Genomic DNA, 57,671 nt, shown 5'->3' on the forward strand with positions numbered 1-57,671 from the left:
TTCTTGAGGAGTACTAATTGGCATTGTTCTATATCCTTTGAAATGGTTCTGCTTCCTAGAACCGACACTATTTAAACCTGATGATATTGCTCGCTTTCACAAAGTGATGTTTAGTGCACTTTGTACCAACGGTTAGGCAAAACCATTCTGCTGTAAGAATTCCATCGTCAGTCGAGATTCAGGCTCAGACTCTTGCTGCTGGCCTTGCAGTAAACGCTCCATGTAACGCGCTAATACATCAACTTCTAGATTCACTTTGCGACCAACATTGAATTGATTAATGGTCGTTTCTGAAGAGGTGTGAGGAACGATAGTCAGCTTGAATGCGTTCTTACGTAAATCGTTCACAGTCAGGCTGATACCATCGACCGTTACTGAGCCTTTTTGAGCCACGTATTTTGAAATTTCTGCTGGCATTTCTACCCAGAACTCAATCGCACGACCGACTTGGTTACGTTCAACAATCTCACCCACGCCATCAACGTGACCCGATACGATATGACCACCGAAACGCGTGGTCGGCAGCATTGCTTTCTCAAGATTTACCTTATCGCCCGCTTGGTAATCCACAAAACCCGTTTTTTTCAGGGTCTCAAGCGAAAGGTCTGCACTGTAGCTGTGGTCGTTAAATTCAACGACCGTCAAACACACACCATTGGTTGCAATACTGTCGCCTAACTGAACATCAGCCATATCAAGCTTGCCAACGTTAACCGTTACGGTGATGTCTTCTCCGCGGGGAGTGATTGCACTCAATGTACCTACGGCTTCTACAATTCCTGTAAACATTTTAAAACTCTTTTTATTGTCAACGACACGTATGCAGTTGGAGTAACTATTTCGATAGTGGTTTTTCCGCTCTTGGTTCTGCCACAATAGGTTTAGCCGCTATTGGTTTCGCCACGATGCGAATATCCACACCAACCTGTCGAACATCTTTAATTTCTAGGTCAATCACATCAGACATTGAAGTGAGCCCTAATGCGCCCATCAAACCTCGTCCGTCACTGCCCATTAGTTTAGGTGCTAAATAGAGAATTAGCTCATCCACTAGCTGCGCTTCAATCAAGCTTTTTGCTAACGTGGCACCCGCTTCAACCCAAATATGGTCAATATGATTCGCAGGTAACTGACGCATCAAATCGTGTAAGTCCAGCTGACCTGCATCCGTTGTTCCGACTGTAATATCGGCAGAGGCTTCAGCGACTCTCAATACCGATGTTGGGGTCTGGTATAACTTGAGCTCAGGGCGCAGTTGATTTTGGCGATCAAGAATCACGCGAATCGGCTGACGTAGCTCGTCTTCAGCGTAATGAGCTTGAGCGCTGCTTGGTAATTCAGCCCAGCGAACATTCAACGAGGCGTTATCTTCAATCACCGTCTGGCTAGTTGATAACACCGCGCCTGATTTTGCTCGGTAGTTCTGAACATCACGACGCGCTTCTGACGATGTGATCCACTGGCTTTGACCATTTTCCAATGCCGTTTGCCCATCGAGGCTAGCGGCCATCTTTAACTGAACGAATGGCATGCCTGTCTGCATACGCTTGACAAATGCAGGGTTCAAGTTGAGAGCGTCTTGTTCTAACAAACCGATTTCCACCTCAATACCCGCATCACGCAGCATGTTGATACCACGACCGGCTACTTTTGGGTTTGGGTCCTGCATCGCACAAATCACTTTAGCTACTTGAGCCTTAATCAACCCTTCAGCACAAGGCGGCGTTCGACCGTAATGAGAACAAGGTTCTAGGGTGACATAAGCCGTCGCACCTTTTGCTTTGTCGCCCGCCATTCGCATGGCATGCACTTCGGCATGAGGTTCACCCGCTTTAGCGTGAAAACCTTCACCAACGATCTGGCCATCAGTTTGTACAATCACACAACCGACATTTGGGTTTGGCGCAGTGGTGTAAATACCGCGCTTCGCTAAATGGATAGCACGCGACATCATTTGAAAATCCAGGGGAGTAAAGTTTGACATGATTGAGGAGTTAATCCTCTAATTTAGCGATTTCTTCGCCAAACTCTCGGATATCTTCAAAGCTGCGGTAAACAGACGCAAAACGAATGTACGCCACTTTATCCAATTCTTTCAATTGGCCCATCACAAGATTACCAATCATCTCGCTTGGTACTTCACGCTCACCAGTTGCACGGAGTTGTGACTTAATCGTACTGATCGCAAGTTCAATCGCATCAGCACTCACTGGGCGTTTTTCTAGGGCACGCTGTACACCACCCACCATTTTATCTTCATTAAATGGTTCGCGGTTTCCATTCGACTTTATGACTTTAGGCATCACAAGTTCTGCCGACTCGAACGTAGTAAAACGTTCACTACATGCAAGGCATTGACGGCGGCGACGAACCTGATGGCCATCGGCTACCAGTCTTGAATCGATTACTTTAGTGTCGTTCTCTGAACAAAAAGGACAATGCATATCACCTCCAAATAATTGAATATCAGTGTAACGGAATTGCCAAACGTTAGGAAAGAAAAAGGGCCAATTAAGGCCCTTTTGTGTGGTGATTCATTGATTATTGCTACTCGATCGCCATTTCAAAAATGAGCTGAGGAGTAAAATTAACGACCAGCGTTAACCGCGAACTAAATAGTTCGCTTTACCTACCCATTTGTAGCTTGTCAGCTCTTCTAAGCCCATTGGGCCGCGAGCATGCAATTTCTGAGTAGACACTGCGACTTCAGCGCCCAAACCAAACTGTGCGCCATCAGTGAAACGTGTTGATGCATTCACATAAACCGCCGCAGAACCGACCGAGTTAATAAAGCGCTCTGAGCTCTCTAGGCTATTAGTCATGATTGCATCAGAGTGACTCGCGTTGTGTACACGCATGTGATCAATCGCTTCTGCCACATCCGCAACGATTTTCACGCCTAGCGTGTAGCTTAGCCATTCAGTGTCAAAGTCACCTTCAACCGCATCACGTTGGTCTTCAAAACCCGCTAGCAGCGATTTTGCACTAGCATCGGCAACCAAGGTTACCTTGCCCGCTAAACGCTGTTTCAGCTGAGCTAAGAAAGCTTCAGCAACGGCTTCATGCACCAACAATGTATCTAAAGAGTTGCATGCTGATGGACGTTGAACTTTAGAGTTTTCGACAACATCGACTGATTTTTCAAGGTCTGCACTTTCATCAACAAAGATGTGGCTGATACCGAAACCACCGATGATAACTGGAATAGTACTGTTCTCTTTACACATCTTGTGCAGGCCAGCGCCACCACGAGGAATGATCATATCCACGTAGTCGTCCAGTTTAAGCAATTGAGAAACTAGTTCACGATCAGGCTTCTCGATGTACTGAACAGAAGCTGCAGGAAGTTCCGCTTTCTCTAGTGCAGACTGGATAACTTTTACCAGCTCCATGTTCGAGAAGAAGGTCTCTTTACCACCACGTAAAATGCTTGCGTTGCCTGTTTTCAGACACAGTGCCGCAATATCTATCGTTACGTTCGGGCGTGCTTCGTAGATAACACCAACAACACCAAGCGGTACACGACGACGAGACAATGACATACCGTTTTCCAGTACCTTGCTGTCGATTTCGCTGCCCACAGGGTCGTTTAGGCTAATGACATTACGAACGTCGTTAGCGATGCCCGTTAAGCGTTCTTCATTCAGAAGTAGACGGTCAAGCAGTGCGTCCGTTAGACCCGCTTCGCGACCCAGTTCGATGTCTTTCGCATTCGCTTCTAAAATCGTTGCTGCGTTTGCTTCTAGCTCATCAGCGATGATCGCCAATGCTTTATTCTTTTGCGCCGTAGATGCGGTCGCTAGGTGGAAAGCAGCCTCTTTTGCTGCGATACCCATGTTAGTTAAATCCACGTTTAACTCTCCCTAAATTCTGTCTGTCTTTGGATGCAAAAAGGCGATTCGCCTTCTCATCACGAGCTATTCTTGGATTACAACAAGGTCGTCACGGTGAATGACTTCTGACCCGTAATCGTAACCAAGAATGTCGCCAATATCTTTACTGTGCTTGCCTGCTATTTTTGCTAGGTCTTGGCTTGAGTAGCTAGCGATACCACGCGCCACTACCTTGCCTTTACTGTCTGTGACTTGGGTGACTTCACCACGAGAAAACTCGCCTTGAACTCGAATGACCCCTTTTGCCAACAAGCTACTGCCTTTGGTGTTAACAGCGTTTACTGCGCCATCGTCTACCACGATGTCACCTGCAGAAGCAGGGCCCGCTAAAATCCAACGCTTACGGTTTTCAAGCGCTTCAGCTAACGGTAAGAAACGTGTGCCTTGTGGATTGTCGCTCAGAGAGTCGAACACCACGTTTTCAGCACTGCCTGCTGCAATAATAACTTCAATACCTGCACGACGAGCAATATCAGCCGCCTGCAGTTTTGTCGCCATGCCGCCAGTACCCAACGTAGTACCACTGCCGCCTGCGATCTTACGCAGTGTGTCATCAATCGTTTTCACTTCTTTGATGAGCTCAGCATTTGGATCTTTACGAGGGTCAGCCGTAAACAGGCCTTTTTGGTCGGTTAGCAGCAAAAGCTTATCCGCACCGCATAAAATACCAACCAGTGCCGACAAGTTATCGTTGTCGCCCACTTTAATTTCGTTGGTCGCAACTGCGTCGTTTTCATTAACGACAGGAATAATGTCGTGTTCAACGAGTGCATTGATCGTGTCACGGGCATTCAGAAAACGCTCGCGATCATCAAGATCAGCACGAGTCAGCAGCATCTGGCCAATTTTAAGGCCATAGATAGCAAACAAAGACTCCCAAACTTGAATCAACTGACTTTGCCCAACTGCCGCAAGCAACTGTTTGCTCGCCATTGAGTTGGGAAGTGCGGGGTAACCAAGGTGTTCACGTCCTGCTGCAATTGCACCAGACGAAACCATAACCACAGAGTGGCCTTGTTTTTTTAATTCAGCACATTGACGAACCAGCTCAACCATATGAGCGCGGTCTAATGCCAATGTTCCACCAGTTAAGACACTGGTACCCAGTTTAACAACGACAGTTTTACGCTGTGTTGTTGTCCCGCTTTGATGATTTGTTGTCATGAAGTCTTTTATGGATAAAACAAATAAGAGGTGATGTTTTAGCAATCAAAAAGGGAATTCACAAGCAGAAAAGGTGCGAAATCGCACCTTTTTGCTTTATATAGAAGAGTAACCTTTAAAATCAGACGAATTCGACAGACTCTTCGTCTAACTGAACGCTGATTTCAAATTTCTTTTGAAGTTCATCAACCAGCTTTTGGTGAAAGGCTTCCTGAGTTCGAGAGACCTCAGCCACCGCTTTTTTCGGTAATGGCAAAGGATCCCAGTTGCCATCGATATTGTATTTACCCGTGTTGTATTTCGCCGAAAATCCGTCTTCCGACTTATCCAACTCCAACCACCATCCCCAGAATTCACGCTCTTCTGGTGACTTTTTATCGTTCACACACACAGACAAGCAATCAAAAATGTAGTGGCCTTCTTCTGATTGCGGTTCCCTCAAGTAAGGCCCGATAGCCTTTAAAACATTCAACAAGCGGTAATGCGTAGGTTGTTGTGTCACTTCTGACATATTGAATCTCCATTTTCAATGTTAAGAATGACGTTACTCAGATTGTTATACGTAAAAACTACGCAATTAGGTTTTATAAATTATCTCTGAGTATCAGGTACTTAGTTTGTACACTTTTCATGCTTAACTAATTTTGGAGAAATGTCATCTAAATAATTCATCCTCAAGCCACTTTATCGCCAATTCGAGGGATTGCTCATAACCTTGTGTAATTGACTTAGCTTTGATTTTCTTCGCTTTTCCGTAATCACTGTAAATAGCAACCAGTTGATTATCCATTGGTGGTGAAACAGGGTCGCCTTCCAAAGCCATTGCCAAAATAGGAACACTGGTTTTACTGTTTGACAGTAAACCTTGTACCTTGAGTGACCACGCCATCAACTGCCCAGAAAGGCTATTGATATCGACCGCCCCTTTACCCAGGCGAGAAGCCAACACATCTAAATGCATCTTAGGCATTTGCTTAAGTTTGTCGGCATGAACAAAGATATCGTGAATTGGAGCACCTAGAGAGATACACGCTTTAAGCTTATGCTGCTCAAGGAAAGATAATCTTACCATCGCATTACCACCAAAACGGAAACCAAACAAGCCAACCTTATGATGATCGACCCAAGGGATATTAGGCAGTTCATTCAGTACGGCTTGGTGCAGGCAAGACGAGTCTTCCGTTAAAGGCCAGTGCGCACTGTGCCCTATCGATGGCATGTCGACTGTTAACATAGCAATGTTCTTTGGTGCTAAGTAATCCCTAAACAAGCGCCACATATCGGTCTGCAAACTGTCTAGGCCAGCACTGACAATCACAACCGGTTGTGGTTTGTCTGTTTTGGTTAGATGTAAGTTCGCTTTAATTTTCTTGTTTTTGTATGGCACTTCAATCTGTTTAACGATCAGCTTGGTGTGCTTAATTGCTTCGGAATAGGCTGCATTTGCTAACACTTGAGCCTGAGCTGCCAAGTTATCGTTTTTAAGATGTGGGTAGCCCGCGATACTGAAACACAACGAAGCTGAAAACAGCTCTTCAGCCATTTCTTCTCCGTTCTTTTCATTAGAACGGTTTTGGTGCTGCATACCCAACTTAGTCCATTCGTATGCCCAGTTACCACTTCGGTAACCCATGACCGTATCAAGCCACTCATCGGTTGTACGAGAGTTATCTGATGATGCGATACGAGCCAATACCGCTTCTTGCTCAATTGGGTTAACGCCTTGCCACACCCACTGAAGACGTCTTAGATTTCGGTACCATGATGAGTTTTGCTGTTCACGCTTCTCATCCAATAACGCTTCAGAGCTTGGCATGTATTGTGTCAACATTGAGGTCTCTTTGGCCTGCTTGTGCTTTACAAACAAGGTTTCCGAAAGGTTCGAGCTCGTTTCTTCTGATTCAGACATTGGGATACTTAATAAGAAATGGTTGTCACTAATAATATAAAAAAAAATGACCCTATAAAGGGTCATTTCTCAAAAAACTAAGTTTACGCTTATTTTGACTTGCGATTTACTGGCTCAACGTAGCTTAGGCTAGTATCCCAAGGTTGCTCAATCCATGTGTCTTGAGCGATATCAACGATGTACTCGTCTAGCAAATCAGCACCAGATGGCTTTGCACATACAGCGATCAGTTTCGCTTTAGGGTACATCTCGCGAAGTTTGCGTGCAGTGTCACCACTATCAACAAGGTCTTCAACGATTAGGAAGCCTTCGCCGTCACCTTCAGGTGCTTTAACTACTGTCATATCACGTTGGTGATCGTGGTCGTAGCTAGAAATACAAATCGTATCTACGTGACGAATACCTAGCTCACGAGCCAAGATTGCACCAGGAACCAAACCACCACGGCTTACTGCCCAGATGCCTTTCCACTGCTCTGCTGGCATTTGCTTTTCGGCTAGTTGACGGCAGTAAGTCTGCATGTTGTCCCAAGTGATAACGAATTTGTTGCTCATAGTATAAAACCTAATAATTTTGTCATGTTATTAGAGGCTATCTCAAACATAGCCTCTTCAGCGATTAAGCAGAAATCTAGACGATTAAGCGAAAATGTATTTAAGAATAAAGATAACCGACATTACCCACACAGCAGGTGAAACGTCGCGACCTTTACCACTTAGCAGCTTAATTGCAGCGTAAGCGATGAAACCTAGTGAGATACCCTCAGCGATAGAGTACGTCAGCGGCATAAGCAGACATGTTACCACGACTGGTGCTGCTTCTGTAAGATCACGCCAATCAATGCCAACTAGGCCAGACATCATCAGAATTGCTACATAGAAAAGTGCACCTGATGTTGCGTAAGCCGGAATCATACCTGCAAGTGGCGAGAAGAAAAGAGCCAGTAGGAATAAGATACCAACAACAACCGCTGTTAGACCTGTACGGCCACCTTCAGCGACACCCGCAACACTCTCAACGTAAGAAGTTGTGTTTGATGTACCTAGCAATGCACCAATAGACGTTGCTGTAGAGTCAGCAAGCAGTGCTTTGTTTAGACGAGGAAGTTTGCCGTCTTCTTTGATTAGGTTTGCTTTTGTTGCAACACCCACCAAAGTACCTGCTGTATCGAATAAATCGACGAACAAGAATGCGAATACCACTGAAATCATACCGATTTCAAATACCGCAGAGAAATCAAGCTGCATGAATGTAGGTGCAAGGCTTGGTGGTGTAGACATGATGCCGCCGTATTGAACGTCACCAATAACAATACCAAGAGCTGTGATAGCTAGAATCGCAATCATTACTGCGCCTTTCACGCCACGGTGAACAAGAGCAATCGTTAAGAAGAAACCAAGTGCACCTAGAATAGGAGCAATCGCGGTAATGTCGCCCAGAGAGACTTTAGTTGCTGGGTTAGAAACCACGATGCCAGCATTGCTCAGTGCAATAAACGCTAGGAAAAGACCGATACCCGCAGAGATACCAACACGCAGAGACATAGGAATCGAGTTGATAATCCATTCACGGATCTTAAAGATACTTAAGAAAATGAAGATTACGCCTGATACGAAAACCGCTGCCAGAGCAACTTGCCACGTATAACCCATACCCATAACCAATGCGTAGGTAAAGAATGCGTTCAAACCCATACCTGGTGCTTGAGCGATTGGGTAGTTAGCAACAAAGCCCATGATGAAACAGCCGATAGCAGCCGCTAAACAGGTTGCTACAAATACAGCGCCATGGTCCATACCAGCATCAGCTAGAATCATTGGGTTTACAAAAATGATGTAAGCCATTGTTAGGAAGGTTGTTAGACCTGCGATGATTTCAGTGCGCACATTGGTGCCGTTTTCACTGAGTTTGAATAGCTTTTCGAACATTATCGAATCCTATAAGGGTAAAAGTAAACGGTTGCGTAATCGATTGGCTGTGGATTATAAAGTTATCAAATAACAAATTCCAGATAGAATTAAGGCTCTAATCGATATTTATCAGAATGCCGTATGAAACAAAGCGATTAAAAGCGAAGTGTTTCCCAAGAAATAACCATAATAAACAGACAATTAAGAGCAATAGTCACAATGAAAAATCTTGGTTACTTTTTCGACCATCGGTTATTTTGATAGAGAATCTAGCCATTAAATTCTGAATTCAAACCCACAAGAGTTGTGTATTTTTCAACAGGATCAGTAATAAGGCGCAAATTGATATTTTGGCGTTTAAAAAAACAACCACACAGAAATGTAGGGAAAGTGACAAGATAAAGCGGTTTGGAAAAGTAGCAGGCAAAAAAAACGCCACTCAAAACTGAGTGGCGGTAGAATCTGTCAACCAAAAGGGCTGTAAAAGAATTCCAATATATAGGGGTGAACAAAACTGTTCGAGTTACATGCTTACGGTATTAGTAACCGAAGCTTGTAGGGTATGCAAAGTTGCTAGTGTAAACAGAGCTGTTAAGCCAGAACATTGCAGATGGTAAACCTTTCATAACTATCACCTTAATAAATCAATAAAAAACGAATTTGATTTCTCGGTTCCTTGGAGGCGATAAAACGGACTCATCCTTTGAGCATTTACTCTTCACTTCAGAAGTTGGTTATTAATATACCTCAAAGAAAAAATATTACAAGTATTTTTTGCTATAGGTCACACTTTTTACCAATTATGGTTATTTTGCAAACTCAATTTCGTAATTAAATTACAAAAAAAGACTTAAACAAACGTTTGCTTGCACCATTTATAAGCATCAATACACTTATTCAAGATCAAATGAACAAGATGGCGTTCAAAATTTGAGGCATTTCAGGTTTAGAAGCGCTACTCGTCAAAACGCTCTAGTGGTATGCTGTTGCCATCAAAACAGACCCATATTTTAGATTTTTGTTCTAAGTTTTTACCTATAGAAATCCTAAATATATGGTTATCAAATAAAAAAGGAGTCATCCGTGTCTGAATTCCATTCTGAGATCAGTAAATTATCCCCTGCCCCTATTTGGCAGTTCTTCGATAAGATTTGCTCAATCCCACACCCTTCTAAGCATGAAGAAGAGCTTGCTCAATACATTATTGCTTGGGCAACAGAACAAGGCCTAGATGTACGTCGTGACCCAACGGGCAACGTATTCATCAAAAAGCCTGCAACGGCGGGTATGGAAAACAAAAAAGGTGTGGTGCTACAAGCTCACATCGATATGGTTCCACAAAAGAACGAAGACACAGTTCATGACTTCGCTAAAGATCCAATCCAACCATACATTGATGGTGAGTGGGTTACAGCTAAAGGTACAACGCTTGGCGCTGATAACGGCATGGGCATGGCTTCTTGCCTAGCGGTTCTTGCTTCAAACGAAATCCAGCATGGCCCTATCGAAGTTCTACTAACAGTAGATGAAGAAGCAGGCATGACTGGTGCTTTCGGTCTTGAAGCAGGTTGGTTAGAAGGCGATATCCTTCTTAACACCGATTCAGAGCAAGAAGGTGAAGTGTACATGGGTTGTGCTGGCGGTATCGACGGCGCAATGACATTTGAAATTGCACGTAACGCGATTCCAGCTGACTTCGTAACACGTAAGCTAACGCTAAAAGGCCTAAAAGGCGGTCACTCTGGTTGTGACATCCACACAGGTCGTGCAAACGCAAACAAACTGCTTGCTCGCTTCCTAGCGGGTCACGCAAAAGAGCTAGACCTTCGCATCGTCGAATTCAAAGGTGGTAGCCTTCGTAACGCTATCCCTCGTGAAGGTTTCGTAACGGTTGCTGTTCCTGCGGCAAACCAAGAAAAACTGGCTTCACTATACAACTACTACACTGAGCTTCTTTCAACAGAGCTAGGTAAAGTAGAAGACAGCATCGTGACTTTCAACGAAGAAGCTTCGGTTGAAATGGGCGCTCTAGCAGCAGCTGACCAAGCTCGCTTCATCGCAGCACTTAACGCGGCACCAAACGGTGTGATCCGCATGAGTGATGAGATCGAAGGCGTTGTTGAAACATCTCTAAACGTTGGGGTTATCACAACTGAAGAAAACTCAATCACAGTGCTTTGCCTGATCCGCTCTCTTATCGATTCTGGCCGTAGCCAAGTGGAAAGCATGCTGAACTCTGTTGCTGAGCTAGCAGGCGCGAACATCGAATTCTCTGGCGCTTACCCAGGTTGGAAGCCAGACGCAGATTCAGAAATCATGCACATCTTCCGCGACATGTACGAAGGTATCTACGGTCACAAGCCAAACATAATGGTTATCCATGCTGGTCTTGAGTGTGGTCTATTCAAAGAACCTTACCCGAACATGGACATGGTTTCTTTCGGCCCTACTATCAAGTTCCCTCACTCTCCAGACGAGAAAGTGAAGATTGATACGGTTGAACTATTCTGGAACCAAATGGTTGCGCTATTAGAAGCAATCCCAGAAAAAGCATAGTTCGAGCCATTATGTTTTCGATAGATAGGATTTCGCGGTAAACACTATCCATCGACACAAAATAAAACAGGTACTCAATGAGTACCTGTTTTTGTATCTAATTTTTGTCATCGACTATTTGTAACTAAGGAAGCAATTAAACGCGTGAAGCCGCGTAGCTTTCTAGCTCATCAATTGAAGTTTGTGCCACGACTTCGCCATCGATGAAGTACGTCACCATCTCACCATCGCGAACACCGATTAACGTCGCACGCTCACCAGACTGGTAAGTAATGTCCATTTGGATCGTGTTTTCATCAATCTGCTGCATTTGACCTTTCTCGATCACATCAGCACTTGTGATAGGACCAACAGGTGCTTCCGTTAGAGACGGATCAAGTTGGTGGTTGATATCAAGGTACGTATCAGTCTTAGTATCAAAGATGTGTGGAGCGCCTGTTAGTGGGTTGCTACCTGTCCAGAACTCTAGTGAGTTGAATACTAGGTAATCAGCCGCAACCGTTAGACCGTATGCAGGTGCAAGTAGCATGTTCAAACCACCACGAGCGTAACGGTTATCAACAGCTTTGATGTTGAACTTCATTAGGTAACCCGTTACTGCGTTGCTACCAACACAGCCAGATAAAGCAACAGATACCACTGCAAGTGCTATAACTTTTGAAATTGTTTTTTTCATTTTGATCTCGATATTTTAATTTGGCCGCCAAAAAATGGCGATGGATAATACCAACCAATCGAATGATAAATATCAGCGTTAAATCAATGTTTTGTCAGAGAATTCACAATTTGAAACACCCTTCAATAAGCCAAATAAAAAACTGAAACCAATTCAGAACCCCCTTAATAAAAAACTTTTGTCGTCACCGTAAAGCGATTGATTCGTACTAAAAATCAACGATTGCTACATTCCGTGTTAACGAATTATCACCATGTTGAGAACAACCTAAATGGCAAGACTAAAACCTAATCAACCATTCGAATTACTTGGTTATACTGTTCAGCCAGGACAGCGAATGGAGATTGAACTGCAAGCAGCTCAGCTTTACACGCACTCTCCACTTTCGATCCCGATTGAAATTATTCACGGTCGCCAAGCAGGCCCAACACTGATGGTAAATGCGGCTATCCACGGCGATGAGCTAAACGGTGTTGAGATTGCAAGACAACTGACAAATGCGATTGATCCAAAGAAACTGAAAGGGACATTAATTGTTGTTCCTATCGTTAACGTGTTTGGCTTTATCCATAAATCTCGTTACCTACCAGACCGTCGTGACCTAAACCGCTGCTTCCCTGGCAGTGAGAAAGGCTCGTTAACATCACGCATCGCTTACACCTTCTTTGAGAACGTGGCAAAGCACTGTGATTACATTCTGGATCTACACACGGGCGCGATTCACCGTACTAATCTGCCACAGATTCGTGCGAACCTATCAAACCCTGAAACACTGCGCATCGCAAAAGCGTTTGCAACACCCGTGATCATTGATTCTCCACTGCGTGACGGTTCACTGCGTAGCGAAGCAGAAAAACTTGGTATTCCTGTATTAACTTACGAAGGTGGTGAAGCGCTGCGTTTCGATCACTTAGCGATTCGTGCGGGTTACCTTGGCGTGCATCAAGTGATGAAAGAAATCGGCATGCTGCGCCCTAACCGTAAAAAGTTACCAGAGCCAGTATTGAGTAAATCCACCAGCTGGATCCGTGCTGAATCAGACGGTATTTTGCGCAACATGGTAAGACTTGGCGAACAAGTTGAAGCAGGACAAACCCTTGCTTACATCAGCTCTCCATTGGGTCACCAAGAAGGCCAAGTGATCACAACCAAAGGCGGTATCGTGATTGGTCAGCAAACTCTACCTTTGGTAAACGAAGGTGATGCTGTGTTCCACATCGCTTACTTCAAGCAAGACGATGAAGAAGTCGGACAATCAGTAGAAAGCTACATTGAAGAAGTGGCAGAAGACGATTGGCTAACTGCGTTAAACAACTGATTAAAGCTTAAGAGATCGACGTTAAAAGCGACAAGCTAAAAACGTCGGTCTTAGGCAAAATAGAAACGAACTCCACAAACGAAAAAGCCCCAATATAGGTGACTATATTGGGGCTTTTTTTATAAGTCCCTTATCTTAAAATTAAGGGATCTATAAATTAATCATGCACTGAATTACTCAGCGTCTTCTTGCTCTTCTGCACGAGCTTTAGCGCGCGCTTCACGTGCTTGCTCAGCTTTAAGCTCTTTAGTGTGACGTAGTTCGTCACGCTCTTTACGCTGTTCTGATTTACGCTCGTTACGTTCAGCTTGGTTTGCGATGAAAGATGCTAGCTCTTTCTCTGCCCACTCTTGTGCTAGAGCTTCAGTTTCGAAACCAGACTCACGCTTAGATACTGTAGTGCTGCGAGACGTTACTTGACGAGTAATCTCTGCACACCAACCGTTGCGTTTTTCTGTAAGGCGGATATCAAATTTTTTGTTCTTAGACATGTTCTATTTTTTCCTAAGGGAGATCATTAAGGGATCGGTCAACTTTGATAACTCCATCTAAGTGAGCATCTTTTAACACCATCCCTTGGTAAGCGCGGTATTAGAGCACAAATCAATGAATATTGCTGCAAATATTTGCAGCGGATCACACTCCTATGCTGCAAATCGTTTGCGGCTCATTTCAATTCCTTGGTAAGCCTCTATTCACCACCAATTTCGGCACTGTTTTATCGACCACAATGAAATGAACTATGCTCAAACAGAGATAAATGAAAGAGATACCTGCTTACTCAGGTTTATAGACTCTAGTATCTCACCTACTCCGCCCATAATTAAAATAGCTAAGGAGTTGCTATGGATAGCTTCATCAAAAATTTACCTAAGGTTGAGCTGCACTTACATATAGAAGGCACATTAGAGCCAGAGTTGATGTTCCAACTCGCCAAACGTAATAACGTATCGATTCCCTTTGAGAACCCTGACCAAGTACGAGACGCCTATCAATTCCACAATCTTCAGTCCTTTCTCGACATCTATTACCAAGGCGCAAACGTGCTGATCCACGAACAGGATTTTTACGACCTCACTTGGGCTTATCTACTAAGGTGCCAACAAGACAATGTGGTTCACACTGAGATTTTCTTCGACCCGCAAACCCATACCGAGCGAGGAGTCGCTTTCGACACAATTATCACTGGCATTACTCAAGCACTCGACCAAGCTACACATGAACTTAGGATAAGCAGTCAACTGATCATGTGCTTTTTGCGTCATCTCGATGAAGACAGCGCTTTTGAAACACTCAAACAAGCCCTCCCCTATAAAGATAAGATCATTGCCGTTGGACTAGATTCATCAGAACAGGGGAATCCGCCAGATAAGTTTAAGCATGTCTTTCAAGAAGCGCTCAACCAAGGGTTCCTAACTGTCGCACACGCAGGAGAAGAAGGCCCCGCACAAAATATTATCGATGCACTGAGCTTATTAAGCATTACCCGAATTGATCATGGTGTTCGCTGTGTTGAAGATGAACAGCTGATGGAACAGTTAATCGCTAAACGCACACCACTGACGGTCTGCCCGTTGTCGAACACCAAGCTCAAGGTATTTGATACCATGCAAGAGCACAACATCGTCGAGTTGCTGAGAAAAGGACTCTGTGTCACCATCAATTCCGATGATCCCGCTTACTTCGGTGGCTACATGAATGATAACTTCCTAGCGGTTGCCAACGCTCATCCTGTCACTCATCAAGAATTAGCCCAGTTCAGTATTAATGCCATCGAAGCCAGTTTCATCTCCCCTCATGCCAAAGAAGACCTCATTACACAGGTACGCCAATACTTGGTAGCGAATACTCAATAAGTTCATAACAGTTTATTTCGATCAAAAAAGGGAAGCTCAACGCTTCCCTTTATTAATCAATAGGCTGAGATTAAATTAGCCCGGATGGCCATCTACTCGTGGTGTTAACAGCATCATGCCGAATTTCCAGATAAACAGACCAAACGCCAATGTCCATAAACCCGCGCTGATGTTAACCATCTCAAACAAGTAAGCAGGGAAGAAAATCACACCTAAGCTACGAACCAGCGCGGCAATAAATATCGCTGAAAAGGCTAGCGCCATGCTTGGTCCTTTGTAAATCGCACGACCAGTGTGTCCCATTGTCACGCGCGTAATCATCGCCAGAATCAAACCGCTCAAGCCACCAATCGCAAACAAGTGCAGCATATTATGGCTCGCAAACGGGTTGTCTAATAAACCGCGTAACAGCAAGCTTAAAGGGATACACAAGTAAGCCGCGTGCAGTGACCACACCAAAGGCTCAGATAACGTCGTCCAAGGCTTCCAACGGATAAAGCGAACTAACTGAGTCACGCCAGCAAACACCATTAGCTCATTACCTACCTGAGCAAAGGTGAGTGGGAAGAAGCTCAAAACAAACAGCCCAACCAAAGGCAAGTTTGCCAACCATTCCAACCAGACCAATGGCTGCGCTTTCTCAAAGTCGAAGCGACGAGCGGTAAAGAATGGAATCACTCGTCCGCCCATTACAGACAGCAATAACGTAAACCACCACAACATCGCTTGCCATACCGCTGATGAAGGAAATGGAGGCATACCTTTAATGGTCGCGTAGCTCGCAAAGTTCGCCACGATAGCCAATATAAACAGCGGTACGAAGAATAGGTTCTTCCAACCTTTCGACTTCACGACACGGAAACCGATCTCGTAAGCCGCGAAGATTAAGAACAGCGCTTCAATCGAAGAGATTAGCCACAACGGAGCCGGTGTCCAAAACAGAATACGAGGCGCCAACCACAAACCAACTAACACCACTAATCGATAGTGTTTGGTGCCATTGACCCCCGTCCAAGTTTGCACGGCAGTGAGCACAAAACCGACAACAATCGCCATCGAAAAACCAAACAGCATCTCATGCACGTGCCACCACAATGCGGGAACATTTAAAACCTCAGGCTGACCGTTTTGGAACATGATGACCCAAGCTACAATCGCAATCACGGCATAGAGACTGCCTAAAAAGAAGAAAGGTCGAAAGCCTAAACGCAGGTAGGCTGGAATCGCGTCTTCTACACTTTTATCTGTGATATTTAACAAACTCGCTCCTAATTCTCAGATAAGCGGCCAAGGTATTACCTAAACCAAATTTTGTGTGCATCAAATCCGATGCCATATGCAGATCACATTGCATGAAACGCGCCAATTAGATAAAACCAGTAAAAACAGCGACTCACGAGATTCAATAGCCAATAAACAAGTCAAAAAAACACAACCAAAAGAGTCATAAAGACATATAGATGTATAAATAGAAACTTACTGACTTTTGGTATCTCGCCACATATAGTAAGACTAGACTTAAATGGAACAACTCAGACAAGGAATGCGATGTATATTTTTGGTTATGGCAGTTTAATCAACTCATCTTCACGCCAGCTTACCGGTCAGACAGGGCAAGCGATCCCTGCGATTGTTCATGGCTTAATTCGCCATTGGAGCAAGATCGATGACAGCTATGTGTTATCACCTTTGATCGTCAATCTCGGCGAGGGACAAGTGAATGGTGTGTTGCTTGAGGTGGATGATATTGCACTGGCTGAGTTTGATCGCCGTGAGCGTGGTTATCACCGAATCGAATTACAGGCCTCTCAGATAAAAAGCCAAGATGAGTTCAAACAGGATCAATCGATCTGGGTTTACATCAAAGACGAGATTGAAGCTCCTTGCGAAAACAGCCCTATCGTTCAAACCTATGTCGATACGGTATTGGCAGGATGTTTAGAGGTGTCTGAAAGCTTTGCGGCGCACTTCGTTAAACACACACAAGGTTGGCATCACCCATTAGAAAATGATCGCCACCAGCCTAAATACGGCAACCTTGCTGGGGTTTCCGATCACCATCACAGTGTGATTGATGGCTTGATACTAACTGTACGCAGCTAGTTGATTTAGGTTGGTGAACACATAGGCTCACCAACCTAAAGCGATCTTAAACGACACGAATACCTGCAGGCATCGCACGTTCCGGTGTCAGCAATACACTTTCAGATTCATCTTCCGTTTCGGCACATAACAACATGCACTCAGAAGTGTGGCCTCTCATCTTCGCCTTCGCTAGATTACACAAAACAACAACCTGCTTACCCATCAACTCTTCTTCGGTGTAGTAAGGCACTAGGCTGGTCACCGTTTGTAGCGTCTTCTCACCGATATCCACTTGCACGATGTACAGCTTGTCTGCGTTTTCATGACGCACAACCTCAATGATCTTACCGACACGCATTTCTAACTTAGCAAAGTCACCATAAGAGACAGTATCCATTTCTCACTTCCTATATTGATTTATTTTTACTCATTAAATCATTTACTAAAATTAAGTAAAATGTAAATGTTTACACTAGCATTAAGCCTAATAATTACAAGCGGTAAAGATCTCATTACTGGAAGTAAAATGAGAGTTTCGTTGCCTTGCACTCATTGTCGGTGTTAAATAGATGCAGCAATGTATAGAGGTTAAAAATGGCAACAATTAAAGATGTCGCAAGGGAAGCTGGTGTTTCTGTTGCAACCGTATCTCGAGTCGTAAATAAGTCTCCGAAGGCAAGTGCGAACTCAATTGAATCCGTCACCAAAGCGATGTCTAAACTCGGCTATCGCCCGAATGCCAATGCTCGTGCGCTGGTAAGCCAGAGCACCAATACCGTCGGTGTGTTGGTTGGTGATATCTCCGATCCTTTTTTTGGCACGCTGGTTAAGGCTGTCGATAATGTCGCTCGTGAGAACGGAAAGCATATCCTCGTCGGTAATGGATCACACGATCGTGAAGAAGAAAGACAAGCGATTGAGTTACTGATCAATAGCCGTTGCGACGCCTTAGTGATCCATTCAAAAGGCCTGACAGACGAAGAACTGATTGCCTATGCAAAAGAAGTCAAAGGCTTAGTGCTGATCAATCGCTATATTGCTGAGATTGCCAACCGTTGTATTTTCTTGGACAACAAGAAAGGCGCGTATCTTGCGACTGAATATCTGATTCGTCATGGTCATAAAAATATTGCCTGTATCGCTTCATCGCACAGCATTGAAGATGCCGATGAGCGTGTACAAGGTTACTTGTCAGCACTCTCGGATTACAAAATAGCGTTATCTGACAGCTATATTGAGTACTCATCTCCCACCAGTGAAGGGGGTGAATACGCGATGACTAACCTATTAACCAAGTCTCTGCCGATCACAGGCATTGTTGCGTACAACGATTACATGGCGGCAGGTGCTTTGTCTGTCCTAGATGAAAACGGTATTCAAGCGCCGGACAAAATGTCGATCATCGGTTTCGATGATGGCTTGATTGCACGCTATGTTCATCCAAAGCTAACCACCATTCGCTACCCGATTCAGATGATGGCAGAGAAAGCGACACGACTCGCGTTGCACTTAGCCAAAGGTGAAAACACCTCAACGGAACCAATGATGTTTTCTCCGACTTTGGTGCGCCGTAATTCGGTAGAGAAAATCTAAGTTCTGGTCAACTAACCAAACAACAAACAAAAAAAAGCCCTAACAGAATCGCTTCTGTTAGGGCTTTCCTACCTTACTCGGATACCCAACAATCACGCTTAATAAATCACACACTTGTTGAGCGCCACTTTTGCTCATCCCCCAAGAACAACGCGATAACTCACATCGTTCTATTCACAAACAAAAGCAATTGGCATAACCGTTTTGAGCTAGAGCGTACTAGTTTGAAGAATCCCCCGAAAATTCAAACTGGTAACAGGTACGGTAGTTATATTCTTGTTCAGGCTTGAGAATACAACTGTCCTGCTTCCACTCTGGGTGGTTAGGAGAGTCAGGTAAGAACTGGGTTTCTAACGCCAAACCAGCGTAATCTTCATAGCTGCCACCACTTCGGTTTGGTGTACCACCAAGCCAGTTTCCGGTGTATAGCTGCATCGCAGGTTTGGTTGAAAATACTTTTAGTGTGACGAGAGCATCTGGTGACGTTACGGTAGCGGCGCATTGAGTGCGCTTACAGCCGTCAGCTAATAAGAAAGAGTGGTCGTAACCCTTTGCTGCTTTCTGCTGTTCATCACCCAACAAACGCTCTGAGATCATCATAGGCTGATTGAAGTCGAAGCTGGTCGATTTCACCGATTTAAGATTGCCTAGTGGAATACCTACCGAGTTGGTCGGTAAGAACTGATTGGCGTTGATGCTCACAATGTGTGACAAACAATCGTGCCCGGCTTCTGCGCCAAGTAGATTGAAGTACGCATGATTCGTTAGGTTGACCACGGTTGGCTTGTCTGTGGTTGCAGAGTAATGAATGGAAACTCGATTATCTTCGGTGAGTTCATAACGCACCGACACATTCAAATTCCCCGGAAAGCCTTGATCGCCATCAGCCGACTCTAAAGTAAACGATACAGATGTATCAGTCTGCTCGGCAATATTCCAACGGCGTTTATCAAATCCGTTCGGGCCACCATGCAAGGTATTGCCCGCTTGGTTGGTTTCCAGTTTGTAGTTCTGGCCATCAATTTTGAAACGACCATTAGCAATGCGGTTAGCATAGCGACCAACTGTGGCCCCCATATAACTGGCTTGCTTCTCGAAGTTATCCATTGAATCAACACCCAATAGCACTTCTCGTCTGTTTCCTTTTACTGGCAAGATACAGCTCAACCACGTTGCTCCAATATCCATGAATGTCACTTGCATGCCGTGTGTATTCGACAGCGTGACAAGCTGAGCAGGTTGGCCATCATAGGCTGCAGTTTCTGTCATGGATTGATGCAGGTTCTGCGCTTGTGTCATTCTAAATTCCTTCTACTGCCAGTAAAAAGCCTCTACCTGAAGTAAAGGCTTTAGCATTTGGCCTACCATGATCTTTTTAGTTGGTAAGCTCTATATTAAATCTCGAAGCCGTTAGATTACTTCAACTAAGCCTGCTCCGTCTTTCGCTTGGCACACATAAATAGATTCTTTTAGACCCGTCGCCGCTTGATATTTCTGCTCAACGGTTGTTTTGATTTCATCAACCAATGCAGGTGGAACCAATGCCACAATACAACCACCGAAACCACCGCCCGTCATACGTACGCCACCTTGCTCACCGATCACTTCTTTGACCATATCAACCAACGTATCGATTTCTTTCACCGTGATTTCAAAATCATCACGCATTGATGCATGCGATTCAGCCATCAACTCACCCATGCGTTTCATATCATGAGTGCGCAGAGCTTGAGCCGCTTCAACAGTACGGTCATTTTCAGTAATCACGTGACGAGCACGTTTCGCGACCATTTCATCCAATTCAGACTCTTTCGCTTTGAACTGCTCAATGGTCACATCACGAAGTGCCGGAACACCAAAGATACGCGCCGCTTCTTCACACTGCTCACGACGCGTATTGTATTCGCTGTCGACCAAGCCGCGTTTCTTGTTTGAGTTGATGATAACCACAGCCATATCTTCTGGCATTGAAACTGCCGTTGTTTCTAGGCTACGACAATCCAGAAGCATCGCATGGTTTGCGCGACCTTCTGCAGAGATCATTTGATCCATAATGCCGCAGTTACAGCCTACAAATTCGTTTTCAGCTTGCTGACCATTAAGCGCCACTTCGGCTTGGCTGATCTCTAGGTTGTAAAGCACCTTGAATGTTTGACCAATCACCACTTCCAGTGCCGCAGAAGAACTTAAGCCAGCACCTTGAGGCACGTTGCCCGTTACAGAGATATCTGCACCTGTAAATTCAAAACCGCGACCTTTTAAGCACTTCACCACACCACGAATGTAATTAGCCCACATCTTGTCTTGTTGAAATGTGATCTCTTGAGTTAGGTCGAATTCATCCACAGCATTGCCGTAGTCCACCGACACTACGCGCACGATGTTGTCGTCACGTTTAGCCGCTGCGACTACCGTCTGGTAGTTAATGGCACACGGTAGAACAAAACCATCGTTGTAGTCAGTGTGTTCACCGATCAGGTTCACACGACCTGGTGCTTGGATAATATGAGTCGCTTGGTAGCCAAGGACTTGCTCAAAAGATGCTTTCACGTTTTGGATTAGGTCAGACATAAGTAAACTCTCTGGTTAAACTCTTTGTTCAATTGGTTATGGCCCCTTCACGGCACCACTTTAATTCTTTTAGATTTCCCTATCTCGTTCATCTCTCACAATAGGGAATGACAACATCGACTCCTAAGTAACGAAGCAACCAAGCTTCTCACCTGCCGTCATTCCAGAATCGAGGGACGAGATATCAGGAATCTCGCTCGTTATCTACGAAGCAACGTATTACTGCTCTTTATAGTGAACGTCACTCAAATCACGAAGACGTTGCGCTGCTTGTTCTGCGGTTAAATCACGCTGAGATTCTGCCAGCATTTCATAGCCAACCATGAACTTACGAACCGAAGCACTGCGTAACAGTGGCGGGTAGAACAACGCATGCAACTGCCAATGATCGATGTCCGTACCTTCTTCAAAGAATGGCGCATAGTGCCAGCCCATCGAGTATGGGAATGAACATTGGAATAGGTTGTCGTAGCGACTCGTTAGCTTCTTAATCGCAAGTGCCAAGTCATCACGTTGTTCGTCAGTCAGTTCACTCATGCGGCGAATGTGTGTTTTTGGCAGCAACATGGTTTCGAATGGCCACGCAGCCCAGTAAGGAACCACAGCAATCCAATGTTCGGTTTCAACTACAGTGCGTGAGCCGCCTTTCATTTCAGCTTCAACGTAATCCACTAATAGGTTTGAACCTTGTTGCTCAAAGTATTCTTTTAGAAGCTTTTCTTTACGTTCAATCTCGTTTGGCAGAAAGCTGTTCGCCCAAATTTGACCGTGTGGGTGAGGCTGAGAGCAGCCCATGGTCTCGCCTTTGTTTTCAAACGCTTGAACCCATAGGTAGTCTTTACCTAGCTCTTCAATCTGTTCATTCCATGTATCAATCACACCGCGAATCTTGTTTACTGGTAACTCTGGCAACGTTTTGCTGTGGTCCGGAGAGAAACAGATCACGCGGCTCAACCCACGTACACCTTGAGTCTTGAATAGAGGGTTATCAGACTCTGGAGCGTCAGGCGAATCAGGCATCAGCGCCGCGAAATCATTACTGAATACATAAGTGCCGTCGTAATCTGGGTTTTCGTCGCCCGAGATACGCGTATTGGTTGGGCACAAGAAACACTCTTTCTCGTACTCAGGAAGTTGCTCGGTCGATGGCTTTTCATCTTGGCCACTCCAAGGACGCTTTGCGCGGTGCGGTGATACTAAGATCCACTGACCCGTTAATGGGTTATAACGACGATGCGGATGGTCTACTGGGTTAAATTCAACTTTTGACATGTTTAGATTGCTCTCAAATTTTGTGTCTTGGTCAATTCACCAAGATGAATAATTCTTCTACAAGGAGATTCCCTATCACGCTCGTTCCTCGCTGTAGGGAATGACGTTCAGAAATCGTAGTTTTAAAATTCGTCATTCCAGAATCGAGGTACGAGATATCTGGAATCTCTTTTTCTCATATCTGCATTCCCCAAAGAAATTGGAGTTGCAGCTAGGCAGCAAGATTTCCAATATCCATGAGCATAGATCTTCTATGTGATTGGAATTGGTAAGCGCAGCTAACAACGCTGCGGCTTCAATTACGAAGGGGAATAGCCGTTCGGGTTATTCGACTGCCAATTCCATGTATCCGCCGTCATCTCCATCACGCTACGCGTCGCCTTCCAACCAAGTTCGCGCTCCGCTTTTTCTGTGCTTGCCCAACATTCGGCAATGTCACCTGCGCGACGTGGGCAAAGTTCATAAGGAACCGGTTTGCCTGATGCTTGTGCGAAGGCTTCAACCATCTCGAGTACACTTGAGCCTTTGCCAGTACCTAGATTGTAAATGTGTAAGCCCGCTTTCTCGCCAACCACTTTTAGTGCGGCGACATGGCCATCCGCTAAATCCATTACATGAATATAGTCACGAACGCCTGTACCATCGACTGTTGGGTAATCGTTTCCAAAAACAGCCAGTTTTTCACGGCGACCTACGGCTACTTGAGCTATGAACGGCATTAAATTATTTGGGATACCTTGTGGGTCTTCACCCATAGTGCCCGATGGATGTGCGCCGACTGGATTGAAGTAACGTAGCAAAGTCACGCTCCAATCGTTCTCCGCGTTGAACAGATCGCTTAAGCACTCTTCAACCATATATTTGCTGCGACCATAAGGGTTAGTTGTCGCGCCTGTTGGTGAAGTTTCAGTAATCGGCACTACTTCAGGGTCACCGTAAACGGTAGCCGAAGAACTAAATACGATGCTTTTTACGCCCGCTTTCTTCATACTTCGAGCTAACACCAATGAACCATTGACGTTGTTATCGTAGTATTCCAAAGGCTTAGCCACCGACTCCCCTACCGCTTTCAGGCCAGCAAAGTGAATCACAGCTTGGATATCGTTTTCTGAAAACACGCTATCTAGAAAAGATTGGTCACGAATGTCGCCAAGATAAAACGTTGGTCGCTTGCAAGTTAACGATTCGATTCGTTCCAGCACTAGCTCTTTGCTGTTGCAAAGGTTATCAACAATGATTGGCTCCATACCTGCCTGTATCATTTGAATGCATGTATGACTTCCGATGTAACCCATGCCGCCCGTAACCAGTACTTTCACAATCAACCTCTCTTTATCGTCATTCGTGGGCTAGCTCAAACTGACATTCAGCTCAATAGCACCGTATACCAGAAATAGTAGCAGCCATTTTGACTATAAATCTGTGATCAAAACCACGAAGTGTAAACGTTTACACTAACTTTCATCATTGGTACTGATCATGGCATAGAGATAACGTATAGCTGTTAACTTCTAATTCATTGAATTTTAATAAGATAATTATAGATAGTTAGATTTGAGACATCACAGATGAGTTGAGCATTTATTTTACTAAAAGTTAATGCAATGACTTCCAGTTTGATTACAATAGGTCTGTAGAATAAAGAGGTGCATTGCTTTTTTACTAAATACCAATTTCAAAGCAGCGCAATGTTCCAATAACAGGAAGTGAGTATGGCAACGTTAAAAGATATCGCGACTGAAGCGAATGTATCATTGGCTACAGTTTCAAGGGTTCTCAATGAAGATCCAACATTAAGCGTCAAGGAAGAGACCAAAAGGCGTATCTTTGAAATTGCAGAGAAGTTGGAATACAAAACCAGCAGCTCACGAAAAACCGTTAGTAGTAAAAAACAAAACCATCACTTCCTAGCACTGTATAACTACAAGCAAGAAGCTGAGGTTAACGACCCTTACTACCTATCGATTCGCCATGGGATTGAAACCCAATGCGAAAAGATGGAAGTTAAGCTAACAAACTGTTATGAAAGCAAAATACAGATCAATTCAGCGCCGATAACTGGTGTTTTGTTGGTCGGAAGAATGACACCAGAGGTTATCGAGCAAGCTAAAAAACTGAGCGATAATATTTGTTATGTCGATTTTACCGATCACTCAGAACCTTATGACTCTGTCGATATCGACCTGGCTTTGATCAGCAAAGAGATCACCAACTTCTTTATCAACCAAGGTTATGAGCGCATCGGCTTTATTGGTGGCCAAGACGACGTCAACACCCCAGATATTCGTGAAGTGGCCTTCGCAGAATATGGCAGCCTCAAGAACGTTGTCAGTGAGCAAGACATCTACCGCGGTGACTTCTCTAGCTCTTCAGGTTACAAGCTTGCAAAACAGATGCTCGCGACGGGCGACTACCCTAAAGCCATGTTTATTGCGTCAGATTCCATCGCAATTGGCGTTTTACGAGCAGTTCATGAGCACGGATTAAACATTCCTGAAGATATTGCACTGATCAGTGTAAACGACATCCCAACAGCTAAATTTACCTTCCCATCTTTATCAACTGTTCGTATTCACTCTGAACTGATGGGAATTCAAGGCGTTAACCTGCTGATTGAGAAAGTACGCGACGGCCGAACCATCCCATTGCGCGTCTATGTACCAAGCAAACTTAAGCTGCGCGATACAACAAAATAATTAAATATATCAAGTAGATAAATAAAGGCTACCTTTATTGAAGGTGGCCTTTTTTGTGCCCATCACATGCATCAATCGACACATATCCCCCTCTTTAACCTGCTGCATAAAACAACCAATAGCATTCTTTTAAGTGGATCACACAGCACCGTAAAAAGACCATAAAAAACGTGATGAAGTTAAAGTAAAACGTTTTCACCAATTTCATTTAGTAAAACTTTTACTAATAATTACCTCAGTCCAAAAATACTCGTATTCACTACGACCCAATTACGCATAAGAACGTCGGTCAGCAAACTGCATTTAGACCGAGAGAGAGGCAACGTGAACAACTGGGAAAACTTCCTGAACTTACATGAGAACCGTATGGCACCGCGTGCATACTTCTTCTCATACGCATCAGAAAAAAATGCAAAAACGTTTCAGCGTGAACTAAGCAGCCACTTCCAACTATTGAGTGGCCAATGGAATTTCAGCTACTTCACCAATCCGCTATTGGTTCCTGAAGAGTTTTATTCTCAGGAAATGAGCGACTGGGGCAACATCACGGTTCCAAACATGTGGCAAATGGAAGGCCACGGCGATCTTCAATACACAGATGAAGGTTTCCCATTCCCAATTGATGTGCCTTTCGTACCATCAGACAACCCAACCGGCGCATACCAACGCTCTTTCTTCCTTGGCGAAAGCTGGGACGAGAAACAAACCATCATCAAATTTGATGGCGTTGAAACTTACTTCGAAGTGTACGTAAACGGTGAATATGTTGGCTTCAGCAAAGGCAGCCGCCTAACCGCTGAGTTCGATATCTCTAGCCAGGTAAAAGCAGGCAACAACCTACTTTCGATTCGTGTGATGCAGTGGGCCGATTCAACCTACATTGAAGACCAAGACATGTGGTGGACGGGCGGTATCTTCCGTGACGTTTACCTCGTAGGTAAAGAACAGCTGCACGTTCAAGACGTTACCGTTCGCACTGATTTCGACGACGCTTACCAAAGCGCTACCCTTTCGTGCAAAGTGAAACTAGAAAACCTAGCAGCAGCGGCAAAAGCAACCCTTGAGTACGCATTGCTTGATGGCAGCCAAGTTATCTCGCAAGGCTCACTAGATAACTTAAATGTCGATGGCAATGCGAATACTCAATTCTCTATCGATGTGGTGAACCCAGTTCAATGGAACGCTGAAAACCCATACCTTTACCAACTGCTGCTTACGTTGAAAGACGCTGACGGCAAAGTGTTAGAAGTGATCCCACAACGCGTTGGTTTCCGCGACATTAAAGTTCGCGATGGTCTGTTCTACATCAACAACAAATACGTGATGCTTCACGGCGTGAACCGCCACGACAACGACCACCTAAAAGGTCGTGCTGTTGGGATGGATCGCGTAGAGAAAGACTTAGTGTTGATGAAGCAACACAACATCAACTCAGTACGTACAGCGCACTACCCGAACGACCCACGTTTCTACGAACTGTGTGATATCTACGGTCTGTTCGTGATGGGCGAAACCGATGTTGAAACACACGGTTTTGCTAACGTTGGCGACTTAAGCCGCATCACTAACGATGCAGCATGGGAAGCTGTGTTTGTTGAGCGTATCGAGCGTCATATTCACGCTCAAAAGAACCACCCTTCTATCATCATGTGGTCACTGGGTAACGAGTCTGGTTACGGCTGCAACATCCGTTCTATGTACGATGCAGCAAAAGCAATTGATGACACGCGTTTGGTTCACTACGAAGAAGACCGTGACGCTGAAGTGGTCGACATCATTTCAACCATGTACTCACGCGCTCAATTGATGAATGCCTTCGGTGAATTCCCACACGAAAAGCCACGCATCATCTGTGAATACGCACACGCGATGGGTAACGGCCCGGGCGGTTTAACCGAGTACCAAAACGTGTTCTACAAGCACGATGCGATTCAAGGTCACTATGTTTGGGAATGGTGTGACCACGGCATTCTAGCGCGTGATGAAGCAGGCACAGAGTTCTACAAATACGGCGGTGACTACGGTGACTACCCGAACAACTACAACTTCTGCATGGACGGTTTGATCTACCCGGATCAAACGCCAGGCCCAGGCTTGAAAGAGTACAAGCAAGTGATTGCCCCTGTGAAGCTTCGCGATTTCGATGCACAAACGGGCACCTTCACAGTAGACAACAAGCTTTGGTTCTCAAATATCGATGACTACACCATCACTGCGGAAATCCGCGCTGAGGGTGAAACCATTGCCGTACAACACATCAAGGTTGAAGAACTGGCTGAGAACTCTAGCCGTGAACTAACGCTTAACTTGCCACAGCTTGATGAGCGCGAAGTGTTTGTCAACTTTACGGTGCGCAAAGATTCTCGTACTTCATACAGCGAGGCGAACCACGACATCGCGGTTTACCAGTTCCAAGTGAAAGAGAACACAGCACAACTTGAAGCCTTCACTAACAACAATGCGACGGCACTGAATGTTGAAGAGTCTCGCTTAGCTTACCTAATCAAAGGCCACAACTTTGCTCTGAATTTCTCAAAAGTGAACGGCAAGCTGACGTCATGGTTAGTGAATGGCGAGGAGCTGATTAAGTCTGAGCCTAAGCTGAACTTCTTCAAGCCAATGATCGATAACCATAAGCAAGAGCACGATGGTTACTGGGAACCTGCACACCTGCAGATCATGCAGGAACATTTCCGTAGCATTGACCTTGAATGCGTGAACGTTGAACAGGTAAACGGCAAGGTAGAGATCACGACCACCAGCATCATTGCTCCACCGGTATTCGATTTCGGCATGCGCTGTGAATATCGCTACCAGATCAGTGCTGAAGGTCAGCTAAACGTTGAACTGAGCGGCGAGCGTTACGGTGATTACCCTCACGTGATTCCAGTGATTGGTTTAGATATGGGTATCAACGGCGACTTCGACCAAGTTCAATACTACGGCCGCGGCCCTGAAGAGAACTACCAGGACAGCAAGCAAGCCAACATGATTGATGTTTACCAATCAACCGTGGCTGACATGTTCGAGAACTACCCGTTCCCACAAAACAACGGCAACCGCCAACACGTTCGTTGGGCTGCGCTTTCAAGCCGTGCTGGCAATGGTATTGCGGTGAAACCACAGCAAGAAATCAACTTCAGCGCATGGTTCTACACCAACCAAAACCTGCATCAAGCACAGCATACGATTGAACTAGAGAAGAGCGGTTACATCACCCTAAATCTAGACCACCAAGTGATGGGCCTAGGTTCAAACTCTTGGGGCAGCGAAGTATTGGATTCTTACCGCGTGTACATGGATGAGTTCCGCTACGGCTTAACTCTGATTCCATTCCAAGCAGGCGATTGCGACGCACAACACCTAATCAATCACAACTTTGGTGATGAGTTCTTCACGGCGAATACGCCAACAACTCAACCACAACAGAACGAGGCATAAGCGATGATCGTTTTAGACAACCTAGAGCAATTTAAAGTCGTTTACCGCGACGGTCGTAAATGGCAACGCTGTGTAGAAGCGATTGAAAACATCGGCAACATTGAAGATAGCGTGATGCATTCGATTGGTGACTCACTGGCTTACATGATTGAAGACGGTGTGGCTCGTAACACAGAAAACTTCACCGGCAACCGTCGTTACTTTGATGTGCACTACTACTTGGAAGGTCGTGAAACGGTTGAGTTTGCTGATAAGTCTCAACTTGAACAGACCCAAGCTTACAGCGATGAAACCGACCGTGAACACCTACTGGGTAACGGTGAAACTCGTGAGTTATCTGAAGGCCAAGTGGCGATCTTTGATAACAGCAAAGCTTACCGCTTCCACGGTGATAACCGAGTTCGCAAGGTGGTGCTGAAAGTGACCATTGAAGACGGTTACTTCCTTAATAAGTAAGCAATAACCCTATTAACTCACAGCGCGTTTGAGCCTTGCCGTTCAAGGCTCAAATAGACTGAACAAAACCTCTGTGCTTCTTCCCTACAAAGAAGCATAGGGAAATAACGACTATAATTATGTGATTCCCTGGAGGACACTATGTCTGAATCTGTACGCGGTAAGTTAGGCAAATTTGCCCTACTCTCCATGACATTTGCAGCGGTATTTAACGTTCGCAACATCGTAAACAACAACATCGAATTGGGATTGAGTTCAGCCCCTATCTTTTTGCTCGCTACCCTTATTTACTTCATTCCATTCGTGTTCATCATTGCTGAATTCGTATCTGCAAATAAAAATTCTGAGTCAGGCATGTACGACTGGCTTAAAAAACCGCTAGGCTCAAAAGCAGCCTACCTAGGTTCGTTCCTATACTGGTTCGTAAACCTTTTCTGGTTTGTATCTCTGCTACCAAACGTAATCGCTTATGCGTCTTACGCGATGTTGGGCTATGAATACGCCTTCTCGCCAGTCGTCACATCGGCTATCTCGATTGCTCTGTTTGCAGCAGCGACACACATCTCAACCAAAGGCGCGAGCTGGCTAGGTAAGATTGCCGAGATCGTGGCCTACGGCGTATTCGCTCTGTTTGCAATCTACGTTATCGGCGCACTAATGGCACTGGGCGGCAACCATGAACCAGTAGAACCAATCACGCTTGAAGCAATGACACCGACCATCAACTGGGCAACGCTAGGTATCATGTGTTGGATCTTCCAAGCAGCCGGTGGTGCTGAAACCGCAGCCGCTTACCTAAACGATGTTAAGGGCGGTCACAAGTCTTTCATCAAGGTTATCATTGGTGCAGGTATCGCAATCGGCGCAATGTACGCAGTTGGCTCTCTTCTAGTAAACGTATTCGTTGCTCGTGATGAACTGACCTACGCTGGCGGCATGGTTGAAATCTTCACAGGTATGGCAAACTACTTCGACATCTCACAATCTCTAACGGGTCGCTTCGTCGGTATTATCCTATTCGTTGCCATGTTCGGTTCGATGATGATGTGGACAGCAGCTCCAGTAAAAATTCACTTCTCTGAAATTCCTAAAGGTGTTTACGGCGAGAAAACAACAGAGCTTAACGAACACGGCGTGCCAGTACGTGCAGCTTGGTGGCAGTTCGCGTTTGTATTCGTGATGCTTGTGGTTAACGGCTTCGGCTCTGAATCAGTACAAGGCATGATGAACACAGCAATCAACCTAACCGCTGGTACCGCAATGCTTCCGCCTATCTTCATCATGGTGGCGTACTTTGTATTCCGTTTGAAGCATGACGACACACCACGTGATTTCCGCATGGGTACTCGAGTTCAAGGTATGGCAGTGGTTTCGGTACTGATTGGTATCTTCGTTGTGAGCATGACAGCATCGGCATTCCCGACAGGTGTTGACCTTGTTCAAGCCTTCTTCATCAACGTCTTCATGACAGCGGTATTCTCTGGTCTTGCTTGGTGGTGGATCTCTCGCTTTGAAAAAAAGCAGGCAGGTAAAGACGCAAAGCTAGAAACAGCTAAGCAATCGTAGCTCTCTGCATTACCCCCCAACTTTAAAAGCGCCTACCAAGGCGCTTTTTTTGTTTTAAATCAGACAATTAAACGACAAACAAAAAAATAAAAACGGCGTTCCGTCAAGGTTTCAGTTCACGAAAAACACCAATTAATAGGTAATAAAACTCGAATAAAAACCAAGGTAAAACATTAACTAAATTTATTTACTCAAGGTCACATATTTGATCAATTTCGATTAACTTCCCGCCGCTTAATCTTTAATCTTCTTGCTGAAGAGACAAACTGATTCATATAAAAAAAGCGACAAAAGCCCCTACAAGCCTTATAAATCGTCGCTCATGAAACCAGCAATCTCTTCAATGAACTTCTTAATCTTTAACTCTTTGTTTTGGTAATAACTTTACTGAAATACCAGAGAGAAAAAGCCCAAAGAAGTCCGATCGTAAATCTATAAAAACAACAATGAGCCAACCCTGACAAAACAAAGCGGGTGTTTGCCAAACCAACATAACAATAAAAGTGCGGCCTAGAGCTTCCCTCTCTAGGACCAAGTTATAACGATCATCAACGTGATTCACCGGAGAACATCATGTCCGAAAATAAACGCAGTACGATAGGCAAATTTGCCCTACTGTCTATGACCTTCGCGGCGGTATACAGCTTCAATAACATCATTAATAACAACATCGAGATCGGCCTTTCTTCGGCTCCGATGTTCTTTCTAGCAACCATCTTTTACTTTGTGCCATTTTGTTTGATCGTTGCAGAGTTTGTGTCACTGAATAAAGACTCTGAAGCGGGTGTTTACTCTTGGGTTAAAAGCTCTCTAGGCGGTCGCTGGGCGTTTATTTCAGCTTACACCTACTGGTTTGTTAACCTGTTCTTCTTTACCTCTCTACTGCCTAGAATCATCGCTTATGCGTCGTATGCGTTCTTAGGTTTCGAGTACATATTCACGCCAATGACCACTGCAATCCTGAGTACCATTTTGTTTGCGGTCGCGACTCACATCTCGAACAACGGCGCGAAGCTACTGGGCCCTATCACCTCTTTAACTTCGTCACTGATGCTATTGCTGACTATGTCTTACATCCTGTTATCAGGTGGCGCATTGGTTGGTGGTATCGAACCAGCTGATCCAATCACCATCGAAGCAATGACACCAAGCTTCAACTGGGCATTCCTTGGCGTAATCACTTGGATTTTCATGGCGGCGGGCGGTGCGGAATCGGTCGCGGTTTACGTTAACGACATCAAAGGCGGTCACAAGTCTTTCGTTAAAGTGATCATCATCGCGGGTATCTTCATCGGTGCGCTTTACTCGGTAGGATCTGTGTTAGCGAACGTATTTGTTGCTCGTGAAGAACTTAAATTCACTGGCGGCTCTGTTCAGGTATTTGAAGGACTAGCAAGACACTTTGGACTGTCGGAAATCCTGATGAACCGTTTCGTTGGTGTGGTTTCATTCACTGCGATGTTGGGCTCTCTACTTATGTGGACGGCGACACCGGTTAAGATCTTCTTCTCTGAAATCCCTAAAGGCATCTTTGGCGAGAAGACTGTCGCGCTTAACAAACAAGGTGTACCAGAGCGTGCAGCTTGGGTTCAGTTCTTCATCGTGATTCCACTGATGTTCATCCCAACGTTGGCGTCTGACACCGTTCAAGACTTGATGAGCACCATCATCAACATGACTGCTGCAGCTTCTATGCTACCGCCACTGTTCATCATGATTGCTTACCTGCACCTGCGCGTGAAACTGGACCACCTACCACGGGATTTCCGCATGGGTTCTCGTACGGTCGGTATTACAGCAGTATCGATCCTTATCGCTATCTTCACCGTTGGTTTCTTCGCTTCTACCTTCCCAACAGGCGCAGACATCATGACCATCATCTTCTACAACGTGGGGGGGATTGTGATCTTCCTTGGCTACGCATGGTGGAAGTACGGTCAATACGAGAAAAGCTTATCTCCAGAAGAGAAAAAACTAGAAGCAAAACCTGAACCAGCGAACGCTTAGTTTTACCCTACACTCTGATTGAAAACTTAGGCACTCCCATTTGGTGAGTGCCTTTTTATTTGTTGAAACACTTCCACTCAACACCTCGATTTCATCAAAGCTATTTAAGAAAGAAGACATTCGAATCTACAATCTATCAACCCCAAAAAATATTCACTTAATAAATACTTATCTCCCTAGCCATATCTCTGCAAATTCAACTCAAAATCAAAAATAAAATAAAGTAAACACTTACTAAAAATAGATCGCATTTTTAAACTGAATTAATTTTAAACCGCAAAATTATCATTAATATCGGTTTTGCGATCGTAAGTAACCTGACCAATACGCCTTGAAGAGCACCCCATATTAGAAGTCAGAACTGCTTACGAACCTTCATTTATAACCCCGACACAGAAGTGATTAAAATGAAAAGTAGTTTTACTAAAACCACCATTATTACAAGCTGTATCCTTGCTGCTCTAACGGCTAATGCCCACGCTGATGAAACAGTCGCTAACCACAGCGACACTCAGCCCCCTAAAACAGAAACCCTATTTAACTTCTATGGTGAGCTTGGCCTTGGTGGTCACGTTGCACTAGAAGGCGACGACAAAGGCCGTTATGCAGACGGTACTTACATCGAAGCAGGCTTGGCTATCGAGCACGGTAATTGGTTCGGTCTTGCTTACATGGAAGGCTGGACAGTACAAGCTGACGACGAAGGCAATGCTTGGGCAACTGGCCACGGCTGGGGCGGCTTTGAAGGTGGTTTTAACCGCTTTTACGCTGGCTACCGCACCGACGCTAAAACAGAATTTATTGTTGGTCGTATGGACTCTTCATTGGATGACGTTCAATGGTGGGGTGACCCTACCGTCGAGTACGGCTACGCGATCTCAAACACGCGTGACGTACATGTTGGTGTGAAGATCCAAAACCTAGAAGGCAAGCTACGCTACAGCGTTTCTTTCGCGCCAGAATCTGACTTCTCTGAAGACGATGCTCTGGTTCATTTCGGTAAATACGACAACTTCGCAGACCAATGGAAAGATAAGAACGCCATGGTCAACGGTTACCTCCAATACGATCTGACTGACGACTTAACTCTAATGGGTGGTGGTGAAGTTCGTAACAACGATGGCGGTGAACTATTGCTATTGGGTGCTGAATACAAAAACTTTGCGACTCGTATTTGGCACGACACAGATAAAGGCAACCAAGAATCATTTGGCAGTGAATCCGGTATTCAAACCAGTGCTTGGTACGAAGCGGCTCAGGGCGTTTACCTTTCGGCAGCCTACAACTACGCAAACTTTGATGGTGACAACGGCGACAAAGAAATCACCTCTTACATCAACGCGGGCGTTTGGTACGAATACGGAAATGGCACATTTGCGACTGCTTTCGATAGCCGCTTTGGCGTAGGCAGCGATACTGAAATCGGCGACGCACAAGTGTTCGCAATGCAATACTTCTACTGGTAATAACAGGAATTGATCATGAAACTGAATAAATCATTCGCAGCTCTCGCTATCGGTGCAGCACTTGTTGTTACTGGTTGCGCTACAAATACAGGCTCTGAAGAGCTTCAAGCGAACCAATTTAAGAACGTTATCGACCGCACTGGTTCACCAGAATACATGCGTGACTACGACTTCGATGACCACCAACGTTTTAACCCCTTCTTCGACCTAGGTGCATGGCACGGTCACTTGTTGCCAGACACGGCTGAAGGCATGGGCGGCTTCCCGGGTACAGCGCTGCTTACCGAAGAGTACATCAACTTCATGGCTGATAACTTTGATCGCCTAAGCGTGTTCAAAGACGGCAAAAAAGTCGCGTTCACGATGGAAGCATACAGCCTACCGGGCGCATTGGTTCAGACGCTAAAATCTGACGATGTGACAGTAGAAATGACGCTGCGTTTTGCTTCAAACCGCACCTCTCTGCTAGAAACCAAAATCACTACCGACTCACCGGTTGAATTGGTGTGGGATGGTGAACTACTAGAAAAGACGCACGCCAAAGAAGGCGTGGCACAAACCGACAAAACAATCGCTGAGACTTACCCTGAGTATGACCGTCAAATCGTCGCAACTGACGATGGCTTGAAGGTGACTTTCGGTAAGGTGCGTTCAACGTGGGATCTACTGACTTCTGGTGAATCTGAATACCAAGTTCACAAGTCGATTCCAACACAAACCACAGTGGATGGTTTAGAGTTTACTTCAACCGCAAACATTGAAGCATCGACCACCATCTACACGACTTACTCGCATGTTCTAACGGCAGAAGAAGCGAAAGCTGAACAGCCAGAAATCAAAAAGATCATGGCAAACCCTACCGATTTCTTAGCGGCATCAGCAGAGCGTTGGGAAGGCTATCTTGAGATGGGTTTAACCAACCCGAACGCAACATCAGAACAAGAGCGTGTTGCGGTTAAGGCGATGGAAACCCTAAACGGTAACTGGCGCGGCACTGCAGGTGCGATGGAGTTTGATTCTGTAACACCATCAGTAACGGCGCGTTGGTTCTCGGGCAACCAAACTTGGCCGTGGGACACATGGAAACAAGCCTACGCAATGGCTCACTTCAACCCAGACGTAGCGAAAGATAACATCCGTGCAATGTTCGCTTACCAAATCCAAGCCGACGATGCCGTTCGCCCTTGGGATGAGGGCTACGTGCCAGATCTACTCGCTTACAACCTAAGTCCAGAACGTGGCGGCGACGGCGGTAACTGGAATGAGCGTAACACCAAACCGAGCCTAGCAGCATGGGCGGTAATGGAAGTTTATAAGACCACCAGCGATGAAGCTTGGCTAGAAGAGATGTATCCAAAGTTAGTGGCATACCACGACTGGTGGCTACGCAACCGTGACAACAACGGCAATGGCGTTCCAGAGTATGGCGCTGCTCGCGACAAAGCACACAACACACCTGAAGGTGAAATGTACTTCACCGTGGTTCGTGGCGATAAGCACGAAACAGTCGTAGGACAAGCAGCACTGGATAAAGTGGTAGCAGAAGGCAACTACGATTACATCGAGAGCCCCGCACAAACGGCTGCATCTTGGGAATCAGGCCGTGACGATGCAGCCGCATTTGGCTTCATTGATAAAGACCAGCTAGACGCATACGTTGCAAACGGTGGTAAGCGCAGCGATTGGGATGTTGAGTTCGCTCAAAACCGCGCTGAAGACGGCACACTGCTAGGCTACTCGCTACTGCAAGAATCTGTCGACCAAGCAAGCTACATGTACAGCGATAACAAGTACCTAGCAGAAATGGCTGACATTCTAGGTAAAGACGCAGAAGCAAAAGAGTTCCGTGAAAAAGCAGAACACCTATCGAACTACATCAACACTTGTATGTTCGACGAAGGCACTAACTTCTTCTACGACATTCGCATTGAAGACAAACCACTAGCCAATGGCTGTGCAGGTAAACCGATTGTAGAACGTGGTAAAGGCCCTGAAGGGTGGTCACCACTGTTCAATGGCGCAGCAACGCAAGATCACGCTGATGCGGTTGTTTCTGTGATGAAAGATACCTCAGAGTTCAACACCTACGTTCCGCTGGGTACGGCAGCGCTTTCTAGCCCAGCATTTGGCCCAGATATTTACTGGCGTGGACGCGTATGGGTAGACCAGTTCTACTTCGGCCTTAAAGGCATGGACAGCTACGGCTACCGTGATGATGCGATTGAAATGGCAGGCGCGTTCTTTGACCATGCAGATGGGTTAGTTCAAGACGGTCCTATCCGTGAGAACTACAACCCACTAAATGGTGAACAACAAGGCGCACCAAACTTCTCTTGGAGTGCGGCTCACTTATACATGCTTTACAACGATTTCTTTACTGACGCAGAGTAAATCAAAACCTATACCTGTCTTCTGGAATTCAATGAAAACATAACCTCATAAATTTCAGGCTTTGGCACTCAGTATATCGCTGAGTGCCTTTTTTACATTTGAAGCCAAGTAATACAAAAAAACAAGTATTTAGACTATTTGGCCTATCATGACCCTTTTGCTGTAGTCCGCTAACACTCGCAAGCTTTTACTCACAAAAAACAAAGAGTGCTCATGCTATGAAATCCCGCTCAAAAGTTTCATCACTCTCACTGAAACACTGGGTTCTGAAGACTTATTCGAATTTTATTTATCCTTATTAGTCTTCCGGACATTAATTTGATAGTCGTTTACTAAATAATCGCTAAACTATAGTGTCGCCTCCCCCTTTTTTGAGAAAACCTAAATGCCTAATGCTGATTCCACCCTAAACAAACGTATGGGAATCGTTGCGCTCACCTGGCCAATTTTTATCGAAGTTCTTTTAAGAACCGCACTCAACACCAGTGATGTATTCATGTTATCGGGATACTCGGACAAAGCCGTGTCTGCCGTTGGTGTTATTTCTCAGATATCCTTTTTCCTGATCATTGTCTCGACTATGGTCAGCAGTGGTACAGGGATTTTAATCGCGCAGTACAACGGTGCCTCCCGCACTCAAGAGAGCGCTCACGTGGGCGTAGCGAGCATCATTCTGGCCATTATTGCTGGTGTGCTACTGAGTGTGATTGCCGTTCTTGTTGCTGAATATTTTATCCCGCTCTATCAACTCGAACCTCAAGTCGAGCAATACGCACAAGAGTACCTATTCATCAGTGGTGCTCTCACCTTCAATGTAACCATTGGTGTGGTTCTCACTACTATTCTGCGCAGTCATGGCTATTCAAAGTCACCAATGGTGATCAACATGATTGCTGGCGTCATCAACGTATTCGGCAACTATTGTGCCTTATATCAACCTTTTGGTTTGCCTGTATACGGCGTGCAAGGGGTTGCGACCGCGACTGTAATCAGCCAAGTGATCGGGATGTTGATCTTAATTGGTGTGGTCAGAAGCAAAGGGATAGATCTACCAGTGAAGCAGTTTAAATCTGTGCCTAAAGCCATCTATCAAAAAATCATTAAGATCGGCTCGATGAACGCAGGAGAAGTGCTCTCTTATAACATGGCTCAGATCAGCATTACCTTCTTTGTAGTGCAGATGGGCACCTCTTCACTGGCTGCGTTTACTTACGCACAAAACATCGCTCGCCTCTCTTTTGCGTTTGCACTGGCGATTGGTCAAGGCAGCCAAATCCAAACAGGCTATTACATTGGCAAGGGTTGGATCGACGAGATCACCAAGCGCGTGCAACGTTACTTTGTGGTTGGTTTTATCGCCTCAACTGCGATTACCTGCATGGTTTATGTGTTCCGTTTCGAAATTCTCGATCTGTTCACGCAAGATCCAGAGATCGTTGCGCTAACTGCCGCGCTGATTGCAGGTTCCATCATTCTTGAAGCTGGCCGAGTATTTAACCTGATCTTTATCTCTTGTCTAAAGGCCGCTGGCGACATTAAATTCCCGATCAAAATGGGTATTCTCAGCATGTGGGGCATTGGGGTTGCCATGAGCTACTTGCTTGGCGTGCATTGGGGTTATGGCGTATTAGGGGCTTGGATGGCAATAGCGATGGACGAGTGGTTCCGTGGAATCATCATGGCCTATCGCTGGCGAGCGAGGAAATGGACTCGATTCTCTTTTTAGGTTGTTGTTGATACGTCTAAATTTATCTCGACCAAAAGAAAAAAGCGCTAGGGGGAGCTAGCGCTTTTAAGACCAACTAAGTCCGTTTAGCCTGGTAGATTTTTAAGCTATATCATGAGGATATAACCAATTTTTTTACTTAGGTAAATCAAAAAGCCTATTCTTTACGACTGCTTTGAGTCGTAAATTAAGTATAATCGGGTTCTTATAATAAACCGGATTTTTCTAAAATTAATTCATATAAATTTGACGATTAACCGACACAATAAACTATTCGGAAATCACAGATGAAATCGCATTAGTAATCAACTTTCTAAGTCGTTTATTTTTATCATCTAAATGCTTTGCCTTTCTATAAACAAGCTGGATATCAAAATCTGGAACATCAATCGGGGGTTTCACCGCTAGTAAGGTTTCTTCACTATCCATATCCTTGCGCGCAACGAGCTTGGGGACAATACACAATAGTTCTCTACCACGAATGAGCCGCTTAACAGTTAAAAAGTTACTGGAAGATATCGCGACTTTCCGGCTTAAACCGAGTTCAGCTAAACGAGTATCTACTCCCGTCTTTAAAGCCCCAGCCGGGGAAACGAGTGCGTGCTCGACAGCAACAAATTGTTCTAGCGACATAGGTTCCTCAATAGATATAACCGATTGGTCAAGTAAACAAACATGTTGCTCCGTGTACAAATGCTTTGTTCGATACTGCTTTGATACCTCACCAAAGCTGCCTATCGTCATATCAAGCTTGGCATCTTCAAAGACTTGCTGGTAGTTACTCCGGTTTACATTGAACAACGCTACTTGGGAGTAAGGAGAGGATTGCTTAATCAGGTCAAACAATATTGGAGCGAACATCTGCTCGGCATAATCAGTGAGACCAATCTTCCAAGTCCCTTTATAAGTTTCTGCATCAAACGATTTTGACAACAGCACCTCAGACTGGATGGTATTTAGTAGTGCTTCGACGGTACTGGATAATTCGATGGCTCGGTCTGTCGCCTCCATCTTGCTACCCACACGCTCAAACAAAGGGTCATCAAACAACTTCCGGAGCCTTTGTAAGCTATGACTCATCGCGGATTGGCTGATATAACAGCGTTCAGCGGCCTTACTCACGCTATTCGTTTTATACAAAGCCTGCAGTGCAATCAACAAGTTAAGGTCGATCCCTTTCCAATTAAAATCAGCCATGCCAAACAACCCATTTCATTCATAGTTATAATTAAAACAATTAATTTGAATCATAGTTTAACTCCACCTAAATTACGCTAAACATTTATCTGGAATCGATCATGCTTTCAATTTTTAAAACCTTTTTCTGGCTTGGCTGGATTAGCTTCGGTGGACCAGCAGCACACATTGGCTACTTCCGTAAAACCTTTGTTGAAAAACTGAATTGGTTGTCCGACGAAGAGTACGGGCAAATTGTCGCCCTCAGTCAATTTCTTCCGGGCCCAGGTTCAAGTCAGGTTGGCTTTGCGGTTGGCTGCAAGAAAGGAGGCTTAACAGGTGCGATTGCTGCATTTGTCGGCTTCACTTCTCCATCTGTCATTCTGATGCTGATTTTGGCGTTAGTGAGTAACCAATTGTTGGAAGCTCCGCTGTTCATCTCTGTCATCCACGGGCTTAAGTTACTCGCCGTTGTGGTTGTGGCTGATGCCACTTTCGGCATGTACAAAAACTTTTGCCAATCGAAGATCGCGACCGCCTTATGTGTGATTACCGCAATTGTTCTGCTACTGATTCCTGGGATTTGGCCTCAAGTGTTGGTTCTAATATTTGCAGCTATGGTTGGCAGTAAGTTCTTAACCTCACAAGAGCTAAAAACGATACCTTCAACACAAAAAATATCGGTAACGCCTCTCGTGATTTTTGTTGCTTTGCTGGTTGGCTTGCCTCTATTCAGTGCTTACTCTCAAGGCATTGAAGTGTTTAGCCTGTTCTATCAAGCAGGCAGCCTAGTATTTGGTGGCGGCCACGTGGTACTTCCGCTACTACAAAATGGTATTGGCGACCAACTGTCTCAAGATGCCTTCCTAACAGGTTATGCAGCGGCGCAAGCAGTACCTGGCCCGATGTTTACGTTAGCCACTTATCTAGGTTATGTGTTGATGCCATCAGCACCGATCACCGGCGCCCTACTCGCAACGATTGCTGTATTCTTACCGGGCTTCTTATTGCTACTGGGTGTACTGAAGAACTGGCAGGCGATTGCAAGCAAACCTTTAGTGGCTGGTGCACTTACAGGTGTGAATGCGGCGGTTGTAGGTTTGTTATTGGCAGCACTATATCAACCCATCTTCACAAGTGCAGTGAGTAGTGGCTTAGATTTCGCTCTGATCATTGTTGGTGTGTGGTTATTGAAAACCGTGAAGTTACCTATTGTTGGGTTAGTAGGGTTGTTCATTGTCTTTGGCGCAATGACAGGACTGGCGGTCTAATAGGTTTAAGGTAAGAAGTAAGCGAACCGCTTGCTTCTTACTTTCGTCTTTCATAATTTAATCTACCTAGCACCCGCTATATAATTAGTAATTCCATCTCAAAGCTCATGCTCTCGAGTATTGATCTCTTAGCCAAATATCTCAGCTAAGTCATTCATCGTCCTTAAATCTTAAAATAGAGAGTATTCTCATCTCTCGCCTACCTCGTGATACGTTATCGAGTATCAAACCGCAGAAAAAAGACATCACCGCGATCAAAGCTATTGAGCTAGACAAAACAGCTGTAGGTAGCCTTTCAACCAACCCAGTATCAACAAAATCAACAATGACGGGGATACCCAAGATCAATGAAATAAGACCAAGCAATATCGAGAGTACTCCAAAGAAAAACATCGGCTTTACATCTCTCAATAAGAACAAAATAAAGTTAAGAATTTTGATGCCATCGCTCAAGGTGTTCAGTTTGCTGGTAGTCCCTTCAGGTCTAGATTGGTATTGAGTCGAGACTTCTTTGATTGACATATTATGGTGTAACGCATGCACGGTAAGTTCTGTTTCTATCTGGAAACCATCGCTGAAGATAGGTGCGGTTTTGACAAATCTATGGCTCATAATTCGATAGCCAGAAAACACATCATTCAATTGCGCATTGAATGCCAAGTTAATCAGAGATGAAAACATCTTATTCCCAAGGATATGTCCTTTAGGGTAAGCCATTGAAGTTCGCTCGCGACTGCCAATGATCATATCGAGCTTTTCATTATTTAGTTGGTCGATCAGCTCGGGGCATATTGAGGCGTCATAGGTATCATCACCATCAGCCATCACATAGATATCGGCGTCGATATCAGAAAACATCCGCCTCACAACCTCTCCTTTACCTTGGCGCGGCTCATGTCGCACAATCGCCCCTGCTTGTAACGCCTCGTTGACCGTGTTGTCGGTTGAATTATTGTCATAAACATAAATGGATGCATCAGGTAAGGCTTGTTGAAAAGACGTGACCGTTTCACCAATGGCTCCGGCTTCGTTATAACATGGGAGTAATACTGCGACTTTCTGTTTATTCATGCTCACTCCTTACTTTAAAAACTCGATAACCATCCTCAATTCCATCATATGTAACGTCTAACCAAGCCGGAATATTATCCCCATGAAGTCTCCTAACTAAAGAGTCCTCGCTTCCAGAGTCCTTTAGGAGAGTTAAATGAGGGTCATTACCGATCAATATATAATCAACCTTTTTATCGACTATTTTGTTTCTTGCTAGAAGCATGTCCTCTTCTAACATCACTTCGATTAAAAATTGGTTACCCACAATATTTCTATGATAAGGCGCGGCAATTATATTGTTGTTCGTTTTGGCCAATACAGGTGCACCTGTTTCTATTCCTGAAAGAATTGTATGAGAGTTAATACCGTTATCTTTTAGCACCTTAAAGATGACCGGTAACTTATCGGTCTCATCAAGTTTGGTAGTCACTTCCTCTGCTGGAGACAAAACGAGAATGACAAACGCTAACGCCAATGGAGTGCCTGAGAAAATAATCAGCACTTTCAGTAGTGAATACCTAACGTATTCAGACACCTTAATTACAAAATATGCTTGGAAAGGTGCAGCCAAAACAAAACACAACCTCATCACTCTAATCTGCCAAAACATCGCAAGGGCTAAATTAAACATAAAAATGAGATACAAGATCGCACAGTGCGGGTTTTTATTTCGAAAGAATGGATACAACATTGCGGGAACTAATAGCAACAAATAATTATCCACTGAAAAAAAGCCATTCATTGCTATGTATGTTGCGACAGATTTAGCTTCGGCAACTTGGTCAAGCCAATACAGCTTTAGTATCGGTGGGTAATCAATAAACAAAGCACTAGTCAGTGAGGGGTAAAGAATAACAACCGGAAGTAAACACAACAAACCAAGAAAAACAAACAACAAAAACCTTTGAGTTAAGTTTTTTCTATTATCGTTCAATCGGTTGTAAGCATTGACAAACACCCAACCACTAAAAAAAAGAATGATGATAATAAATGAGATTTCATCATATTTAAAAGCAAAGAACTCATCATAAGGCCTATTTAATAAAACAGCACAAGCTCCAAAAATCGAACAAGTTACGTATAACTTAGAGACATAACTAAACCACTCGTCACGAACGAAGCAGTAATACACAGTATAAATAATTAAGAAAATCATAAACAAAAAAACATTATCCATCCCAGTCCATAGAGATAGAGACACGAAAACGGCCTGAGCATACACTCGCCATGATTGCCTTAGGTTGTTGATAGAAGTCGGTGTTACTGATAAGAAGAGCGTTGCCAAAATAAGTTGAATATTATGATGGTCAATAGAACCAGGTAAGAAGTGTATTATCGCAGGAGAAAAAATAGCAAACATCGTGCTGATAAAGCGGTACTTAGCGCCTAAGAAACGTTCGCATAAGTAAAAGCACGATAATGCGAAGAACAATAAATAAAGCAAAGGGACAATAGAAATCGAGATAGTATAAGCAAGGCTATCATCAACCATAAATATCAATGGGAAAGCGACTGAAGAGAGCATTAGATCCGGAAATCGAGACCAATGAATAATAATACCGTCATCGGCATTAAAGTTACTCATTGGCTCTAGGTACCAATGACCATTCCTCATCCACTCCTGAAACTGAACAAAACGCATATAATCGTCATTGTCATTCAGGTTGAGTATTGAAATGCTCTCCCACTTATAAATAAATATAAAAATGGCACATACGAGCCAAATTACAGAAATAGCTATGATGTCTTTATTAAAACTCTCACTTTTAGGCAATATGAATATCCTTTTCATTAAGCCAAAATCAAATCACTATTGTTCCATCTCTCTCACTTCCGCTAGTGCTCTGTTTAAGTTTTCATTTGCTACTTTGTAGTAAGATGATTTTTTATCGATAGCTTGCTGTAGATATGGAACCGCCTGATCAGGTTTTCCTTGTAAGATTAGGAAGTAGCCAACATTATTCAACGCTTCCGGGGCATCCATGTGCCTCATGAACACGTTGGTTGCCTTTTTAATATCCCCAGAGGCTAAATAAATAAGTGCTAGATTATTTTGAGCTTTTTCATTATTCGGTTCTAACTCTAAGGCTGAACGCGTGTATTGATACGCTTCCTTGTAGTTACCATACATGTAGTGGGAGTAGCCCATATTCAACAAAGCTTTAACTGAGCTTTTATCTATCGTCAGTGACTTTTTGAAGTACTCTTGTGCGATCTGATGCTTTCCGTCAACATCTTCCAATACACCAATCCCCATATAAGCCAATGCTGGGGACATGCTGTCTACCTTCAAACTGGCCACTTCACTTTGACTCAACGCTTGGTAATTTTGGATAGTTTCGCTGCTTTTTAAACGAACCTGGTCTGAATTAATCGCTTTAAAGAAATAGCTTCGACCTTCATCGGTACGGCGTTGCTTGGTATACAAAACACCTAACTGCTCCAATACTTCGGTGTGGGCAGGATTAAAATCTAGCGCTGCTAGGTAAGCTTTCTCGGCCAACGCATAATTACCGCGAGACGAATGTATTTGGCCAATAGTGAATAAGGTTTTATCGTGAAACTCTTTTTCAGGGAAGGACAAAGAGCGTATATATTCATATAAGGCCAAGTCTATATTGTTGTCTCGCAGAGCAATGTCACCGCGCATAATTGCTTCTTTTTCATTTAGTGGTGGATCATCACTAGTTAAAGAATCGATTGGTTTACCAGAATACAATTCTGCATCAAATTGATTGGTCGGCTCATCCGAAGAAGCACAACCAAGTAGCAAAATTGGCAATAGTAGAAGAATAAACTTGTTGTATAGCATCATAAACTTGCTCCCGGCGCAGTTAATGCGTCCATTACGATCAAGAGTCCAGGGCCAAGTGCGACAATGAAAAAACAAGGCCAAATAAATATCAACATAGGGAATAACATCTTAGTCGGTATTTTTGCAGCAATTTCTTCAGCAGCTTGCTGACGTTTATCTCTAAAGTCTTCTGTATAATCACGGAGTGTTTGCGCTAAACTCCCCCCCATTCTCGACGCATGAGAAAGCAAAGAAACCAAACCTTCCAACTCGACTAAACCGGTTCGTTCGATAAGCTGCCTAAGCGCATCAGGCATGGTGACACCCGCTTGGATTTTAGCAAACACAGTCTCTAGTTCATCCGCTAGCTCCGGCTGAGAGACATAGAGCTCAGATGCGACACGTCCAAGGGCAGCATTAAAACCAAGCCCAGACTCGGTACACACAACAAGAAGATCAAGCGCATCAGGGACACCGTTTCTAATTTTTTTCTGACGCTCTTTTTGTAACTTACTCAGTACAATATTTGGCGTAAACGTTCCAAGAAAAACACAGGTCATGATGAGTAAGTTATTGTAGTCTCCACCCAACGATATGTAATAGACCATAAAAGCAGCGACGATACCTATTAAGCTAGATAAAACCTTCAACGCATAGAAAACTGATAATGAACTCTTCTCATGGAACCCAGCATGCATCAGCTTTTCTGAGTAAGTTTCATTATCCTTTTTGTTACCTTTACTTATAAAAGGGCTTAATGATTCAAGCGTATTAGAGAAATCGTATGGTTTCCTGCCAGTCGGAGATCCGTCTTCTGATATTTGTCTCAGTTTCTTGTCCAAAGGAGAGCGGGATCCTAAAAAAAGAAATCCAAGCGTTAGTGTTAACAAGACTGTTGTAAGCAAAATCATCGCATAAATAACTACTTGAGAGCTGATCCCAAACTCTTCTAACATCTGCTTCCAGACTTCAATATTGAGTAGTTCCATAAGTTAAATCTCTATGCTGATGATCTTTTTAATCCACAAGGCCCCGATGGCCAAAAGAACAATACCGGCACTGACCATCGATAAACCGCGTGGGTCTTTATAAAGTGGCTCGATATACTCTGGGCTAGCTACCCTCAATGCGAAAAACAAACCAAAAGGCGATAACGTTAAGATCCATGCTGATAAGCGACTTTCAGCAGAGAGTGTTTTTACCTTCCTTTCCAGTTTAAAACGCGCTCTAAGTACTTCTGATACCTTTTGCAGGTTCTCAGATAAATTACCCCCAGTCTCTTTTTGCAACATTACGGCACTAGAAAAAGCCAACATTGATACCGTGGGTACTCGCTCTGTCATCTGTAAAATCGCTAGACGTAAATCATAACCATAATTAAGTAAGTTATAGGTGTTCTTAAATTCGGTACCTATTGGGTCAGGAAGCTCTTCGCCAACCTCATTAAATGATTGAACGAGCGGTTGCCCTGCTTGTAAGGCACGTCGAATAATATCCAACGCCTCAGGAAGTTGTTCTTCAAATCGAGCCATTCGGTAAGTCACTCGGTTTTGCACAAACAAGTAAGCAATAACCCAAACGAAAATGAATGCCGCGACACTTATGAACCACACTTGGTTGGTCATTATCGATATCAATGAGAGCAATACAGCGCAAAGAGAAATAATCAGTAAGAATCGGCTTAATGCCACTTTCATACCTGCCAGTTCCAACATTTTTTTCAAGCCCGCGAAAAAAGAGATAACGATGAGCTTACGATCCAGCGGGGAGAGTTCTTTGTTATAGTGCTCTTTGAGTAATGACAAACTCTCTGCATCGATATTACGTTGCGTCTCTTTCAAGCGACGAGACAGCTCTTTATGCTTCGCTTTCTTACCAGCAGCAGGTAACAACAACGCTTGGGAAATAAAAAGCACTGCGATAAACAATAGGCCTAATGAAACGCTTACATTGTCCATAATCTCTCCTTAACCTTTGGTCTCACTAAAGAGCTCGAAAGGCAGGTCGAGTCCCCGTTTGACTAACTGGTCATGGTATTGAGGCACAACTCCCGTTGCCGTGAAATAACCGATAATATTGCCATCTTCATCAATACCTTTACGCTGAAAACGGAAAATTTCCGACATAGTAATGACCTCACCTTCCATGCCGTTGATCTCTTGGATACTCACCATACGACGCTTACCATCTTCTTGGCGTTCCATTTGAACAACAAGGTGGATAGCCGAAGCTATTTGCGCTCGTAAGTTTTTGGTTGATATGTTCCACCCAGCCATCGAAAACATGTTTTCGACACGACTCAAGGCATCACGGGGGGTATTTGCGTGAATGGTGGCAAGTGAACCATCATGACCCGTGTTCATCGCCGCTAGCATGTCAACGGCTTCGCTACCACGTACCTCCCCGACCACGATTCGATCAGGTCGCATACGTAAGGTATTTTTAACCAATTCGCGCTGGCTAATTTCTCCCTTCCCTTCAAGGTTGGCAGGGCGGGTTTCTAAGCGAATTACATGAGGTTGTTGAAGTTGTAATTCCGCCGAGTCTTCTATGGTAATAATTCGTTGATCTCGAGGAATAAAGCCAGAAAAAATATTCAGTGTTGTCGTTTTACCAGAGCCAGTCCCTCCGGAGATTAAGATATTTAATTCACCTTTAACCGCAGCTTCGACAAACTTAGCCATCTGAGGAGACACTGAGTCATAGTCAATCAAGTTATCCATAGTCAAACGGTCAACAGCAAAGCGACGGATAGAAACGGAAGGACCATCAAGTGCGAGAGGCGGGATAATTGCGTTAACACGTGAACCGTCAACTAAGCGCGCATCGACCATAGGTGACGCTTCATCTATGCGACGCCCTACTTGGCTTACGATGCGGTCGATAATGTTTCTCAGATGGCGGTCATCAAGAAAAGTATAGGGCGTTTTTTCGAGTTTACCTCTTCGCTCAACGTAAACACTTTTAGGGCCGTTGACCAATATATCTGACACGGTTTGATCAGCTAATAAAGGCTCTAGCGGACCAAGGCCAAAAACCTCATCTTCTATCTGCTTGATAACCCGCTTGCGCCCTTCCGCACTCAATGCATGGCTACCATCTTCAGCCATTAACTGTACGATGGCTTCGTGTAAATCGAGCTTAGCGCGCTCTTTCTCCAAGCTAGAAAGTAATCCTAAATCTAGGGTCTCCAGCAGCTGCTTATGAAAGAAGTGTTTGATTGAGAGCTCCTGCTCTAAAACCTTTCGAGCCTCATCAATCGCCTTCTCCTTTTCAACGCTCGCTTCCGTATTTCGAGAGTGACTAGACGCCTCCACATTGGATAAACGGTCAACAGGATTGGCATCTTCTGAATCATGCGAAATCTGTTCTACTTTTTTTTCAAACTCTGGATTTACATTTTTTCGTTTAAAGAACATCACAATCCCTCGTGTTTACTTTTCATCAACCCATTATGAAAACAACTTTTTCAGCCACCCTTTCTCTTCTTGTTCTGGTGGTGATAGAACATGAGACAAATCGATGATAGAGCGAGTAATAGAGCTTTTCTTTCTCGACTGAACTAAGGGCTGTCCCAAGTTGGCACTCTCCAGCGCAACTTTAAAATCGTTAGGCATAAGGTGTATATTATGATTACCCACCGCCTGCTCTACATCTTTTAACTTAATTGAATGTCGCTTTTCATAACGGTTGAGAATGACCTCTATTGAGTCACTTTGTAAGCCGTACTCAAATTTCAGAGATTTAATTAGTCGGCTTGTGTTTTTTACTGACACTAAGCTCTGTTGCAAAACCAAAAGTACTTTCGTCGCAGGTGATATTGCTGATGCAAACACGTGATCTAAGCCTCTAGACAGATCAATGATCACATAAGGGTAAAAGCGACGCAGAATTGGAAGTAATCTGCCAATTTTCTGAGCCTGTTCGAAATCATCTGCGTTATTCTCATGCTTAAAGCTTAGAACATGGAGACCTGATTCGTGTTTATTTACCAATGACCCCAAAGACATTTCATCCAAATCATTAGAACTGTTGATCGCATCCGAAACACTATAAGTGGGGGTTATGTTCAAATAATCAGGTATCACGCCAAATTGAAGATCGATATCGAGTAAAAGTACTTCGTTAGGATGTTGCGTGGCCATCTCAATGGCAGTATTTAACGCTAAGGTGGTTGCACCCATCCCTCCTTTGGTGTTCAAAAACAAGATAAACTCTCCGTAACTGGAGTTCTCAAGCTTTTCAGAGGCCGTTTTCTTCAAGAGTGGCAGTAGGTCAGATAGGGTCACATTGTGAGACAAAAAATCTGAAGCTCCTAAACGCAGTGCGATTTTTAGTGACCCATTATCACTTTCATCACCGAGCACAACTAAAGACAAGTCCTTGTCTTCTAAAGACAAATCATACCCTTGCAGCTCAACCATTTTTTGCGCCCAATTCCCGTGAGCTTCAACGAAAATAAGCTCTGGAACATCCGCACTTTTTAAGTACTCCTCACTCATTGCCGCAAGAGAAAACGACGTCACATGAACATTTCGGCATTTTTTTAGCTCTTGAGTCATATGCAAATGAAAGGCGTCAGTGCTGTAGACTAACCAAACCTTTAGATTCGTTCTTAAACGCGTCATATCCTTATCGTTTTCATTAGGCGTTATTTTGATCGCTTCCCCCATATATTCATCTCCTTTTAAATAACCGCTTATGGGCACCGATTTTTGATGTCTGTGCCAGCTTCAGCCCTTACCACCCCTAAGCTTTCTGCTGGCAGTATTGTTTCAAACGCAGGGGCTGCAAGAAATCCATTATTTCCTAGAAAGCTTAGGTTACTGATTAACTGAATGCCATAACCCGTAGCCCTAGCACGCACAAATTTAATGGTGCCAAATCCGGGATTAGTCTCGTAACCAGACGTAATTTCACTACCGCTCGCGTCTAAGTAAGCCACTTCTAAATTCGCATTAGTAAACCCAACAAGAGGAATATCATTCACCACCATTCCCGCAATATTATCTCTATCAAGGACGTAGCATACCGTCGCTAATCTAGCGGCCTTCCTCGTCGCCTCACTGACCATTTGCAGCGAAAATATATAGGCACCCAACGCTAAAATGAGAAAGAGCAGTAGAAAAATTAACGATGAGACTAAAGTGAACTCAATAATGGCCAGCCCTTTGATTCGTCTTTTAAGCCTTTTCATCACAATACCCTCATCACCGAAGTGACACTTAACGGAATAGAAAAACTTGTGGCGGATAAAGGAATAGACAGAAACAACGGCACATAGTCATATGTCACGCTGACTCGCACATAGCTGTCAATAGAGGGTGGTGTTACTGTTACATCCGATGTCGTCAATGTAGATAGTACTGCCGTCCCCACGCTGCTCTGACCGTAAACCACCACATTTTGAATCTCCAAAGTTGGTGCAATAGTGCCACCTTTGGTATCGTAAACCTCACTAACAGCATATCGTGCGCCATTTTGTACAGATTTAGAGATAACATTGTAGTGAATCAGAATATTGCCAAGCTCAATCACCAACCCCAAAAAAAACAGTAGCACAGGGGTAGCAATAACCATCTCTACAGCAGCAAAACCACGTTGATGTTTATTAGATAGTGTCATAATTACGACTCCCCGCTATCAGGATCCTTATACAAAACAATCCTGTAAGCCCCTTCGGTTGTCGACTGATTACTACTAGAGCCACCAGTAACACTGCAAGAATGTATAAACTCACCAAAAACGGCGGGTGTACCTGAGTTGTTCGTTGGTGCTTTTTGCAACAAGAAAAAGCAGCCAATTTTATTCACTGTAAAGTCGGTAGAGCCGCCACTTTTACCCGAGCAGTCCACCATAGGTATAGGTAAAATACGACGCCAAGCAACACCATTAGATGCGCACCCAGCACCGCCACTTGCTATACAGGCATTGGTATCTAACTTATATTGAGCGTAATCGTAGCTATCATCGAAAGTGATCTCTCCGTTATTGGCATCAATCGTTATTTCATTGGTAGGTTCTGTGGTCACATAATCTGAAGGGTAATCAGATGCCGATAATCCACCGCCATAATCACCAAAACGAGTATTTAAGCCATCGCCTGTTGGACCAACCGTGCCGCCAGGTTTGGTTGTTATATCTTCACCAATTTTAACTGGCTGATCATAACTACCACCTAAGCCTTCTTTGATTGTGTTACCACCAGAACCAAAGTCCAGCAGGTGATAATTACCATTACCCATTTCAGATAGGCTACTGTCTCCAACCTTCAAGGCGTGAACGGTTCCAACTTCATAACCGAACACATTGGTTATCTCTTCACCGGTTTCGTCATGATAACCATCTTCATTAACATCATTATCAGAAGTACCATCACCAATACACACTCCAATGGGTACAACATTATTATAAGCTAGGCCTGAACTCGGTCCTGCGACAGCACTTGCCGATACCACTTTTTCAAGGCCAAACAGTTGAATAAAGAATTCGTCCATTTCTAGTGCATCTACGCGAACACGCACATAAACATCATCATTTGCACCAAAAGTTGCGCTGCCAGTAAAGTCCTGTGGATCATTGGAATAATCAATACCTATAGAAGCGGTAGAGAAATCAATTTCTTGGTTCCCGGTTGAAGCCGCCATGGCATTAAGTGCCGTACCCACTTCTGCGTCTACAGCGTCTTTATCTTTACTATTGTCTAATATGGTTGCGGCAGCCAACGCTGCAGAGTCGACTGCATTTTGTAAGCGCGTTTTATTCACGACCATATGATTTATGTCTATAGCTAGCGCTGAGACAGCTAGAAAAACCAGCAAAGCAGCAGTAATCATCACCGCAACTAAGCCTTGTTGTTTTTTAGGGCTTTGTGATACTCGATACAACATATGAGTACCTCCAGATTTAGTTAAAATCTTCTAAGATCTGGCTACTACTTCCGGACAGATCATTTTCACCTCTGCCAACATATCTGTCGTAACCAGTCTGCATCCGCTCCCCTGTACCATCAGGTACTTCGAGTAAATTCTCTTGGGTCGCATTAGGGTTATACGTTTGCTCTGTTTTCACTAGTGCTACCGAATGCCCTAAACGAGCATCGTTCGCACAGCCAACCAATAACATTGCGAGAAAGATCATCATTATTTTAGTCATATCTATCCCCTTATAAATCATGGCCAAATGAGCCTTCGCTACCACCATCGGTCGGTGATATATCCTGTGAAGCTTGAGATTGTTCTGAATCAGATTCAGACGGTTCAGCGATGTAAGCGCTTCGGCCTAACAAGTAATATTCCAAATCATTAGGATCAACAAAGGCATCAGTTGGTAACGTTACTTTCGTTCGGTCAATAGGTTTAGCGAGTCGAGGAGTAACAAGAATAACGAGCTCTGTTTCACCAGATACATACTCTTGGCTATTGAAAAGCTGACCTAAAATCGGCACATCGCCAAAGCCTGGCATCTTGTTACTGATGTCCCTAACATTCTCACTCAACAACCCCGCAATACCGATGGTTTGACCGTCGGCTAACTCAAGCGTCGACGATGCACTTCTTCGGGTAATTGGAGGGATAAAGTAAGTCGCATTGGTGGTACCAGGATCAATCGTTAACGAGCTACTATTGGCAATCTCACTCACATCAACCGCTAAGTTTAGGTTGATTTTTTTGTCACTCAGTACCGTTGGGATGAACTTTAAACCCACACCATATTCTTTATATTCAATGGTAATACCATCTTCGTCAGGCACCGGAATGGGAAATTCTCCCCCCGCTAAAAACTCAGCCTTTGAACCGCTTAGCGCGGTTAAGTTCGGTTCAGCCAAGACTTTTGCCACACCATTTTGTTTTGCTACGTCCAATGCGAAAGTAAACAATGTATTGCTATCAATGAAAGAACCTAAAATGCCGTAATCGGTAGAGGTAGGAATATTGAAAATTGGGGTTGCACCTAACACTCCGGCAGGGACTGAAGACGCCCCCCAAGAAAAGTCAGACCCACTGGTTTGGAAGAAATGGAAGTTCGCATCAAACTTTCTTACCAAGCTTCTTTGAACCTCAGCAACCGTCACCTCTAACATGACCTGCTGAGCCCCTCCGATCGACATTAAATTAATAACACCTGTCGCTGCAGCTTGTTCACTTCCGCTTTCTTTTGATGCGTCAGCAGCCTGCCCTGACGAATAGGTTTCTGCGATTCGCATCGCCACATTCATTTGTTGTTGGTTGCTGACCTGACCGCTCAATAATAGACGGTTCTGCGCACTGTGCACTTCGATAGTTTCATCAGGAAGGAACTCATATAATTTAGCTTTAAGGCTATTAAGATCATGAGTAACCTCAATGTTAATAGACTCAATCAACCGACCTCGAGAATCCCAAGCCATTAGGTTTGTCGCACCTAATTTTTTACCAATTAAAAACACTTCATTTGATTTTAAAATTACAATATCTAAAACTTCAGGATCACCAAGAGAAACCTTCGCCGCTTTTCCCGACAGCACGACATGCGTAGATTTATGATGTGGAACCGTGACTGTTTTTCCCGTTTGTAACGCCGCAACACTGGCCGTCGAAATACAAATCAGGCTCAAAACACACGCAATTAATATTCTCATATTTCACCTCAATCCTTGACGCGCACATTAGATGTTTCTGTACCTTTGATAATGGTGACACTTGGTCTAGGCACATATCGACGAACCACTTTTTTCTCAACTTCATGTGGGTTTCTCAAAGTCAGCTGAATATCGCCTTTGCTTTTAGCCGTGAGAAGTTTCTCTGCCTCTTTCGGCGTCATCTCAAGTGTTACCGCTCGTACAATAATCGGACTGTTTTCTTTCGTTTTAGCCGTTTGGTCGACAGCCAAAACCTTAATGTCTTTTAATACTGTTTGAGTCGCTGCAGAATTTTTTCCGTAAGAAACGGTATTGAGAATATCAACCTTGTTACCCGGTAATAAGAAACCCGCCACACCAATAACATCATCAACACGTATCGTTACCGCACGTTTATTTTCAGGGATAAGAGCTGCAAGCGTTGACCCTTCTCCTGGTACAGTAAATCGTAACTTGTGAAGCACCTCTCCCGCATAGACAGTATTCGCAACAACCTTGCCAATAAGCTCTGCTTTACCCGAATAGTTATTTTCATTAATCCAATCAACTTCCATCAATCTGGTGGTTAAAAACTGCTCCTCGATAATAGTTCCGGCTTCAATTTCTTGTGATGCGACAACAACGGGGTGACGCTCGACCGTTTCAACTTCAACGGTTGGCTGAACTTGATCATCCATCCACTGCTTAGCAAAAAATACAGCCGCTAAGCCGAATACTACGGACAGTAAAAACAGTAGGAAAACTTGACTCTTATTCATTGTTCTCTTCCTCGTGTCCATCAGAGGTAAAATAAACTTCCCATGCCATGGAAAGAATATCGAATGTGATAACAGGTGGTAGCTGCTCAAACGAAAGAATATCTTTGCTTATACCAACGAGATCTTTCGGTAAACATGGGAAAAGTGGCACCTTAAGCAGCGTGTGCATTTGAGACAAACGCTCAAAAAATCCGTCTTGAAGCTCGACCTCTTTATCAGCAACGACGCTCATCCATAAAGCTTCATAATCTCGCTGATTAAGTGGCTTGAATTCAATCTTGTAACCTAAACGACGTAAAAAGGCAGGATCGCTTATTTTCTTGGGGTTTAGATTGGTAGAAAAGGCAAGGGTTAATACAAATGGCATCGTTATCTGCTGACCATTAGGCAGCGACAAATAGTCGAATGAGTACTCCATCGGTACAATCCAACGGTTAAGAAGCGCATCCACCGGCATGGGCTGACGACCAAGATCATCAATGACAAAAATCCCATTATTTGCCATCATTTGAACTGGTGCTAACCAAACTCGACTATTTTCTGAATGATTAACTTCAAGCATATCCATTGTCAGTTCACCCCCAACTTGGATATTTGGCCTTTCACAATTAAGCCAACGCTTGTCGTACTGATCTTTGAGGGAAATGCTTTGATCGCTGCCGTTACTATCCAACGGTTTATGATGTTGCGCCGAGAACACCTTGATAATGTTACCTAATGCATAGACTGCATAAGGAATAAATACAGAGGTGTGCAAAGCATTCACAATACGGCGCGCGACAAATGTTTTACCAGTACCAGCGTGCCCATATAACAACAAAGCACGTCCAGAATTGATTGCAGGCCCTAGCACTGAAATCATTTTATCGACACCATATACATCATCCAGTGCTGCTTCGACATGTGGCCGAGTCACTAGCTCTGCTCTCAGGTCTTGCTGCTTTACAACATCACTATATTGGGTAAGTGAAACAGGTGCGGGGCCTAAATAAGCATCACGTTTAAAGGCAAGATCAGCTTCTTCCAGCCCTTTCTCAGAAAGGGAGTAACGGACATGACTATGGGATACTGATGATAGAGAAAGATCTGAGGTAGGCTGAAATACCTCAATTAACGACTTCTTCCTTAAAACGGCCAGAGCACTTTCCACAATATGGGTGACAACACACATATAATTAGAGAGTTCTAATACATCCGACTTAGGGTAAGCAGACAAATGCTTGAGTACGAGGTTTTCAATAACGACTTCAGGAACACCCAACATATCAATAGATGTAGGAACGGCCGGGGCTGAAATTTGAGGCTTCAAAGTTGTTGGAGCAGTACGCCCTATAATATCCATATATTATTCCTCTCCACAAAGCTAACCAACAACAGGTTTAAGTAAAGTAGCTATACATCGCTAATCCCATGACAACAGAGGGTGCAAAAGGCATCGTCACCTTATTTGAATACCTAGCGTGCAAACTAGTACTTTCATTTGATACTGGTGCTACTCCACCAAGCACAATTAGCTTATTTTCAAAATAGCCTTTGATACTAAGACTGTTCGAGTTGGAAAAGTTATATAGCAAGTAGAAAGTCCCGATCACTCCAGCAGAAAGTAAGATAAAGTACGATGCATCAAGTAGTTGTCCCCACCCAAGATACATCCCTACAATACCTAATAGCTTCACATCTCCTGCAGACATAGCTCTTAAAAAATATAAGAGTAATCCAAAACAAAAAAACACCACGAATCCAACTAAGGACATTAAAAAAACATCAAAGGTGTAATTGCGGTCAAACATTGATAAAAAGTACACAAACAAAAACAGTATCAATATTTTGTTTGGTATACGATGTTTCTCAACATCGTATACCGAAACTGCAATTAGCAACGCCCAAAAAACTGAAGGCTCATTAATCATATATTCAATTCATACACTCGAAAAAATGCTCTGGATTTTGCTAAGTAAGGCTGTCGCCATCCCAGAAAAAACCAATCCTATAGCAATGACAAGTAACGCAGCAGCGATAATGTAGGCAACCGAAGTCAGCCCTCTTTGCTGTCTCACTCCTTTTCGATCATAAACCATTGACGATTGTATTAAGTTTAGCTGCCAGTGTAGTCCCTAAACCAGAAAATACGGTTGTTAAACCTAATACCAATAAAGCTGCACCGATTACATACTCGATTACAGTCAACCCTTCTTCATCTTTCATGAATTCTTTACAATTATTCAAAAACTTATCCATGAGAACCTCTCCTTGATTTACGTATCAGGCTTTGTTTACCTGTAAACTAAATCTAGAGGTGAGAGATATATTAGGTTAGGATTTTCTTGCCATTTACTTGCACTTTTTTGTGGTACTTCTAATCTAATTATTACGCATCTTAATTTATCTATTTTTAAACTCGAAGTTGAATATGAAATAGAGTTGGTATTTATATGAAAGTAGTCACACCTTTATTATCAGATAAAGACAGTGAATTTAACGCTGTTATTATCAATAAAATAAACCACTACTTCCCCATTGAAAATTATAAGCAAGATATATCTATAATCAGTAACTTAGATGTCAGACTGGTATTTTTTATCTTGAATAGACCGGATAAACTTCAACTACTTACAATGGCATTATCTATTTGTGAAAACTTGAACAAGCGAATAGTCATTATTTGCTCGGACCAGTTACCTAATATCGTTCGAAATCATAAGAATATATTTTTCATTATCGAAACAAACAGCAATCATCTGACCAGTACATTCGAAGAACTTAAGCGTAAAACACAGCATATCTTCGAACCTCACTTCGATCTCGACAGAGACATAAATAACAACAATCAACTGCCTACCAAATTGTTTACTTCTGAGGTTGTTAACTATGTTATGGATAACATAAACAAAGAAATCAGAGAAACGGAGATCGCCGAGAAGTGCCATTGTTCAACAACCTACTTTTCGAAAAAGTTTCATCTACACTTTGGGGTAAGCTTTAGAGACTTTGTTTGTGACAAAAGAGTTCTACTAGCTAAAAAGTTGATTGAGGCGGATACCGAGTCAAAAATTGCTGTAATTGCCTATCAATGTGGATACAAGGATGTGTCGTATTTTTCGAGAATTTTTAAGAAAAGGACTGGTGTAACCCCAGCAAGTTACAGGCGTGCCTGCACAGATAACAGAAAACGCTAATTTTACTCCCTAAAAGAAAAAATCATGGTACATTTAACATGATTTTAACAAAAATAACTTAGCGAAAAACATGGAGTTAGACAATGATTCAGCCTAACGAGTTTAGCCAAGAACAAGCAACAGCTCTCCCTACACCCAATGACATGATTTTAAAATGGGCAGAAGAACGCCCAAACGAAGTCTATTTGAAACAGATTATTAACCGCCAATTTGTCGAATTTACTTATAAAGAAGTAGCCGACAAAGCACTGAAACTGGCGTCAGCACTAGA

General features: G+C 44.0%; 51 protein-coding genes (2 of these 51 cut by a window edge). 16 read left to right on the forward strand and 35 right to left on the reverse strand.

Going from position 1 to position 57,671, the window contains the following annotated elements:
* From ribBA to ACED45_RS00605, 10 genes are all read right to left on the reverse strand, one after another.
* A protein-coding gene (gene ribBA / locus ACED45_RS00560; RefSeq protein WP_004734397.1) for a bifunctional 3,4-dihydroxy-2-butanone-4-phosphate synthase/GTP cyclohydrolase II crosses the window boundary here: on the reverse strand, positions 1–24 show its beginning. 1,086 nt of this gene lie to the left of the window's left edge; 24 of the gene's 1,110 nt are visible here — the first part of the coding sequence; it begins with the start codon at positions 22–24; its stop codon lies off the left edge, out of view.
* Between the two features lie 108 nt (positions 25–132).
* A complete protein-coding gene (locus ACED45_RS00565; RefSeq protein ID WP_371713108.1) occupies positions 133–789 on the reverse strand; it encodes a riboflavin synthase in 657 nt (218 codons plus the stop codon).
* Positions 790–835: 46 nt separating this feature from the next.
* Entirely contained in the window at positions 836–1,984 is a 1,149-nt protein-coding gene (gene ribD, locus ACED45_RS00570) for a bifunctional diaminohydroxyphosphoribosylaminopyrimidine deaminase/5-amino-6-(5-phosphoribosylamino)uracil reductase RibD (protein ID WP_371713109.1), read from the reverse strand.
* Between the two features lie 10 nt (positions 1,985–1,994).
* Positions 1,995–2,444 carry a transcriptional regulator NrdR gene (gene nrdR, locus ACED45_RS00575; RefSeq protein WP_004734394.1) on the reverse strand — a complete coding sequence of 150 codons (450 nt, stop codon included), beginning with the start codon at positions 2,442–2,444 and terminating at the stop codon, positions 1,995–1,997.
* Between the two features lie 156 nt (positions 2,445–2,600).
* Positions 2,601–3,851, reverse strand: a complete 1,251-nt coding sequence (locus tag ACED45_RS00580) for a glutamate-5-semialdehyde dehydrogenase (protein WP_285954293.1) — start codon at positions 3,849–3,851, stop codon at positions 2,601–2,603.
* A 66-nt stretch (positions 3,852–3,917) separates the two neighbouring features.
* A complete protein-coding gene (gene proB, locus ACED45_RS00585; RefSeq protein ID WP_171349567.1) occupies positions 3,918–5,102 on the reverse strand; it encodes a glutamate 5-kinase in 1,185 nt (394 codons plus the stop codon).
* A 76-nt stretch (positions 5,103–5,178) separates the two neighbouring features.
* Entirely contained in the window at positions 5,179–5,568 is a 390-nt protein-coding gene (gene crl, locus ACED45_RS00590) for a sigma factor-binding protein Crl (RefSeq protein WP_086715272.1), read from the reverse strand.
* A 144-nt stretch (positions 5,569–5,712) separates the two neighbouring features.
* Complete coding sequence (frsA, locus tag ACED45_RS00595; RefSeq protein ID WP_146492063.1) at positions 5,713–6,966, reverse strand: esterase FrsA; 1,254 nt, start codon at positions 6,964–6,966, stop codon at positions 5,713–5,715.
* An 89-nt stretch (positions 6,967–7,055) separates the two neighbouring features.
* A complete protein-coding gene (tet(34), locus tag ACED45_RS00600) occupies positions 7,056–7,520 on the reverse strand; it encodes an oxytetracycline resistance phosphoribosyltransferase domain-containing protein Tet(34) (protein ID WP_009847475.1) in 465 nt (154 codons plus the stop codon).
* An 84-nt stretch (positions 7,521–7,604) separates the two neighbouring features.
* The gene (locus ACED45_RS00605; protein ID WP_371713110.1) at positions 7,605–8,894 is read right to left on the reverse strand and encodes an NCS2 family permease; all 1,290 of its coding nucleotides are present in this window, start codon (positions 8,892–8,894) and stop codon (positions 7,605–7,607) included.
* A gap of 1,065 nt (positions 8,895–9,959) precedes the next feature.
* Between ACED45_RS00605 and ACED45_RS00610 the strand changes: the two genes are divergently transcribed.
* Positions 9,960–11,432 (forward strand): aminoacyl-histidine dipeptidase, encoded by a 1,473-nt coding sequence (locus ACED45_RS00610; RefSeq protein ID WP_371713111.1) that lies wholly within the window; start codon positions 9,960–9,962, stop codon positions 11,430–11,432.
* A 136-nt stretch (positions 11,433–11,568) separates the two neighbouring features.
* Here the strand turns inward: ACED45_RS00610 and ACED45_RS00615 are convergent, their stop codons facing one another.
* Positions 11,569–12,108: a DUF3332 domain-containing protein gene (locus ACED45_RS00615; protein ID WP_371713112.1), complete on the reverse strand. Its 540-nt coding sequence runs from the start codon at positions 12,106–12,108 to the stop codon at positions 11,569–11,571.
* A gap of 271 nt (positions 12,109–12,379) precedes the next feature.
* On the opposite strand from ACED45_RS00615, the gene ACED45_RS00620 reads away from it, so the two are divergent.
* Entirely contained in the window at positions 12,380–13,426 is a 1,047-nt protein-coding gene (locus ACED45_RS00620) for a succinylglutamate desuccinylase/aspartoacylase family protein (protein WP_017060792.1), read from the forward strand.
* Between the two features lie 173 nt (positions 13,427–13,599).
* Here ACED45_RS00620 and ACED45_RS00625 read toward each other — a convergent pair whose 3' ends face one another.
* The gene (locus ACED45_RS00625; RefSeq protein ID WP_017056240.1) at positions 13,600–13,917 is read right to left on the reverse strand and encodes a DUF3622 domain-containing protein; all 318 of its coding nucleotides are present in this window, start codon (positions 13,915–13,917) and stop codon (positions 13,600–13,602) included.
* Positions 13,918–14,271: 354 nt separating this feature from the next.
* On the opposite strand from ACED45_RS00625, the gene ACED45_RS00630 reads away from it, so the two are divergent.
* A complete protein-coding gene (locus tag ACED45_RS00630) occupies positions 14,272–15,282 on the forward strand; it encodes an adenosine deaminase (protein WP_371713113.1) in 1,011 nt (336 codons plus the stop codon).
* A gap of 75 nt (positions 15,283–15,357) precedes the next feature.
* On the opposite strand, the gene ACED45_RS00635 is transcribed toward ACED45_RS00630, so the two are convergent.
* Positions 15,358–16,542, reverse strand: coding sequence for an NnrS family protein (locus ACED45_RS00635; RefSeq protein WP_371713114.1), 1,185 nt, complete (start codon positions 16,540–16,542; stop codon positions 15,358–15,360).
* Positions 16,543–16,830: 288 nt separating this feature from the next.
* Between ACED45_RS00635 and ACED45_RS00640 the strand changes: the two genes are divergently transcribed.
* Complete coding sequence (locus ACED45_RS00640; protein WP_285954287.1) at positions 16,831–17,385, forward strand: gamma-glutamylcyclotransferase family protein; 555 nt, start codon at positions 16,831–16,833, stop codon at positions 17,383–17,385.
* 46 nt (positions 17,386–17,431) lie between these two features.
* On the opposite strand, the gene ACED45_RS00645 is transcribed toward ACED45_RS00640, so the two are convergent.
* Positions 17,432–17,764 carry a tRNA-binding protein gene (locus ACED45_RS00645; protein WP_004734420.1) on the reverse strand — a complete coding sequence of 111 codons (333 nt, stop codon included), beginning with the start codon at positions 17,762–17,764 and terminating at the stop codon, positions 17,432–17,434.
* Between the two features lie 197 nt (positions 17,765–17,961).
* On the opposite strand from ACED45_RS00645, the gene ACED45_RS00650 reads away from it, so the two are divergent.
* Positions 17,962–18,960, forward strand: a complete 999-nt coding sequence (locus ACED45_RS00650) for a substrate-binding domain-containing protein (RefSeq protein WP_371713115.1) — start codon at positions 17,962–17,964, stop codon at positions 18,958–18,960.
* 219 nt (positions 18,961–19,179) lie between these two features.
* On the opposite strand, the gene galM is transcribed toward ACED45_RS00650, so the two are convergent.
* The 4 genes from galM to galE all read right to left on the reverse strand — a co-directional run bounded on the left by galM (position 19,180) and on the right by galE (position 24,122).
* Positions 19,180–20,259: a galactose-1-epimerase gene (gene galM, locus ACED45_RS00655; protein WP_371713116.1), complete on the reverse strand. Its 1,080-nt coding sequence runs from the start codon at positions 20,257–20,259 to the stop codon at positions 19,180–19,182.
* A gap of 111 nt (positions 20,260–20,370) precedes the next feature.
* Complete coding sequence (gene galK, locus ACED45_RS00660) at positions 20,371–21,531, reverse strand: galactokinase (RefSeq protein WP_050649658.1); 1,161 nt, start codon at positions 21,529–21,531, stop codon at positions 20,371–20,373.
* Positions 21,532–21,750: 219 nt separating this feature from the next.
* Positions 21,751–22,803 (reverse strand): UDP-glucose--hexose-1-phosphate uridylyltransferase, encoded by a 1,053-nt coding sequence (locus tag ACED45_RS00665; RefSeq protein WP_371713117.1) that lies wholly within the window; start codon positions 22,801–22,803, stop codon positions 21,751–21,753.
* Positions 22,804–23,102: 299 nt separating this feature from the next.
* Positions 23,103–24,122, reverse strand: a complete 1,020-nt coding sequence (gene galE / locus ACED45_RS00670; RefSeq protein ID WP_371713118.1) for a UDP-glucose 4-epimerase GalE — start codon at positions 24,120–24,122, stop codon at positions 23,103–23,105.
* 393 nt (positions 24,123–24,515) lie between these two features.
* Between galE and ebgR the strand changes: the two genes are divergently transcribed.
* The 8 genes from ebgR (at position 24,516) to ACED45_RS00710 (ending at position 38,552) form a co-directional block, all read left to right on the forward strand.
* A complete protein-coding gene (gene ebgR / locus ACED45_RS00675) occupies positions 24,516–25,499 on the forward strand; it encodes a transcriptional regulator EbgR (protein WP_048658119.1) in 984 nt (327 codons plus the stop codon).
* Between the two features lie 324 nt (positions 25,500–25,823).
* Positions 25,824–28,940: a beta-galactosidase subunit alpha gene (gene ebgA, locus ACED45_RS00680; protein ID WP_371713119.1), complete on the forward strand. Its 3,117-nt coding sequence runs from the start codon at positions 25,824–25,826 to the stop codon at positions 28,938–28,940.
* A 3-nt stretch (positions 28,941–28,943) separates the two neighbouring features.
* Positions 28,944–29,396 carry a beta-galactosidase subunit beta gene (locus ACED45_RS00685; RefSeq protein ID WP_371713120.1) on the forward strand — a complete coding sequence of 151 codons (453 nt, stop codon included), beginning with the start codon at positions 28,944–28,946 and terminating at the stop codon, positions 29,394–29,396.
* Positions 29,397–29,537: 141 nt separating this feature from the next.
* The gene (locus tag ACED45_RS00690) at positions 29,538–30,962 is read left to right on the forward strand and encodes an amino acid permease (RefSeq protein ID WP_371713121.1); all 1,425 of its coding nucleotides are present in this window, start codon (positions 29,538–29,540) and stop codon (positions 30,960–30,962) included.
* Between the two features lie 573 nt (positions 30,963–31,535).
* Complete coding sequence (locus ACED45_RS00695) at positions 31,536–32,969, forward strand: amino acid permease (RefSeq protein WP_048668902.1); 1,434 nt, start codon at positions 31,536–31,538, stop codon at positions 32,967–32,969.
* Positions 32,970–33,376: 407 nt separating this feature from the next.
* Positions 33,377–34,435 (forward strand): protein YgjJ, encoded by a 1,059-nt coding sequence (gene ygjJ, locus ACED45_RS00700; protein WP_371713122.1) that lies wholly within the window; start codon positions 33,377–33,379, stop codon positions 34,433–34,435.
* 15 nt (positions 34,436–34,450) lie between these two features.
* Entirely contained in the window at positions 34,451–36,826 is a 2,376-nt protein-coding gene (gene ygjK, locus ACED45_RS00705) for an alpha-glucosidase (RefSeq protein WP_371713123.1), read from the forward strand.
* 385 nt (positions 36,827–37,211) lie between these two features.
* A complete protein-coding gene (locus ACED45_RS00710; protein WP_171732482.1) occupies positions 37,212–38,552 on the forward strand; it encodes an MATE family efflux transporter in 1,341 nt (446 codons plus the stop codon).
* 270 nt (positions 38,553–38,822) lie between these two features.
* Here the strand turns inward: ACED45_RS00710 and ACED45_RS00715 are convergent, their stop codons facing one another.
* The gene (locus tag ACED45_RS00715) at positions 38,823–39,749 is read right to left on the reverse strand and encodes a LysR family transcriptional regulator (RefSeq protein ID WP_371713124.1); all 927 of its coding nucleotides are present in this window, start codon (positions 39,747–39,749) and stop codon (positions 38,823–38,825) included.
* Positions 39,750–39,850: 101 nt separating this feature from the next.
* On the opposite strand from ACED45_RS00715, the gene chrA reads away from it, so the two are divergent.
* Positions 39,851–40,999 carry a chromate efflux transporter gene (gene chrA, locus ACED45_RS00720; RefSeq protein ID WP_371713125.1) on the forward strand — a complete coding sequence of 383 codons (1,149 nt, stop codon included), beginning with the start codon at positions 39,851–39,853 and terminating at the stop codon, positions 40,997–40,999.
* A 150-nt stretch (positions 41,000–41,149) separates the two neighbouring features.
* Here the strand turns inward: chrA and ACED45_RS00725 are convergent, their stop codons facing one another.
* From ACED45_RS00725 to ACED45_RS00800, 16 genes are all read right to left on the reverse strand, one after another.
* Positions 41,150–42,070: a glycosyltransferase family 2 protein gene (locus ACED45_RS00725; protein ID WP_371713126.1), complete on the reverse strand. Its 921-nt coding sequence runs from the start codon at positions 42,068–42,070 to the stop codon at positions 41,150–41,152.
* Entirely contained in the window at positions 42,063–43,844 is a 1,782-nt protein-coding gene (locus ACED45_RS00730; RefSeq protein ID WP_371713127.1) for a hypothetical protein, read from the reverse strand. The genes ACED45_RS00725 and ACED45_RS00730 overlap by 8 nt, the downstream gene beginning before the upstream one ends.
* Positions 43,845–43,862: 18 nt before the next feature.
* Positions 43,863–44,867 carry a tetratricopeptide repeat protein gene (locus ACED45_RS00735; protein ID WP_371713128.1) on the reverse strand — a complete coding sequence of 335 codons (1,005 nt, stop codon included), beginning with the start codon at positions 44,865–44,867 and terminating at the stop codon, positions 43,863–43,865.
* Positions 44,864–45,835 carry a type II secretion system F family protein gene (locus tag ACED45_RS00740; protein WP_371713129.1) on the reverse strand — a complete coding sequence of 324 codons (972 nt, stop codon included), beginning with the start codon at positions 45,833–45,835 and terminating at the stop codon, positions 44,864–44,866. Before ACED45_RS00740 ends, ACED45_RS00735 begins: the two co-directional genes overlap by 4 nt.
* Before the next feature lie 3 nt (positions 45,836–45,838).
* Complete coding sequence (locus tag ACED45_RS00745) at positions 45,839–46,804, reverse strand: type II secretion system F family protein (protein ID WP_371713130.1); 966 nt, start codon at positions 46,802–46,804, stop codon at positions 45,839–45,841.
* Between the two features lie 9 nt (positions 46,805–46,813).
* A complete protein-coding gene (locus tag ACED45_RS00750) occupies positions 46,814–48,265 on the reverse strand; it encodes a CpaF family protein (RefSeq protein ID WP_048664540.1) in 1,452 nt (483 codons plus the stop codon).
* A 33-nt stretch (positions 48,266–48,298) separates the two neighbouring features.
* Positions 48,299–49,519 carry an AAA family ATPase gene (locus tag ACED45_RS00755; protein ID WP_048658131.1) on the reverse strand — a complete coding sequence of 407 codons (1,221 nt, stop codon included), beginning with the start codon at positions 49,517–49,519 and terminating at the stop codon, positions 48,299–48,301.
* A gap of 26 nt (positions 49,520–49,545) precedes the next feature.
* The gene (locus ACED45_RS00760; protein WP_048658132.1) at positions 49,546–50,043 is read right to left on the reverse strand and encodes a TadE/TadG family type IV pilus assembly protein; all 498 of its coding nucleotides are present in this window, start codon (positions 50,041–50,043) and stop codon (positions 49,546–49,548) included.
* Entirely contained in the window at positions 50,043–50,471 is a 429-nt protein-coding gene (locus ACED45_RS00765; RefSeq protein WP_019824856.1) for a TadE/TadG family type IV pilus assembly protein, read from the reverse strand. The genes ACED45_RS00760 and ACED45_RS00765 overlap by 1 nt, the downstream gene beginning before the upstream one ends.
* A gap of 2 nt (positions 50,472–50,473) precedes the next feature.
* Complete coding sequence (locus tag ACED45_RS00770; protein ID WP_371713131.1) at positions 50,474–51,736, reverse strand: pilus assembly protein TadG-related protein; 1,263 nt, start codon at positions 51,734–51,736, stop codon at positions 50,474–50,476.
* Positions 51,737–51,752: 16 nt separating this feature from the next.
* Entirely contained in the window at positions 51,753–52,049 is a 297-nt protein-coding gene (locus ACED45_RS00775) for a hypothetical protein (RefSeq protein WP_170960817.1), read from the reverse strand.
* On the reverse strand, positions 52,012–53,466 hold the full coding sequence (locus ACED45_RS00780) for a type II and III secretion system protein family protein (protein WP_048605622.1): 1,455 nt from the start codon (positions 53,464–53,466) through the stop codon (positions 52,012–52,014). The genes ACED45_RS00775 and ACED45_RS00780 overlap by 38 nt, the downstream gene beginning before the upstream one ends.
* An 8-nt stretch (positions 53,467–53,474) precedes the next feature.
* Entirely contained in the window at positions 53,475–54,224 is a 750-nt protein-coding gene (gene cpaB, locus ACED45_RS00785) for a Flp pilus assembly protein CpaB (protein ID WP_371713132.1), read from the reverse strand.
* Positions 54,217–55,566 carry an AAA family ATPase gene (locus ACED45_RS00790; protein ID WP_371713133.1) on the reverse strand — a complete coding sequence of 450 codons (1,350 nt, stop codon included), beginning with the start codon at positions 55,564–55,566 and terminating at the stop codon, positions 54,217–54,219. The genes cpaB and ACED45_RS00790 overlap by 8 nt, the downstream gene beginning before the upstream one ends.
* Before the next feature lie 37 nt (positions 55,567–55,603).
* Positions 55,604–56,134 carry an A24 family peptidase gene (locus ACED45_RS00795; RefSeq protein ID WP_048658136.1) on the reverse strand — a complete coding sequence of 177 codons (531 nt, stop codon included), beginning with the start codon at positions 56,132–56,134 and terminating at the stop codon, positions 55,604–55,606.
* Positions 56,135–56,291: 157 nt separating this feature from the next.
* Positions 56,292–56,462: a Flp family type IVb pilin gene (locus ACED45_RS00800; RefSeq protein WP_004734461.1), complete on the reverse strand. Its 171-nt coding sequence runs from the start codon at positions 56,460–56,462 to the stop codon at positions 56,292–56,294.
* A gap of 194 nt (positions 56,463–56,656) precedes the next feature.
* On the opposite strand from ACED45_RS00800, the gene ACED45_RS00805 reads away from it, so the two are divergent.
* Entirely contained in the window at positions 56,657–57,400 is a 744-nt protein-coding gene (locus tag ACED45_RS00805) for a helix-turn-helix domain-containing protein (RefSeq protein WP_048658138.1), read from the forward strand.
* 83 nt (positions 57,401–57,483) lie between these two features.
* Positions 57,484–57,671: the beginning of an AMP-binding protein gene (locus ACED45_RS00810; protein WP_371713134.1), read on the forward strand. 1,501 nt of this gene lie beyond the right edge of the window; only the first 188 of its 1,689 coding nucleotides appear in the window; the start codon lies at positions 57,484–57,486; its stop codon lies off the right edge, out of view.

Source organism: Vibrio crassostreae (genome assembly GCF_041439375.1).
Classification (GTDB): Bacteria; Pseudomonadota; Gammaproteobacteria; order Enterobacterales; family Vibrionaceae; genus Vibrio; species Vibrio crassostreae_D.

Coding starts and splice junctions, on each gene's coding strand:
- ACED45_RS00565 (WP_371713108.1), bottom strand. CDS start 789: ATGTTTACAGGAATTGTAGAAGCCGTAGGTACATTGAGTGCAATCACT.
- ribD (WP_371713109.1), bottom strand. CDS start 1,984: ATGTCAAACTTTACTCCCCTGGATTTTCAAATGATGTCGCGTGCTATC.
- nrdR (WP_004734394.1), bottom strand. CDS start 2,444: ATGCATTGTCCTTTTTGTTCAGAGAACGACACTAAAGTAATCGATTCA.
- crl (WP_086715272.1), bottom strand. CDS start 5,568: ATGTCAGAAGTGACACAACAACCTACGCATTACCGCTTGTTGAATGTT.
- frsA (WP_146492063.1), bottom strand. CDS start 6,966: ATGTCTGAATCAGAAGAAACGAGCTCGAACCTTTCGGAAACCTTGTTT.
- ACED45_RS00605 (WP_371713110.1), bottom strand. CDS start 8,894: ATGTTCGAAAAGCTATTCAAACTCAGTGAAAACGGCACCAATGTGCGC.
- ACED45_RS00615 (WP_371713112.1), bottom strand. CDS start 12,108: ATGAAAAAAACAATTTCAAAAGTTATAGCACTTGCAGTGGTATCTGTT.
- ACED45_RS00620 (WP_017060792.1), top strand. CDS start 12,380: ATGGCAAGACTAAAACCTAATCAACCATTCGAATTACTTGGTTATACT.
- ACED45_RS00625 (WP_017056240.1), bottom strand. CDS start 13,917: ATGTCTAAGAACAAAAAATTTGATATCCGCCTTACAGAAAAACGCAAC.
- ACED45_RS00630 (WP_371713113.1), top strand. CDS start 14,272: ATGGATAGCTTCATCAAAAATTTACCTAAGGTTGAGCTGCACTTACAT.
- ACED45_RS00640 (WP_285954287.1), top strand. CDS start 16,831: ATGTATATTTTTGGTTATGGCAGTTTAATCAACTCATCTTCACGCCAG.
- ACED45_RS00645 (WP_004734420.1), bottom strand. CDS start 17,764: ATGGATACTGTCTCTTATGGTGACTTTGCTAAGTTAGAAATGCGTGTC.
- ACED45_RS00650 (WP_371713115.1), top strand. CDS start 17,962: ATGGCAACAATTAAAGATGTCGCAAGGGAAGCTGGTGTTTCTGTTGCA.
- galM (WP_371713116.1), bottom strand. CDS start 20,259: ATGACACAAGCGCAGAACCTGCATCAATCCATGACAGAAACTGCAGCC.
- galK (WP_050649658.1), bottom strand. CDS start 21,531: ATGTCTGACCTAATCCAAAACGTGAAAGCATCTTTTGAGCAAGTCCTT.
- ACED45_RS00665 (WP_371713117.1), bottom strand. CDS start 22,803: ATGTCAAAAGTTGAATTTAACCCAGTAGACCATCCGCATCGTCGTTAT.
- ebgR (WP_048658119.1), top strand. CDS start 24,516: ATGGCAACGTTAAAAGATATCGCGACTGAAGCGAATGTATCATTGGCT.
- ACED45_RS00685 (WP_371713120.1), top strand. CDS start 28,944: ATGATCGTTTTAGACAACCTAGAGCAATTTAAAGTCGTTTACCGCGAC.
- ACED45_RS00690 (WP_371713121.1), top strand. CDS start 29,538: ATGTCTGAATCTGTACGCGGTAAGTTAGGCAAATTTGCCCTACTCTCC.
- ACED45_RS00695 (WP_048668902.1), top strand. CDS start 31,536: ATGTCCGAAAATAAACGCAGTACGATAGGCAAATTTGCCCTACTGTCT.
- ygjJ (WP_371713122.1), top strand. CDS start 33,377: ATGAAAAGTAGTTTTACTAAAACCACCATTATTACAAGCTGTATCCTT.
- ygjK (WP_371713123.1), top strand. CDS start 34,451: ATGAAACTGAATAAATCATTCGCAGCTCTCGCTATCGGTGCAGCACTT.
- ACED45_RS00710 (WP_171732482.1), top strand. CDS start 37,212: ATGCCTAATGCTGATTCCACCCTAAACAAACGTATGGGAATCGTTGCG.
- ACED45_RS00715 (WP_371713124.1), bottom strand. CDS start 39,749: ATGGCTGATTTTAATTGGAAAGGGATCGACCTTAACTTGTTGATTGCA.
- chrA (WP_371713125.1), top strand. CDS start 39,851: ATGCTTTCAATTTTTAAAACCTTTTTCTGGCTTGGCTGGATTAGCTTC.
- ACED45_RS00725 (WP_371713126.1), bottom strand. CDS start 42,070: ATGAATAAACAGAAAGTCGCAGTATTACTCCCATGTTATAACGAAGCC.
- ACED45_RS00730 (WP_371713127.1), bottom strand. CDS start 43,844: ATGAAAAGGATATTCATATTGCCTAAAAGTGAGAGTTTTAATAAAGAC.
- ACED45_RS00735 (WP_371713128.1), bottom strand. CDS start 44,867: ATGATGCTATACAACAAGTTTATTCTTCTACTATTGCCAATTTTGCTA.
- ACED45_RS00740 (WP_371713129.1), bottom strand. CDS start 45,835: ATGGAACTACTCAATATTGAAGTCTGGAAGCAGATGTTAGAAGAGTTT.
- ACED45_RS00745 (WP_371713130.1), bottom strand. CDS start 46,804: ATGGACAATGTAAGCGTTTCATTAGGCCTATTGTTTATCGCAGTGCTT.
- ACED45_RS00750 (WP_048664540.1), bottom strand. CDS start 48,265: ATGTTCTTTAAACGAAAAAATGTAAATCCAGAGTTTGAAAAAAAAGTA.
- ACED45_RS00755 (WP_048658131.1), bottom strand. CDS start 49,519: ATGGGGGAAGCGATCAAAATAACGCCTAATGAAAACGATAAGGATATG.
- ACED45_RS00760 (WP_048658132.1), bottom strand. CDS start 50,043: ATGAAAAGGCTTAAAAGACGAATCAAAGGGCTGGCCATTATTGAGTTC.
- ACED45_RS00765 (WP_019824856.1), bottom strand. CDS start 50,471: ATGACACTATCTAATAAACATCAACGTGGTTTTGCTGCTGTAGAGATG.
- ACED45_RS00770 (WP_371713131.1), bottom strand. CDS start 51,736: ATGTTGTATCGAGTATCACAAAGCCCTAAAAAACAACAAGGCTTAGTT.
- ACED45_RS00775 (WP_170960817.1), bottom strand. CDS start 52,049: ATGGTGGTAGCGAAGGCTCATTTGGCCATGATTTATAAGGGGATAGAT.
- ACED45_RS00780 (WP_048605622.1), bottom strand. CDS start 53,466: ATGAGAATATTAATTGCGTGTGTTTTGAGCCTGATTTGTATTTCGACG.
- cpaB (WP_371713132.1), bottom strand. CDS start 54,224: ATGAATAAGAGTCAAGTTTTCCTACTGTTTTTACTGTCCGTAGTATTC.
- ACED45_RS00790 (WP_371713133.1), bottom strand. CDS start 55,566: ATGGATATTATAGGGCGTACTGCTCCAACAACTTTGAAGCCTCAAATT.
- ACED45_RS00795 (WP_048658136.1), bottom strand. CDS start 56,134: ATGATTAATGAGCCTTCAGTTTTTTGGGCGTTGCTAATTGCAGTTTCG.
- ACED45_RS00800 (WP_004734461.1), bottom strand. CDS start 56,462: ATGGATAAGTTTTTGAATAATTGTAAAGAATTCATGAAAGATGAAGAA.
- ACED45_RS00805 (WP_048658138.1), top strand. CDS start 56,657: ATGAAAGTAGTCACACCTTTATTATCAGATAAAGACAGTGAATTTAAC.